Source organism: Arthrobacter sp. zg-Y877 (genome assembly GCF_030373105.1).
Taxonomy (GTDB): Bacteria; Actinomycetota; Actinomycetes; order Actinomycetales; family Micrococcaceae; genus Arthrobacter_B.
This window is the reverse complement of sequence record NZ_JAUCPU010000001.1, coordinates 57,672-115,342: the sequence shown is the minus strand read 5'-3', so window position 1 is coordinate 115,342 and position 57,671 is coordinate 57,672. Positions and strand designations below refer to the sequence as shown.

Below are 57,671 nucleotides of genomic sequence, written 5' to 3'. Positions count from 1 at the left end.
TATAGGAGCACATAAACGATGTTCAAGAACGCGGACGAAGTCCTCAGGTTCATCGCTGACGAGCAAGTGAAGTTCGTCGACATCCGATTCACCGACGTTCCCGGAGTGCAGCAGCACTTCAACGTGCCGGCCAAAACCGTAGATGCCGATTTCTTCGTCAACGGTCAGCTGTTCGACGGCTCATCCATCCGCGGCTTCCAGGGCATTGCAGAGTCCGACATGCAGCTCATCCCGGATGTGACGACGGCGTTTATCGATCCCTTCCGCATGGAGAAGACCCTTGCGCTGAACTTCTCGATCGTGAACCCGCGTACCGGCGAGCCGTACCACCGCGATCCCCGCGGTGTTGCCGAGCGCGCCGAGGCCTACCTCGCCTCCACCGGGATTGCCGACACGGCCTTCTTTGGTTCGGAAGCCGAGTTCTACATCTTCGACAACGTCCAGTACGAGTCCTCCCCCCGGGGCAGCTTCTACAAGGTCGATTCCATCGAGGCTCCGTGGAACAGCGGCCGCGAGGAAGAGGGCGGCAACCTGGGCAACAAGACCCCGTACAAGGGCGGCTACTTCCCCGTGGCCCCCGTGGACAAGCAGGCTGACCTGCGCGACGCGATCAGCGTGGAGCTGGACAACGTCGGCCTCGAAGTCGAACGCGCGCACCACGAAGTGGGCGGTGCCGGTCAGGCCGAGATCAACTACAAGTTCACCACCCTGACGCACGCGGCCGACGATCTGCAGAAGTTCAAGTACATCGTCAAGAACGTTGCCGATTCCTGGGGCAAGTCCGCTACCTTCATGCCGAAGCCCATCTTCGGTGACAACGGTTCGGGCATGCACTGCCACCAGTCCCTGTGGAACGGTGGCGAACCGCTGTTCTATGACGAGAAGGGCTACGCCGGTCTCTCGGACCTGGCCCGCTGGTACATCGGCGGCCTGCTCAAGCACGCCTCCGCGGTCCTCGCCTTCACCAACCCGACGGTCAACTCCTACCGCCGCCTGGTCAAGGGCTTCGAAGCTCCCGTGAACATGGTCTACTCGCAGGGCAACCGCTCGGCCGCCATCCGAATCCCGATCACGGGTTCCAACCCGAAGGCCAAGCGCCTGGAGTTCCGTGCTCCGGATCCCTCCTCCAACCCGTACCTGGCGTTCTCCGCACAGCTGATGGCGGGCCTGGACGGCATCAAGAACCGCATCGAGCCGGCGGATCCGATCGACAAGGACCTCTACGAGCTGCCGCCCGAAGAGGCCCAGCACATCCAGAAGGCTCCGGCGTCGCTCGAAGAGGCACTGGTTGCCCTGGAGAACGACAATGAGTTCCTGCAGGCCGGCGGTGTGTTCACCCAGGACATGATCGACAGCTGGATCTCCTACAAGCGCGAATTCGAAATCCTGCCGCTCGCGATGCGCCCGAACCCGTACGAATACGAGCTCTACTACGGCGTATAACCCGCTTCTGCGGCCCGGCGTCGGTTACCCGGCGTCCGGTCCGCAGTAAGTCCCGGTAGAACAGGAAGGGCCCCGTCAGCGGTTTTGACGGGGCCCTTCCTGCTGCCGGTGTCCAATGTCGTTTTGGCTGAGGCATGCCGCAGGCACCGCTATCCAGCGGACAGGGAACTGACTCCGCCCCAACTTAGAACGACAGCGGGGTAAGGCGTGGGTTGCGAAAATCGCTCCAGTCACGCCGTACACATTGCTTCGAAGTAAATTGAAAGCTCAGGCGACGTTACCCTAGCTACCCTTTGGGATCAGCGTAAAGCAGACCGCCCTCACCCTTCATCGGGTGGGGGCGGTTTTCGTCGTCAGCTACCTACGACGGCAGAAGGGTATTCCCACTCCCAATTTTCATTGTCGGCAAAATCGTCAAGCATGAGAACTCCGGTAGGAGTTGCGACGTCCAACACGACGGAGCCAACCGCTCTTTGGCCTGGGCCCATGTTTCCCGGGATCATCATGTTGGGCGCGAGACACGCGTATGTAGCGTTCGACAAAGGAGACCCGTTCATAAGCGTGCCGTTTTCCGCTATTGCGGTGAACATGTTTGGCATGAAATAGGGGTTCTTATCATTGATGAGTTCAGGTGCTGTCGCCACCTCCATATTCACAACAACGAAATGCCCGTTCTCCGGCGGCAACGCGCCCTCTTCGGTACAAGCAGCGTCGACCTCGATCGACGTGACTACCAAGTCGACAATCTGAGTGCCATCCACGCTGTATCCGGTTGGTTCTCCAACTTCCACGATGAGGGCCCCACGGTCTGATCGTTCCATTCCATCCGATCCGGAATCCGTGGAATCGCTCCCGTCTGAGGTTGCCGGCGGCACGTTCGGATCGCTGGCCGCCGGTGCTGGCTCACCCCCACACCCGGTAAGCAAGAGCAACGGCACGGCAGCCAGTAAAAGTCTGTTCTTCAAGTTTCCCCCAATTGTCCTGATGAGCGAATAACAGCCTAGCGGAGATCGAACCCTTTGGTATGCCGGGCTTTTTGTCACCGCCGGGGTGACATCGCTCCGGGATAAATGCAGTTGAAGTCCTGACCGCAACACGGCATACCCAGGCACGGCCGCCCCGGCTGGCACAGTCACCCCGCGCAGGTCACGTACGCCTCGTACAGCCGTGAGCCGTACGTCCGGGTGAAGCGGGAGGTCCGAGCAGCGGCCGATAGCAGCCGAAGAACCGCCTCGCGCCCCTCACCGGGGGCGGTTTTTCATTCCGTCCGTTCGCGTAGCATCGGGCGCAGGGAGATCCACGTCATCGCTAAGGAGAACACTGCTATGAAAGCTGTCCACGTCACCGGCCCGGACACCAACGAATGGGTTGAGGTTGAACAGCCCGCCGTGGGGCCGGGCGACGTCCTGCTGAAGATGAAGGCCTGCGGGATCTGCGGGTCCGATGCTTTCTACAGCCACATCGGCGGCATCCCGCCCCGCCAGGGCGCAACCCCGCTGGGCCATGAACCGGCGGCCGAGGTGGCGGAAGTCGGCTCCGAGGTGGACGGCATCGCGGTAGGTGACCACGTGGTGATCGATACGATGGCTTTCACTGACGGACTGCTCGGCAGCGGCGGTGCGCAGGGCGGGCTCTCGGAGTACGTAGTAGTTCACGATGCAGCCCTTGGCCGTCAGCTCAAGGTCATTCCCAAGGACATTCCGTGGGAAGTGGCTGCCCTGAACGAACCGATGGCGGTGGCCCTCCACGCGGTGAACCGCACCAATCCCAAGCCCGGCGACAAAGTGGTGATCTTTGGCGCGGGTCCGATCGGCCTCGGTGCCCTCCTCGGCTACCGCCGCCGCGGAGTGGCCCACATCGTCGTCGTCGACGTCATCGCGTCCCGGCTTCAGAAGGCACTGCAGATCGGCGCGGATGCCGTCATCAACTCAGCCGAAGAGGACCTGGCCTCCCGGCTCGTGGAACTGCACGGCGACGGTGCAACGATGATGGTCCGCGGCGTCCGGTCAGGTACCGACATTTTCCTGGATGCTGCCGGCGCGCCGGTCATCCCCGCTACCGTTGCCGACGTCGCCAAACAGGGAGCGGTGCTCGGCGTCGTGGCGGTTCACAAGAAGCCGGTGGAGCTCGACTTCGGCACGATCCTGACCACTGAGCTCACGATCGTGTTTGCCATGGGTTATCCGACGGAGATCTTCGACGTGACCGACGACATCATCGAAAACTGGCAGAAGTACGCGCTGATCATCAGCGACACGCTGCCCTTCGATAAGGCACTGGACGCCCTCACCCTGGCACAGACCCCGGGTGCTGCTGACAAGGTGGTCGTGACCTTCGACTAGCGCCGCAGCCCGGACTTCCCGGCGGCTACAGCGTCACGCCGTCGGGAAGCTCCGGGGCGTCGAACTTCTGCCGGTCGCATTCGGCTTTCAGCTGCGGGTAGGTGTCCGCGATCAGGTCCAGAATGCGGTTGCGGACCACCAGGTAGGCTTCACCGACTCCCACCACGCCCTTGAATTCCTTGAGCTCTTCTTCATAGGACGTCTGTTGGTGCCGCAGGTAGTTGACGGTCAGCCGGTTCAGCCGTGACGGCGCCGTCGACAGGCTGGCCGGGGACTGCTTACCGCGAAGACGGCCGTTGAAATGCTCGATGGCCTTGCGCTGCATCGACTCCCACGGCTCAGGAACGATCCGCAGTTCCAGCGACTCGGCCACTGCGACTGCCGCCTTCTTCTTCACCAGTGCGCGTTCACGGGCCGCCAGCTGCCGGTTACGGGAGGCTTCCCTAGCCTTTTGGTACTCCGGGGTGGCTTCGATGGCTTCAACGCGTTCCAGTGCGTAGAGCTTCATCGGGGCGGCTTTGCGGGAAAACGGGTTCCGGGCGGTCTTGTCCGGTTCGGGCAGGAAGGTCTTGATCTGCCCGTCGGTCCAGCCCCGTTCCTTCTTCAGGTCATTGGCGATGAGCATGCCCTCGCTGTTGGCCGGCTTGGGACGCGGTGGATGGTGTTTACCTCTGGGCACGGTGCTCCTGCGGATGTGGAAGTGGTGTCTACCTATTCTAGGAGAGCACCGGTCCGGGCCCGGAAACGGAAAACGCCGCCATTCCCGGGTGGGAACGACGGCGGAGACTTCTTCTGCGTTAGGCGGTTGCTTCGGCAGTGACCTGGCTCGCGGCCGGTTCTGCGTTCAGCATGGCGATCTCGGCTGCCGATACTCCCCCGGCAACGAGCGCGCATCCGGCGGCAATAGCCGTGATCTGTGCGGTGAATCGTGAAGTGGTGGTCCTGGTACGCGTTACAGCGACGTGCTTCAACATATAGCTTGATGCTCCCTTCGAGAGGCATGGGGTAGCACTCCGGGCACAACAAATGGATGTGCCGCAATGCGGTGGCTTCTGTGCCGGAGTGGTGGTGTTGCGGTTCGTCGCCCAAGGCGGACCGCGGATTTCAGGAGAGGCTGCGCTTGGTGCACGTACTCGTTGCGAGTACTGGCTGCGCTTATGGGGCCTTCAGATCCTGTCCGCTATCCAGTCTAGTGGTATTACCTTCTAGGCTCAAGGGGTGCGGGTCCGATCTGGCGTACGTTTGAACACATGCCAATTGAACACACGCACCTTGCCATCCCGGTCGGCGAGGGGACCGTATCCGCCGTACTGTCCCGTCCTTCCGACCCCGACGTGACCATCGTCGTCACCCACGGTGCCGGGGCCGGAATGGAGCACCCTTTCCTCACCGGGTTCACCGGCGCGCTGAACGACGGCGGAGCGGCCACGCTGCGCTTCAACTTCCCCTACCGGGAGGCGGGGAAGAAGTTTCCGGATCGGGCACCCGCGGCTGTTGCAGCGTGGAAGGCCGTCATGGCGGCCGTGGAGGCGCGTAACGACGGCGGCCCGGTGTGGGCGTGCGGGAAGTCCTTCGGTGGCCGGATGGCGTCCATGGCGGTGGCGGAGGGCATGCCGGCGGCCGGGCTGGTCTACCTGGGCTACCCGCTGCATCCGCCGGGTAAGCCGGAGAAGCTGCGCGACGAGCACTTGTACGGCCTCACCCTGCCGATGCTGTTCCTGCAGGGCACGCGTGACACTTTTGCGTTGCCCGGCGAACTGGAACCGGTAGCTGAGCGGATTGGCCCCAACGCGCACGTCCAGCGGATTGAGGGCGGCAACCATTCGTTTGAGGTCCGCGGACAGAAGCGTACGCCCGATGCCATCGGCGCCGGGCTCGCTGAACCGGTGCTGGACTTTATCCGAAGCAGCGCGAAGCCGTGAGCGGGGCATTGCCCGACGACGGTGCGGGCCGGGAGGAAAGGACGGCCAGTCTACGGATGCGGCTGTTGACGCCGTATCTGCGGCTGACCCGGAAGCCCCTGACAGCCACGGCGGAACGCACCAGCGCCAGGCTCGGTTCGGCGAAGCGGGCTGCACGGCCACCCCGCCGTCTCCTGCGGACGTTCCAGGTGGAGCTGCACAGTATCGACGGATTCTCCTGCTATTCAGTGGCGCCGCGTCCGGGCGCCTCGTCTGGGGACGCGTCGTCCTCCGCAGTGCTGTACCTCCATGGCGGTTCGTACATCAGCCCGATCAGCACCTGGCACTGGCGGTTCATCTCCCGGCTTGCGGCTGCCGGACACCGTGTGGAGGTTCCGCTGTACGGTCTGGCGCCTGCGTACAACCACCGGGAGGCTGCCCTGCTCCTCGCCAAGGTGTACCGCCGGCTGCTGGACGACGTCGCTCCCGGGCGCGTGACCTTGATGGGTGATTCAGCCGGTGGCGGTTTGGCGCTGGCTTTTGCTCAGCAGCTAGCTGAATATTCTCTGCCTCAGCCGCGGCGTTTGGTTCTACTGTCCCCCTGGGTGGACGTGGCGATGGAAAACCCGGAGCTTGCCGCGGTTGAAGCCGTGGATCCCTGGCTGAGCCGTGCCGGCCTTCGTGTTGCGGCTCGGGCGTGGGCCGCCGGGGACGATCTGGCTGATCCCCGCGTGAGTCCCATCAACGGTCCGATGTCGGGGCTGCCGACGACCGATGTGTTCGTCGGAACCCACGATCTGCCTTATCCGGATGTACTCCGGCTGCAAAACCTGATGAGGGCTGCGGGGTCACCGGTATCACTGCACGTCGCCGACGGCGCGGTCCATGTATATCCCCTGCTTCCCGTGCCCGAAGGCAGGGCCGCGCAGAAGGTGATTCTGGAGCTGTTGCGTTCCTGATTACCCGGTTCTGATTACCCGGTTCTCATTCCCCCGCCCTGATTGACCGGTCCTCCTGGCTCAACGGGGCGCAGCGGTTCCCCCGCCTTGCTGATTTTCGGCAGCCGGCCCTTCTCCACTGAGAACCAGCCCAAGCTGGTCCTAGAAGGGAGGTGGAGTTCCGGCCCACGCCTGCTCCGCCTTATCCCCTTTGGCATCGGAATCGATGAGATGAGTTTCGATAGAGGCGCTTCCAGCGAAATCCCTGCCGTGCAGATATGCCTGCGTCTGGTAGACGCGTCCCATCGGGGACGTCCACTCGATGAGTCCCGGTGCAGGCTGGCGGGCCTTCCACAACCCCACGGTCTTGAGCCGGTGGTGCTTCCGGCACAGGTGCGCCAGGTTCCCGTGGCCCGTAGAACCTCCTTCGGCCCACGGCACCGTATGGTCGATTTCGCAGTTCGCCGCAGCCACACCGCAGCCCGGGAACCTGCAGGTCCCGTCACGGGCCTGCAACCAGCGTTTGAGCGCCTGCGGGATCCTCCGCTGTCGGCCCACCGCCAGAATTTCTCCTTCTCCGTCCTGCAACAGTCCCGTCCACCGGCCGGTATTCCGCAACAGCTCCCGGGCCACGTCGGCACCGACGGGACCGTAACCGTTCAATTCCGCCGGCGCGTCCGAAAGGCCCAGCAGTGATTCGGCCGAGATCAGCACCATCACTTCCGCCCGCAGCCCCGGACCCGCCCACTCTTGTTCAGTTACAGGTGCTGGCGCCGACCCCAGTCCTTGTCCTGCCTGTCCTGCTGGCGCAGGCGCTGACCCCTTCCTGGGCGGGGTGCCCCGCTCCGTCCCTGGCATGGCGGGTGCCGCAACGGAACGGGTCGGTTGGCCAGTCAAGGCGGAAACCAGAACATCGGCACGTAGCTGGTCCAAGGTCCGCCCATCTCCCGCAGCCTGCTCTCCCCGGGCGCAAGAGGTTAGCCCGTTGAAGATTCCGTGCGCGGCAGCAGCAGGTAGAAAAGCCGAAAGGACACCGATCCCGTCCGGCAGGTCTTCCACCCACACCCGCCGCTCCTCATGAGCAGTCCGGTGGCGCTCCGGTATGGTCTCCGGAAAGATTCCCTCCCGCATCCGACGGGCGGTCCGGTCGAACTGCGGGCCGGTCTTCCCCGGTGCCAGATGCAGCAGTCTGGCCTCCAGCAGTTTCCCGTCCTCCGGCCGCAGGCCGCCTGTCTGCTCGATGACAGTGCGTGCCCTGCGGTAGTCGATGACACCGCGTTCCAGCTCTGACAAGGTCTCAGTGCACCGGGTGCTCAACTGCTCGGAATCCGATACCAGCCGCTGCGCGGCAAGACCGGTCAGGCCCAGCAGGGCGCCAACCTCCGCCGCCGTGGCCCGCAGAACCCACTCGCCGGAGCCTTGCACCTCTGCAGAAGTGCCACTCCCCGGCATAGCGAGGTCCGAATCCGGATACCTGCCCAGGTTCGCTGCGGTGAGCTCCATCAGCCGGTGCACAGTGCGTGCCTGCTGCGCCTGAGCCCAGGAGACCACGGCACCGAGACGCTCCAGAACCTGCAATGCCGCTTCCTGGCCCAGTCCTGCGGGCTCCTGAAGCGAGAGCATGCCCATCAATCCCGCCGGCAGAACCGTAACGTCCGCCGGAACGTCACTCATAGACACGCAAAACACCCCCGGCAACGCCAGCGGATCCTGCTCTGTCCAGTGGGATCCTGCTTCGTGAGCCCTGGCGTCTGTCCGGCCGGGCCGTGAGCGCGCGCCGGAACGACCATCAGCTGACGATCGTCGAGCGTAGCGTGCGTAACGCGTGGAGGGCTGTTCCATAAGGTCATTCCACCAGCCCACTTTCCGGCCCAAATGCGTGCCCGGACCAAATGTGGACAACGCCAGCTGCACGTTCCATCGGGCGAACGTGTAGAGGAATAGTGGAAGGTGCTCGATTGCCCCAGCTCCGGGACTCCTCAGCCGTTAATGCTCAACAGATGGGCATCCTGGGCCTCCCAGCCACCGAGCCGCCAAGCCAGCGAGCCAGCCCAGCCACCCAGCCAACGAGCCAGCAAGCCAGCCCAGCCACCCAGCCAACGAGCCAGCGAGCCAGCGAGCCGCCAAGCCAGCGAGCCACGGAAGGGAAAATGGAGAGCACGTTCACGGGCTAATCCCTACCACTACCGCACCCGGCTAGTCAGTCCGCTCGTAGCGCCAGGACGTTTTCTCCATCACCAGCCGGTGTCGCCCCGGCCCGGCAGCAGCACCGGCGGCTCCTCCTGCAGCGCCGTCGTACTCCCCGTCGCCCTCCCACACCAGAACCGCGGCGGGTTCATACCCGGTTAGAGGCCGGGTCCGGAAGGTTTCCGGTTCGGTACCTGCAATCCGGGCAAGGGCTGCATCGGCGGACGCATCGGCGGCCAGCGAGTGCAGCGTGACCCAGGTAGGCGGCACCAGCTGCATCAGCCCGTTGCGGTGCCGGTCCAGTGCCTCGGACGGGGAAAGCCAAAGGTAGTTGAGCAGCTCCCCCGGGTTGAGCCGCACCGCTCCGGCGGGAGCTTTCGCCGCAAAGAACCAGGTCTGGTAGCGCCGGGGAATGTTCGAGGGCGGAATCCAGCAGGACAGCGGCACCAGGTCCACCGGCCGCAGCAGCAGCCCCGTCTCCTCCTCGGTCTCACGGACACCGGCACGGCGTGCCGCTTCCGCCTCGCCGCCGCCGCCGTCCCCGCCGCCGCCGTCGTCCTCGCCGCCGCCGTCATCCCCGCCTCCGCCTTCAGCGCCGCTGCCGCCGTCAGCCCGGTCCTCCGGATCCACCCGCCCTCCGGGGAACACCCAGGCACCGCCGAAGGAACCTGCTGTGGGCCGTTCCAGCAGCAGCACCTCGGGTCCGGCGCCGGAATCCCTCAGCAGTACGACAGTGGCCGCCGTACCGGTCAGTTCGCTCATGTGCAGAGCATAACGAATACCGTCGGCGGCCACTGTGAAAAGGGGCAGTGAAGGGCTAGAGCACCTTGGCCAGGAAGTCCTGCAGCCGGGGAGCCTGGGGACTGCCGAAGAGCAGTTCCGGGGTGTTTTCCTCGACAATGTGGCCGTCGGCCATAAAGATCACGCGGTCAGCCACTTCGCGGGCGAAGCCCATTTCGTGGGTGACCACCACCATGGTCATACCTTCCCGGGCGAGGTCGCGGATAACCTGCAGCACTTCGCCCACCATTTCGGGGTCGAGTGCAGAGGTGGCCTCGTCGAAGAGCATGATGTCCGGCTGCATGGCCAGCGCACGGGCAATCGCCACGCGCTGCTTCTGGCCACCGGACAGCTGGGCCGGACGGGCGTTGGCCTTGTCGGACAGTCCCACCCGTTCCAGCAGTGCGAGGGCGGTCTTCCGGACCTCCGCCTTGGGTGCCTTCTTCAGCTGCACCGGGGCCAGCATGATGTTGTCCAGCACGGTCATGTGCGGGAACAGGTTGAAGTGCTGGAACACCATTCCGATGTGCTGGCGCACCTCGTTCAGGTTCACCTTGGGATCGGTGAGGTCGAAATCATCAACCTTGACGGTGCCGCCGGTGATGTCTTCGAGCTTGTTCAGGCAGCGCAGGAACGTGGACTTGCCGGAGCCGGAGGGACCGATGACGCAGACCACTTCGCCCTCGGCGACGCTGACGTCCAGGCCCTTGAGGACCTCGTTGGATCCGTAGGACTTCCGCAGACCAATGGTTTGGATCTTGCTCACTTGTTAAACCTCTTATCCAGGACGTCCGCCAGCTTGGTCAGCAGCGTAATGACGATGAAGTACAGGGCAGCCACAATGAGGAGAACCTCGGCAGTCCGGAAGTTCACCGCGTAGATCTGCTGGCCCTGGTAGGTCAGCTCCGCGAAACCGATGACGGCCAGCAGGGAGGTGTCCTTCAAGGTAATGACGAACTGGTTGATGAAGGAAGGCGTCATGATCTTGATGGCCTGCGGAATGATGACCTTCTGCATCGTCTTTCCATAGCCCAGGCCCAGGCTGCGTGCTGCTTCCATCTGGCCGGGGTCCACGGACTGGATGCCGCCGCGGACAATCTCGGTCATGTAGGCGCCTGCGTTCAGGCTCAGGGTCAGCACACCGGCCGTGAGGACGTCCACCGGCTGGCCAATGATCTGCGGCAGGCCGAAGTAGAAGAAGAACGCCTGGACCAGGACCGGGGTGCCGCGGAAGATGCTCACGTAAACAGTGGCGATCCCGCGCAGGATCTTCGACGATCCCACCTTCAGGAAGCCGAAGAACACACCCAGGATGAGGGCGAAGAGCAGCGACAGCGCGGTGGCCAGCAGGGTCAGGCCCATGCCCTTGGCGAACGCGGGACCGTTGTCGGTAATCAGGGACCAGAAGCTGGAGTCCTTGGCGCCGGACTCCAGGTAGGTGTCCAGGATCTCGTCGTATTCGCCGCTTTCCTTCAGGTCGGCCAGGCCGTCGTTGAAGGCGGTAAGCAGCTCGGGGTTGGCTCCCTTGTTGACCGCGAAGCCGTAGGAACTGCCGGCTTCCTTGTCGGTCACGGTCTTCAGGCCGTTGCCGGAAGCGACGCCGTAGGCAAGCACGGGGTAGTCATCAAACACGGCAACGGAACCGCCGGCTTTGACGTCGTCGTACATCTGGGCGGACTGCGCAAAGGCGACCACTTCGAAGCCGTACTGATCCTTGATGGACTCGGCGAAGGTCTGGCCTTCGGTGCCGGTCTTGACCGCTACGCGCTTGCCGCGCAGGTCCTCGTACCCGGTAACGTCGTCGTTGTTCTCGGCGACGGCCATCTGGATGCCGGATTCGAAGTACGGGTCGGAGAAGTCGAAGACCTGACGGCGCTCGTCCGTGATGGACATACCGGCGATAACGCCGTCCACCTGGTTGGACTGCAGCGACTGCAGTGCAGCGTCAAAGCCGAGGGACTGGATTTCGACATTGAAGCCCTCCTCCTCGGCTATCGCGTTGAGAAGATCCATATCGATGCCGACAAGTTCGCCGTTTTCACGGAATTCGAACGGTGCGAACGTGGTGTCGGTGCCGACGACGAAGGTCTCGCCCTCGACGCCGTCCGCTGCGACTGCTCCGGCCGCAGGAATCCCCAGCAGCAAAGCCAGGGTTGCGAGGAAGGTGGTCAGCGGTACGGCCAGTTTAGCCGGGCCCTTTAAGGCCCGTTTGCCACTAAGCAAAGTAAACGTCTCCTAGCTCTTTCACTGCGGCCCACGCCGCAAATGCCCTCATAGAGACTACCTAGAGCAGTGGCAATGCAACGAACTGGAAAGGCCCTCAGGAGCGTGACCTAGGTCCCGTATCCGTAGAAGTAGCGTTCGAAAACGGCCCGGGCATGCCGGGTGAGCTTGAGGTAGTCCTCCTCAAGATCTCCGCCCTGACCTGCACCGTAACCGCACCAGCGGGCCACGGCGTCCAGTTCACGGCGGGAGGAGGGCAGCACGTCGGGGTTCCGTCCGCCCCGGATAACATTTCCGCTTCGGACCCGGCTGGCCAGGAGCCAGGCCTGCCGCAGCGTATCGACGTCGACGGCGGGAAGCAGCCCCGCCGCCTCGATCGCGTCCAGGGCGGGAAGGGTGGACGTCGTGCGCATTTCGGGCACCCGCCGGGCATGCTGCAGCTGCAGCAGCTGAACAAGCCACTCGACGTCGCTGAGCCCGCCGCGTCCAAGCTTGAGCTGCCGCGAGGGGTCGGCGCCCCGGGGCAGGCGTTCGGCCTCCACCCGGGCCTTGATCCGGCGGATCTCCCGCACGTCCTTTTCCGTGGCCTCCTCCGGGTAGCGCACCGGGTCGACCAGGGCCATGAACTCCTCACCCAGGGCATCGCTGCCCGCCATCGGACGCGCCCTCAAAAGGGCCTGGGACTCCCAGATCAGCGACCACCGCTCGTAGTAGCCGCGGTAGGACTCCAGGCTGCGCACCAGCGGCCCCTGCCGTCCCTCGGGGCGCAGGCCTGCGTCGAGCACCAGGGTGCGCTCGGCCAGGACGGCCGGGGTGCACGGCTGCTGCAGGAAGGTGGAGATCTGGGAGACGATCTTCTCCGCCTGGGCCTGGGCCGCCGACGGGTCGACGCCGGGCAGCGGGCGGTGGACGTACATCACGTCCGCGTCGGAGCCGTAGCCGATCTCCCGTCCACCCTGCCGGCCCATGGCAACCACCAGCAGGTCGGTGAGTTTCCCGCCGCTGTCGAACACCTCGGACTCGGCGACGTGCAGGGCTCCCAGTACGGCGGCCCGGTCGGCATCCGCCAGGGCGCGGCCGACCTCCTGCTGGCTGAGCAGGCCGGCACTGTCGGCAATGGCAATGCGGAGCGTCTCCCGCCGCCGGATCAGCCGGATCAGCCGCATGGCTTCGCCGGGGCGGGGGTGGCGGGACATCTTCGACTGGATTTCCTGCCACTGGGTGTCGAAGGGAACCGGTGTCAGTTCCTTGTCCGAGGCCAGCCAGGCTGTGGATTCCGGCGAAACCTCGAGCAGGTCGGTAATGAACCGGCTGGACGACAGGATCGAGCACAGCCGCTCCCCCGCTGCTGAGGAATCGCGCAGCATCCCCAGGTACCAGTGCGTATCGCCCAGGTTTTCGCTGAGCCGCCGGAAACCCAGCAGACCGGCGTCGGGGTCCACGCCGTCGGCCAGCCAGGCGAGCAGCACTGGAAGCAGCTGCCGTTGCAGCGCTGCCCGCCTGCTTACCCCTACCGTGAGGGCTTCGATGTGGCGCATCGCACCCTTGGGGTCCGCATAGCCCAGTGCCGCGAGGCGTGCCTGGGCCGCCTCGGGGGTCAGCCGGACCTCGTCCGCGCTGAGGTTCGAGGCCGTGCTCAGCAGCGGCCGGTAGAAAATGCTTTCGTGCAGCCGCCGCACCAGCCGTTTGGTGCGCTGCCATTGCTCCCGGAGGCGTTCCGCGCTGGGCCGTTCCGGGGACAGGGAACCGGCGCTGGACTTGGCCAGTGCCCGCAGCGCCTCTTCGTTCTCGGGCATCAGGTGGGTACGGCGCATGTGCACCATCTGGATCCGGTGCTCGAGCACCCGCAGGTAGCGGTAGGACGTGTCCAGTTCCCCGGCGTCGGTCCGTCCGATGTAGCCCGCGTCGCTGAGGGCCGCGATGGCAGCAGTGGTGGTGCGCACGCGCAGCGTTTCGTCCACCCGGCCGTGCACCAGCTGCAGCAGCTGGACGGTGAACTCGACGTCGCGCAGCCCGCCGCTGCCAAGCTTCAGCTGCCGTGCCTCTTCATGGGCGGGAATATTGTCCGTGACCCGGCGGCGCATGGCCTGCACCGATTCCACGAATCCATCACGTTCGGAACTGGTCCAGATCAAGGGAGCAACGGCTTCTTCGTAGCGCCGTCCCAGCTCCCGGTCTCCGGCCATGGGCCGGGCCTTCAGCAGTGCCTGGAACTCCCAGCTGTGCGCCCACCGCTGGTAATAGTTCAAGTAGGAGTCCAGGGTCCGCACCAACGGGCCGTCCTTGCCCTCCGGGCGCAGGTTGGTATCCACTTCCCAGAGCGGGGGCTCCGGTGCCGAGGCGTTGATGGCCCGGGAAATACCGGCAGCCAGCGCGGTCCCGACCGCGGATGCCCTGTCTTCCGGCAGGCCGGAGGACTCGATCACGTACATAACGTCCACGTCGGAGATGTAGTTCAGCTCCTGGGCGCCGGCCTTGCCCATGCCGATGACCGCGAGGCGGACAGCGGAGATCTCCTCCGCCGGATAGCTGACCGCCAGCTCCGCACGGGAGACTGCAAGGGCCGCTTCCAGTGCTGCGCCGGCAAGGTCGGCGAGCTCGCGCCCGGCCGCCGGAAGGTAGTCGGTGGGCGACGCCGCCCCGAGGTCCCGCACCGCCAGATCCAGCAGGTGACGGCGGTACCGGGACCGCAGCGCCACGTAGGCCTCCGTGCCCGTCAGTCCGGCCACGGGTGCTGCGCCGGTGCCTGCATGCACGGCATCCAGCAGCGAGGCGCGCAGGGTCGGCTCGTCGGTGCTTCCCGGTTCGGCCCGCAGCTGCCGGTGCAGCACCCCGACATCCTCGGGATGGCGCATCAGGAATTCCGCCAGGGCCTCGGAGGCACCCAGCAGGCGGAACAGGGCTTCGCTTTGTTCGGCACCGGCGTTCACCAGTTCCACCAGCTCCGGGGCACGCCCGATCAGGCGCACCAGGGACTGGAGCGCGAGATCCGGATCGGCCGAGAAGTTGAACCCGGCAAACAAGGCATCCTCGTCCACGGCTTCCAGTTCCGCGGCGGCCAGGAAACGCGTGCTTTTTTTCAGGTCGCGGAAACCTGTGGCGATCAGCCGTCGGGTCAGGCTCATCGGTACCTCCATCACGGGGACTCCCCTAGAGGATGCCCAGGTTCTTCTGCAGCTCGAACCGGGTCACCTGCTGGCGGTATTCGTTCCAGTCGGCGCGCTTGTTGCGCAGGAAGTTCTCGAACACCTGCTCACCCAGGATGTCGGCCACCAGCTCCGAGTCCTCCATCACGCGGACCGCGTCATGCAGTGACGCCGGCAGCGGATCGTGGCCCATGGCGCGGCGTTCGGCGGCGCTCAGGCTCTCGATGTCGTCTTCGGCGCCCGGCGGCAGCTCGTAACCTTCTTCGATGCCCTTCAGCCCTGCACCGAGGAGCACGGCGTAGGACAGGTACGGGTTGGCCGCGGAATCGATGCCGCGGTATTCGATGCGGGCGGACTGCCCCTTGTTCGGCTTGTACAGCGGCACCCGCAGCAGGGCGGACCGGTTGTTGTGTCCCCAGGACAGGTAGCTGGGCGCTTCTCCGCCGCCCCAGAGCCGCTTGTAGGAGTTCACGAACTGGTTGGTGACGGCGGTGAATTCCGGAGCGTGCCGCAGGATGCCCGCCATGAACTGGCGTGCGGTGGTGGAGAGCTGGAACTCGGCACCGGCCTGGAAGAAGGCGTTGCTGTCACCCTCGAAGAGGGAGAAGTGGGTGTGCATGCCGGAGCCGGGGTGGTGCGAGAAGGGTTTGGGCATAAAGCTCGCGTAGCAGTTGGTCATCAACGCGACTTCCTTGACCACGGTGCGGAAGGTCATGATGTTGTCCGCGGTCTGCAGGGCGTCGGCGTAGCGCAGATCGATCTCGTTCTGGCCCGGACCGGCCTCGTGGTGGCTGAACTCCACGGAAATGCCGACGGCCTCCAGCATGGACACTGCCGTGCGGCGGAAGTCCTGGGCCACCCCGCCCGGAACGTGGTCGAAGTAGCCTGCCTGGTCCACGGGAACGGGCTGGCCGTCTTCGCCGAGCTCGTCCGATTTCAGCAGGTAGAACTCGATCTCGGGGTGGGTGTAGCAGGTGAAGCCCATGTCCGCGGCCTTGGCCAGCTGGCGCTTGAGCACGTTCCGCGGATCGGCAGCCGAGGGCTGTCCGTCCGGGGTGAGGATGTCGCAGAACATCCGTGAGGTCTGCTCTTCGTCGCCGCGCCAGGGCAGGATCTGGAAGGTGGAGGGGTCCGGCTGGGCCAGCAGGTCCGATTCGAAGATCCGGGCCAGGCCCTCGATCGAGGAACCGTCGAAGCCCAGGCCTTCCTCAAAGGCGCCTTCGACTTCGGCAGGGGCCAGCGCCACCGATTTCAGCTGGCCGACGACGTCGGTAAACCACAACCGCACAAACCGGACATCGCGCTCCTCGATGGTGCGCAGAACGAATTCCTGCTGGCGGTTCATCCTTACCTTCTTTCCTGTACCCGGGGGCAGACGTGTGAAACCCTCTTCACTCTACCCACGCGGAGAGGATTTCGGCTCCAGCCGCGGACCGTGACGTGGCTGGGCGACGCAGGACGTCATCCGTCCGGCAGGCCGACGGGGAGCGTTCTTTAGTAGGCTCGGAACATGACCAGTGCCGAACAGCCCCCTCCGTACGCCGCAGCCTCCACGGACCCTTCCGTTCCCGCAGCACCGGCGCTGAAGAAAATCCGCATTTCACACCTGCAGCAGCTGAAGGACACCGGTAGCCGGTTCGCCATGCTGACCGCCTACGACCAGTACGCCGCCGGCATCTTCGACGAGGCAGGCATCGAGGTGCTGCTGGTCGGCGATTCCGCCGCGAACAACGTGATGGGCCATGCCACCACGCTGCCCATCACCATGGACGAGATGATCGTCTTCGCGCGTTCAGTCACGGCCGGGGCGTCACACGCCCTGGTGGTCTGCGACCTGCCCTTCGGCTCGTACGAGGTCTCCCCCGCCCAGGCGATCGAGTCCTCGGTCCGGCTGATGAAGGAAGGCCTGGTGCATGCGGTGAAGATGGAAGGCGGCCGGCACTACGTTGACCATGTCCGGGCCATGACCGCCGCCGGCATCCCGGTGATGGCGCACATCGGCTTTACTCCACAGGCAGAGCACGCCCTCGGCGGCTACAAGGTGCAGGGCCGGGGCGACGCCGGGGCGGAGGTGGTCCGGGACGCCGTGGCCCTCGCCGAAGCCGGCGCGTTCTGCGTCCTGATGGAGATGGTTCCCGCCGACGTCGCCGCAGAGGTCGACGCCGCTGTCCGGGTCCCGACCATCGGCATTGGTGCGGGCAACGCCACCACGGGCCAGGTGCTGGTCTGGCAGGACATGGCCGGACTGCGCGGCGGAAAGCAGCCGCGTTTCGTCAAGGCGTTCGCGGACCTGCGGACCGAGCTGTCCCGGGCGGCAAAGGAGTACGCGGACGAGGTCCGCAGTGGTTCCTTCCCCGGCCCGGAACACAGCTTCTAGGAATTCCGCCCGGCTCCCGGGCAGCCGTTGAGGCACGCGCGGACGCGGCTCCTAGTTGTCTTCGTCCGCGTCCCAGGCCTTGTTCCGTGCCTGCACCTTCTGCAGCGCCAGCTCGGCTTCCTCCCGGGTGGGGTACGGCCCCAGCAGCTTGGTCCAGTCCGACTGCGGGCCTTCCTCCACCTGGTGGGTCACTACGTTGAACCAGAAATCGGCCATGGGGTCCTCCTGTTGACGTGGGTGTGCCGGCACCGTGCCGGACGGCTCGTCCCGCCGTCGGGCGGGCTGGCGATAAGATCGATGGTATGCCCCAGAAACTTGCCACCGCACCCGCTGGACACCTCGCACCGGGAAGCGTGAGTCCCCGGCGGCCCGTGCCGGCGTCGATCCCCCGTCCCGAATACGTGGACAAGAAGGCGCCCGCACCGTTCACCGGGTCCGAGGTGAAGTCGCCGGAAACGATCGAAAAGATCCGGACCGCGAGCAAGGTCGCCGCCCAGGCCATCGTCGAGGTCGGCCGGCACATCACCCCCGGCGTCACTACCGATGAGCTGGACCGGATCGGCCACGAGTTCCTGCTGGACCACCATGCCTACCCGTCCACGCTGGGCTACCGCGGCTTCCCGAAGTCCCTGTGCTCTTCCGTGAACGAGGTCATCTGCCACGGCATTCCGGACACCACGGTCCTTGCCGACGGCGACATCATCAACATCGACATCACCGCGTACATGGACGGCGTGCATGGCGACACCAACTGGACCTTCCTCGTGGGAGACGTCGACGACGAGTCACGGCTCCTCGTGGAGCGCACCCAGGAATCCCTGCGCCGGGCCATCAAAGCTGTTGCCCCGGGCCGGGAAATCAACGTCATTGGTCGTACCATCGAGTCCTATGCGAAGCGTTTCGGCTACGGCGTGGTCCGGGACTTCACCGGCCACGGCGTCGGCGAAGCCTTCCACACCGGCCTGATCATCCCGCATTACGACGCCGCGCCCGCCTACAGCAGGCTGATTGAACCGGGAATGGTGTTTACGATTGAACCTATGCTCACACTTGGCACCGTCGAGTGGGACATGTGGGATGACAATTGGACAGTCCTGACCAAGGACCGCAAACGCACTGCACAGTTCGAGCACACCCTGCTCGTTACTGATGACGGCGCCGAAGTTCTGACCCTTCCCTGATCCGCTGACCCGAGCTCAGAACTACTACTGGAGAATCATGGCCAAGAAGCATAAGTCCGACAAACACGTCGACGCCGTCATCGGAATTGATATCGGGGGCACGGGCATCAAGGGCGGCATAGTCGACCTGGCCAAGGGCAAGCTGATTGGCGACCGTTTCCGCATTCCCACCCCGCAGCCCGCCACTCCCGAAGCCGTTGCCGGCGTCGTGGCGGAGATCGTGGCCGAACTGTCCGCCCGGCCCGGCGGCCCCGGCCCGGAGGTCCCTGTGGGCGTCACGTTCCCGGCCATCATCTCCCACGGCATCGCCCGCTCGGCTGCCAACGTGGATAACAGCTGGATCGATACCGACGTTGACACCCTGCTCACCAAGGCGCTTGGGCGTGATGTGCAGGTCATGAACGACGCCGACGCCGCCGGCCTGGCGGAGGCCCGCTACGGCGCCGGCCGCGAGGTGGACGGCACCGTCCTGGTGATCACCCTGGGCACGGGCATCGGCTCGGCCCTGATCTACAAGGGCCTGCTGGTTCCCAACGCAGAGCTCGGCCACCTGGAAATCGACGGGCACGACGCCGAGACCAAGGCCTCCGCCTCAGCCCGGGAACGCGACGGCATCAGCTGGGAGGAATACGCCGAACGGCTCCAGCGCTATTTCTCGCACGTGGAGTTCCTCTTCTCCCCCGATCTGTTCGTGATCGGCGGCGGAATCTCCAAGCGCAGCGAGGACTTCCTCCCGCTGCTGAACCTGCGCACTCCGCTGGTCACCGCCAACCTGAAGAACAACGCGGGCATTGTCGGGGCCGCCCTTCAGGCAGCCATGCACTTCAAGTACCTCAAGTAGCCGGTCACATCGCAAAAGCGGCGGAAGGGTTTCCTTCCGCCGCTTTTGCGATGTCTGGTACAGGCACGGCAGTGCTCCAGCCGCAGTGGCCTACTGGGCGGTCAGCGGCCGCTGGGCACCGGAAGGCACCCGGCTGGAGCTTTCCCGGGCTTCCGCCCGCAGCTTCCCGATCGCCGTCTCAAAATCTTCGAGGGACTCGAAGGACTGGTACACGCTCGCAAACCGCAGGTACGCCACCTGGTCCAGCTTCTGGAGCGGAGTAAGGATGGCCAGCCCGACCTCGTGGGCATCAATCTCGGCCACGCCGCTGGCCCTGATGGTCTCTTCCACTTCCTGCGCGAGCATGGCCAGGTCATCCTCGCTGACCGGGCGGCCCTGGCAGGCCTTCCGCGCACCGTTGATCACCTTGCTGCGGCTGAAGGGTTCGCCCACCCCGGAACGCTTGATCACGCTCAGGCTGGTGGTCTCCACAGTGGAGAAACGGCGTCCGCACTGGGGACACTGCCGGCGGCGGCGGATGGCCGATCCGTCGTCGGCCAGGCGGCTGTCGACGACGCGGGAATCAGCGTTGCGGCAAAACGGACAGTACATATCCCGTCCTTTCGCGAAGGGGCCTTATGGTGCTCTCACTATAGGGCCCGCACTGCCCCAATACCAAGCGTGGAACCACAACATGTAGTACTCGCCGGTACTACATGTAGGTAGTCCACGTTCCGCCTGACTCAGTTATTCGAAGCGGATACTGACTGCGTCCCCGTGGGCGGGCAGGTCCTCGGCACGGGAGAGGGCCACAATGTCGCCGCTGACTTCCTCCAACGCTTCGCGGTTGTAGTTGACCACCTGGATGGCACGCATGAAGGTGGTCACGTTCAGTCCGGAAGAGAACGCCGCGGTTCCGCCCGTGGGCAGCACGTGGTTGGAGCCGGCGCAGTAATCTCCCAGGCTGACGGGGCTGTAATCCCCCACGAAAATGGCTCCGGCGCTGCGGATCCGCGCCGCCACCGCTTCGGCGTCGGCTGTCTGGATTTCCAGGTGCTCGGCGGCGTAGGCGTCGCAGACAGCTATGCCCTGTTCCAGTCCGTCCACGAGGATTACGCCGGACTGTGTGCCGGAAAGCGCCGTTTGTACTCGTTCGCTGTGCTTGGTGTCCGCAACCTGGCGTCCCAGTTCCACCCGGACGGCCGCGGCAAGCTGCTCCGATGCCGTGACGAGGACAGAACCGGCGTTCGGATCGTGCTCGGCCTGGCTGACCAGGTCCGCTGCCACCAGCCGCGGGTCCGCAGTTTCGTCGGCGAGGACCATGATCTCGGTGGGACCGGCCTCCGAATCAATACCGACAACACCCTTCACCAGCCGCTTGGCAGTCGCGACAAACACGTTTCCGGGACCGGTGACTACATCCACGGGCAGGATCGCCGCATTGTCTCCGTCGGCCGCCACACCGTAGGCAAAGGCGGCAACAGCCTGCGCGCCGCCCACCGCGTACACCTCGTCAATTCCCAGCAGTTTTGCCGCAGCCAGGATGGTGGGGTGGGGCAACCCGCCGAATTCCTTCTGCGGCGGGGAGGCAAGGGCGAGGGACTCGACACCGGCCGCCTGCGCCGGCACCACGTTCATCACCACCGACGACGGGTACACCGCCAGGCCGCCGGGGACGTAAAGCCCCACGCGGGACACCGGCATCCAGCGGTGGGTCAGCACCGCACCGGGACGGATTTCCACCCGGGCGTCGGCAGGGCGCTGTGCCTGCGCAAAGATCCGGGTCCGTTCGATCGCCGTTTCGAGCGCGGCCCGGACGGCCGGGTCCAGCTGTTCCAGTGCCGAGTCCAGTGCTTCGGCGGGAACCCGGACCTGTTCCTGGGCCACGCCGTCGAACCGCTGCGCCAGTTCCGTCAATGCGGTGAATCCCCGGGTGCGGACGTCGGTGATGATCGCCGTAACGGCATCAGACGCGGAGTCGAAGGACGCCTGGGCCCGCGGCATGGCACCCTTGAGCCCGGCCGGGCTCAAATGCCGGCCGCGCAGATCGATGGTGCGGAAGGATTCGAAAGCTGCTTCGGGGCTGGAGGATTTCACGTCTTCCAGTCTACCCAAGCCCCCTTCGGGCGTTCACGGCGAGTACCCGCGTTACGGCTGCGAATGAGGCCTGGGACGGGTGAAGTTCTGCCACGCGATGGCTGCGAGGTTCAACTGGGCCGGTTGCGCGTCACCTCCGGCAATCTGCTCGTTCAGCCGCCCGTCATAAAGCGCCAGCAGTGACCGGGCCAGTTCCGAGACATCGACCGTAAATTCCGCGTCCTGCGCCTCGGCGACCCGGATCAGGGCAGCGGTCACAGCCTCAGACAGGACAGCCCGCTGGTCGGCGACCACGGTGCGCACGCGCTCAGACCTCCGGGCAGCCAGCAGCAGCTCCAGCCGCACGGCATGCCACACGGTGTCGGACGTAAAATCCGCCATGCCTTCGAGGATGTGCTCGATGACGGCTGTGGGTTCCAGCCCACCGGGGCGAAGCCAGTGGTCCAGCTGCCGGTTGAGCCGTTCAGCCAACTGCCGGGCGTGGTCTTCGTACATAGCCAGCGCCAGTTCCGTTTTCGAGGCGAAGTTGCTGTAAAAAGCACCCCTGGTGAAGCCCGCCGCAGCGCACAGCTCCTCGACGCTGGCACCCTCAAGGCCCCGCTCCGCAAAGACCGCAGCCGAAGTGGCCAGCAGGCGGCTTCTCGTCGCCGTCCTCGACCTTTTGGCGGGTTCGGCTTCAACGGGCCCCATGGTGGTCCTCTCTCCGGCAGTGCATCTTCTCACGATACATCGGTGTATCGTCAGGGAAGTCAATACACGAGTGTATCCAAGTCGTTAGTGTATCCAAGTCGTCCGTTAGAGGATCTGCCCGCATGTCCACTTCCACACCAACGCGTCCCCGCCACTCCGCCCGCCCGGAGGGCAGGCCCCCGGTCTCCCCGTACCGGTCCCCCATGTTCTGGCTGCTTCCCATGCTGGTGGTTGTCCTCCTGGCGGCCATCGGGACCGGACTCTATATGGGTGGCCTCGCCAATCCGACGGCACATCTGAAGGACTTCCCGGTTGCCGTGGTTAACGAGGACGCCGGCACGGACCCTGCCGCCGACGGAGCAGCTCCACAGAATCTGGGCCGGGAGATCGTGGACGGTTTTGCTGACCGGGCTGCGGAAGGGGACAAGCTGGACCTGCGGATCCTCTCCTGGGCGGATGCCCGGGAGCAGCTCGAGAACGGCGTTGTGTACGCTGCCGTGGTCATCCCCGAAACATTCTCCGCGGATGCCGCAGGACTGGTCTCCGGATCCCTGACCGAGGAGCCAACTGCCCGTCCCGACATCACCGTCTACACCGACCCGAAGGCCGGTGCACTGGCAGCACGCCTGGCGACCGGCATTATCGAACCCGGGTTGAAGGAAGCCAGCACCTCCCTGGGGGAACAGCTCAGCAGCGCCGCGGAGGATGCCCAAGTCCAGGCGCGGGCCCTCGTGGAGCAGCAACTGGCCGCATCCCAGGATGACCAGGCCCGCCGGACGCTGGAAGCAGCCACCCAGGCAGGCCCGGCCACCGAAGCCTTTGCACGGGAGCTCACCCAGCAGCAGGCCGGGACACCGGCCCAGCTGGCGGACAAGCTGGCCCCCACGGTCAGTGCTTCCTCCACCCTGCTGCTGCAGGATCCGGTGCACATCACCTCGGCCACCTATCACCAGGTGGAAGAAGGCACGGCCCTGGGAATGGGCTCGTTCTACTACGCCATCCTGCTCCTGGTCCTGGGGCTGACCGGTTCCATTGGCGTTAATCTCCTGGTCGACGGGCGGCTGGGGATCACACCCCTGGAAATAGGGCCGCAGTTCCTCCAGGCCCGGCGCACCACACCTTCCCGCTGGATGACCATGCTGGTCAAGTGGGGAATCTTTGTTACTGCGGCGGCACCCGCGGCAGGCGTGGTGATGTGGGTGGCCTCCGCGGCCGATGTTCCCCTGCCCAACGGGGGCACGCTGTTCCTGGTCAGCTGGCTGGCCATGTCTGCTGTTTCGGCGGCGGTGTTTGCCCTGCTGACCCTCTTTGGCAATGCGGGCCTGCTGGTTTCCATGATCTACCTGGTGCTTATGGGCCTGCCCTCGTCCGGGGCAGTGGTGCCGGTCGAGGCCCTGCCCGGATTCTTCCGGGCGATCGCCCCCTGGGAACCCCTGCACCACATAGCCACAGCCGTCCGCAGCGTCCTGTACTTCGGATCGGGGACCAATACCGGGCTGGGCGCCGATGTGCTGGCCCTGGCCGTCATCCTGGTGGTCTCGCTGCTTGTCGGCATCCTGACGGGCGCCGCCTATGACCGGTTCTTTGGCCGCCGCGGGGCCAAGGCAACCGGCGTGGCAGCGGCCTGACCGGGCCCCGCCCTACACGTCCAGGCAGGCCGGCCCCAACAGCACCTTCAGGTCGCCGAACAGGGACGGAGTGGGGTTGACCCGCATATCCACGCCCAGCTTCATCACTTCCACCGTGCGGGATCCGTTGAGCCGGATCTGCACCTCGGAGGTGCCCGGATGCGTCCGGAGCACGTCACCCAGCTGGGTCACCACGGTTTCGGTCGCCTTGTAGGTGGCCATGGAGATGACCACCGGACCGGAATGGCCCTCGCTGAGGTCGGGAACGGTGAGTTCCTGCGCGTTCAGCGTCACGGCGCCGTCGTCCCGGCGCTGCAGCCGGCCGCGGACCACCACGATCAGGTCCTCGGCCAGCACCGCGGCAATCGGTCCGTAGACCTGGCCGAAGAACATGACCTCCATGGAGCCGGCCAGGTCCTCGATTTCACAGCGTGCATACGCGTTGCCGCTGTTCTTGGCAATCCTGCGCTGCAGCGAGGTGATCATGCCCGCAATGGTGACGATGGCGCCGTCGGCCGGGCCGTCCTCCCCCACGATGTTGGTGATCGACGAGTCCGCGTGCTGGCTGAGGATGCCTTCCAGGCCCTGCAGCGGATGGTCCGAGACATACAGCCCAAGCATGTCCCGCTCGAAGGAGAGCTTGTCCTTCTTCTCCCACTCCGGCAGGTCCGGGATGTCGATACTGATCGAGTCCTCCGGCTCCTGGTCGGAAATGGCGGCGAACAGGTCGAACTGGCCCACAGCCTCGTTGCGCTTGAGCACCACCACGGAGTCGATGGCTTCTTCGTGGATCATTGCCAGCGGGCGGCGGGCATGGCCCATCGAGTCGAAGGCGCCGGCCTTGATCAGGGACTCGATGGTGCGCTTGTTGCACACCACCGCCGGAACCTTCATCAGGAAGTCCTTGAAGTTGGTGTAGGCACCCTTCTCTTCCCGGGCCGCCACCATCGCCTGCACCACGTTGGTGCCGACGTTGCGGATAGCGCCCATGCCGAAGCGGATGTCCTTGCCCACAGGGGTGAAGTTCACCGAGGACTCGTTCACGTCCGGCGGCAGCACCGTAATGCCCATCTTGCGGCATTCATTCAGGTACAGGGCGAGCTTGTCCTTGTCATCACCCACGGAGGTGAGCAGGGCCGCCATGTATTCGGCCGGATACTGGGCCTTCAGGTAGGCGGTCCAGTAGGAGACGACGCCGTAGGCCGCGGAGTGCGCCTTGTTGAAGGCGTAGTCGGAGAAGGGCAGCAGGATGTCCCAGAGCGCCTTGATGGCCGCTTCGGAGTAGCCGCGGTCCACCATGCCCTGGTGGAAACCGGCGTACTGCTTATCCAGCTCCGATTTCTTCTTCTTGCCCATGGCACGGCGGAGGATATCTGCCTGGCCCAGGCTGAACCCCGCCACCTTCTGGGCGATGGCCATCACCTGCTCCTGATAGACAATCAGGCCGTAGGTGGTGTTCAGGATTTCCGCGAGCGGTTCCTCGAGCTCCGGGTGGATCGGGGTGATTTCCTGCTGGCCGGTCTTGCGCAGGGCGTAGTTCGTGTGCGAGTTCGCACCCATGGGACCCGGCCGGTACAGGGCGATGACAGCGGAGATGTCTTCAAAGTTATCCGGACGCATGCTCTTGAGCAGCGACCGCATCGGCCCGCCGTCGAGCTGGAAGACGCCCAGCGTGTCACCGCTGGCAAGGAGGTCGTAGGCTTCCTTCAAATCCAGCGGCAGGTCTTCCAGGACCAGGTCCTCGCCGCGGTTGTTCTTGATGTTCTCCACCGCGTCGGAGACGATCGTCAGGTTCCGCAGGCCGAGGAAGTCCATCTTGATCAGCCCCAGGCCTTCGCAGGTGGGGTAATCGAACTGCGTGATGACCTGGCCGTCCTGCTCGCGGCGCATGATCGGGATGATGTCGATCAGCGGGTCGGAGGACATGATCACGCCGGCGGCGTGCACGCCCCACTGCCGCTTCAGGCCTTCAAGCCCCAGCGCGGTCTCGAACACACGCTGGGAATCCGGGTCGGTGCGCAGCAGTTCGCGCAGCTCCTCGGCCTCCCCGTAGCGCTTGGCTTCCTTGTTGTGCACGTCGGCCAGGGACAGGCCTTTGCCCATCACGTCCGGCGGCATCGCCTTGGTCAGGCGTTCTCCGACCGAGAAGGGGTAGCCCATCACGCGGGAGGAGTCCTTCAGCGCCTGCTTGGCCTTGATGGTGCCGTAGGTGACGATCATGGCAACGCGCTCGTCGCCGTACTTCTCTGTCACGTAGTGGATCACTTCGGAGCGGCGCCGATCATCGAAGTCGACGTCGAAGTCAGGCATGGAGACGCGGTCCGGGTTCAGGAAGCGCTCGAAGATCAGGCCGTGCTGCAGCGGGTCCAGGTCCGTGATGCCCATCGCGTAGGCGGCCATTGAGCCGGCACCGGAGCCACGGCCCGGGCCGACCCGGATGCCGTTCTTCTTCGCCCAGTTGATGAAGTCGGCCACCACCAGGAAGTAGCCGGGGAAGCCCATCTGGACGATGATGCCGACCTCGTAGTTGGCACGCTTGCGCACGTCGTCCGAGATGCCGCCCGGGTAGCGGCGCTGCAGGCCCGCTTCGACCTCCTTGACGAACCAGGACTCCTCGTTCTCACCCTCCGGAGTCGGAAAGCGCGGCATGTAGTTGGCCTTGGTGTTGAACTCGACGTCGCAGCGCTCGGCGATGAGCAGGGTGTTGTCGCAGGCGTCCGGGTGGTCGCGGAAGATGGCCCGCATTTCGTCCGGGGACTTGAGGTAGAACTCGTCGGCGTCGAACTTGAACCGTTTGGGGTCGGCCAGCGAGGAGCCGGACTGCACGCACAGCAGCGCCGCATGCGCGGAGGCGTCTTCGGCGTGGGTGTAGTGAAGGTCGTTGGTGGCCACCAGCGGCAGCTGCAGCTCGCGGGCCAGCTTGATCAGGTCCGCCTGCACGTTCCGTTCGATGTCCAGCCCGTGGTCCATCAGTTCGCAGAAGAAGTTTTCCTTGCCAAAGATGTCGCGGAAGTCCGATGCTGCCTGGACGGCCTCCCGGTACAGTCCCAGGCGCAGCTTGGTCTGGACTTCGCCGGAGGGGCAGCCGGTGGTGGCAATCAGGCCCTTGCCGTAGGTCTGCAGGAGGTCCCGGTCCATGCGCGGCTTGTAGAGGTAGCCTTCGAGCGAGGCCAGGGAGGACATCCGGAAGAGGTTGTGCATCCCCTCGGTGCTCTCGGCCCACATGGTCATGTGGGTGTAGGCGCCCGCGCCGGACACGTCGTTGCGGCCGCCGTCGCCCCACTTCACACGCGTCTTGTCCGCGCGGGCGGTACCCGGGGTGAGGTAGGCCTCCACGCCGATGATCGGCTTGATGCCGGCGCCGCGGGCCTTGTTCCAGAAGTCGAAGGCGCCGAACACAAAACCGTGGTCGGTGGTTGCCAGGGCGTTCATGCCCAGCTCGTCGGCGTGGCTGAACAGATCCGTCAGCCGGGCAGCCCCGTCGAGCATCGAATATTCGGTGTGGTTGTGAAGATGGACAAACGATTTCGACGTACTAGTTGCTGAAGCCACCAGTACATTCTAGGCCCCCGGGCGCGGCGTGTCGGACGCCGCCGCGCCGGGTGCGGTCCCTCTGGAAGGGCCTAGACCTCGCCGCTGCGCAGAGCGTCGACGGCGTACTGCAGGTCCTGCGGGTACTCGCTGACGAACTCGACATATTCCCCCGTGGCGGGGTGGGTGAAGCCCAGTTTCCGGGCGTGCAGCCACTGGCGGGTGAGCCCCAGCTCGGCCGCCAGCTTCGCGTCGGCGCCGTAGGTGAGGTCACCCGCGCAGGGGTGCCGCAGGGCCGAAAAGTGGACGCGGATCTGGTGCGTGCGTCCCGTCTCCAGGTGCACTTCCACCAGCGAAGCCTTCCCGAAGGCCTCGAGCACCTCGTAGTGGGTCACCGACGGACGCCCGCCCTCGACGACGGCGAACCGCCAGTCGTAGCCCGGGTGCCGGCCGATCGGGGCGTCAATAGTGCCCTTCAGCGGATCGGGCAGTCCCTGGACCACTGCGTGGTACATCTTGTCGACGGTGCGTTCCTTGAACGCCTGCTTCAGCAGCGTGTAGGCATGCTCGGTCTTGGCAACCACCATGACTCCGGACGTGCCGACGTCGAGCCGGTGGACAATGCCCTGGCGCTCAGGGGCACCGGAAGTGGAGATCCGGTAACCGGCAGCGGCCAGCGCGCCGACCACTGTGGGACCAACCCATCCGGGTGAGGGATGCGCAGCTACCCCGACTGGCTTGTCGATAACCACGAAGTGTTCATCGTCCGCCAGGATCAGCAGGTCGTCGACAGGCTCGACGACGACGGCCAGCGGGTCGCGCTGCTCCGGCACGTCGGCAGTGATTTCCTGTCCGGCGTGCAGTTTGTCGGACTTGGACAGCACCCGGCCGCCGGAACTGAAGTAACCGTCGGCGCACCAGGTGGCGGCGGTGTTACGGGAAACGTCCAGCAGCCCGGCGAGAACGGCATCGGCACGTTTGCCGTCTGCTTCTTCGGGGACCGCGAACACGGCATGCAGTTCATTCATCGTGATTCCCCTCCATCGTGCTGCTTCACTTCTGTGCGTGTGGACGGCGTGCGTACGCCGTCCATACCGATGCCGCGCAGGGTCAGCAGGCAGACCAGGATGACGCCGCTGACTACGCAGGAATCGGCGATGTTGAAGATGGCGAAGTTCGGGAAGGCGATGAAGTCCACTACGTGGCCCTGCCCGAAGGACGGTTCGCGGAAGAGCCGGTCGGTTAGGTTGCCGAGGGCACCGCCGAGCACCAGGCCCAGGGCGGTGGCCCAGGCGAGGGACCGCAGGCGGAACATCAGATAGACCAGGAACCCGGCAACCAGCACCATGATGATCGTGAAGACCCAGGTGTAGTCGGTGCCGATGGAAAACGCAGCCCCGGGATTGCGGATGAAGTGCCAGCGCAGAACGGGCGGCAGGACGTCGGTCACCTGCCCCTCGGTCATGGTGCGGACAACCCACATCTTGGTGAGCTGGTCGGCGACGACGGCGGCAACCGCCAGCGCGAGCATGGTGTACGCGGAGGTGCTCCTCCGGGCGCGGCCGCGCTCGGCTCCGGCGCTGCCCGGTGTCTGCGGTGAGGAAGTGGTCATGGTGCTTTCGTGATCTGGTGCCTGCCCGATTCATCGTGCAGGCAAGATGGAACAAAAACCAAGGGCCGGCGGCCGGGGTTACCCGGCCGCCGGCCCTTGGTGAGTTATACGGTATTGCTACCTTATCTCTACTTTACTTCTACTCTGCTTCTGCTTTTTCCTACTTGACGACTCTGTTAGTGCCAATCCAGTAGTTCAGGTCCAGGACCATCGGCGCAATTACGCGTCTGCGGTCTCCGAAGCGACAGAACCGCGTGCATCCAGGTCACGCAGCTGGCCTTCGATGTAAGCCTTCAGGCGTGAACGGTAGTCGCGCTCGAATCCGCGGAGCTGCTCAACCTTGCGCTCCAGGACAGCCTTCTGCTGCTCCAGGGTGCTGAGGATCTTGCGGCTCTTTTCCTGGGCGTCGCTGACGAGGCCGCTGGCTTCGATCTGTGCTTCCGCAATGATCTTGTCGCGCTGCTCAACGCCGGCACCAACGTAGTCATCGTGCATCTTCTGGGCCATGGCCAGGATGCCGGCTGCGCTCTCGGTGCTGTTGCCGTTGGAAGCTGCGAGGGGCTCCGGCTTGTGCTCGACCGGCGCCGGACGCTCTTCGACGCGCGGAGCTTCGACCTTCGGCTCCGGCTTCGGCTCTTCGCGGACCTGCTCGGTCTTCGGGGCAGCTGCCACCGGGGCGGGGACCGAGTTGGAGGAGGACCCGCCGGCCGCGGCGTCAGCCAGCTGGCGGCGGAGGTCTTCGTTTTCGGAGTTCAGCCGGCGCAGTTCCACCACGATCTCGTCGAGGAAGTCATCGACTTCGTCCTGGTCATAGCCTTCCCGGAATTTGGTCGGCTGGAACCGCTTGTTGACAACATCTTCTGGCGTCAGAGCCATCTGGTCACCTCATACTGGATTATAAGATTCGCCTGCGAGTCAAGCAGGCGGTTCTACGTAGAGAAATACGGACATACAAAATGTGGGGTTGTATTCGCTTTCACACTATATCGTTTGGGTTCCGAAAACTAACCGGACCCCAGCGGCGCCTGACTGCTAGCGCGCGACGCCGACGACAATCTGCGTGAGTATCGATACGAGGATAAACAGCACTAGGAAGGCCAGGTCCAACGCCACGCCGCCAAGCCGCAGCGGCGGGATGATCCGCCTGAACAACCGCACCGGGGGGTCGGTGACACCGTACACGCCTGTGGCGAGCACGAGGGCCGGCCCCTTAGGCCGCCACTGCCGGGCAAACATCTGCACGGCGTCGTACACGATCCGCAGGATGAGTGCGAGCTGGAAAAGCACCAGCACCAAATACACCAGTGGAAGAATGATATTCACGCGCAGGGTTTCATTTCCGGAAGTCGGTCGGCAGCTCCCGCGGCCCGTTGATACGGGCCTTGGGTTAGCTCTGGTTAAAGAAAGTGGCTTGCGATTCGCTGATCTTCTTGTCGTCGCCCAGGACTTCAACGTAGGAAGGCGACAGCAGGAAGACCTTGTTGGTCACACGCTCAATGCTACCGCGCAGGCCGAAGACAAGGCCCGCGGAGAAGTCGACGAGCCGCTTGGCATCCGCCTCCCCCATGTCGGTGACGTTCATGATGACGGGGATGCCGTCACGGAAGCTTTCACCGATGAGCTTTGCGTCATTGTAGGAACGGGGGTGGACGGTGGTGATCTGACGCAGGCCGGACACGTCCTCACGGGACGACGGTGCGCGCTTGATGGGTGTCACGGGTGCGCGGTACTCCTCCACTGCATTGCGGACGACGGGGGCGGGAACAGCCTCCGGTGCCTCCTCGTCGGGCTCATGGATGGGAGCATAATCTTCCTCCCGGGCAGGAGCTTCCCGCAGCTGCCGCTGTTCGGACTCGTAGTGCTCGTCACCATCGGCGAGCCCAAGGTAAATCATTGTCCTGCGCATTGCGCCAGCCATGGTTGCTCCTCTAATCCTTCAACGCCTAGCTGCCCATTACTGTACTGATACTGCACGGTGCTGCGCGGCGGCTGTGTGGTGTTTGTACTTCGACGCTACCGTACCGGCGGGCGCGCGCCCAGAACATCGGACCCGATTCTCAGGTGTGTCGCTCCGTGGGCGACGGCGGCTTCCAGGTCCGAACTCATGCCGGCCGAGATGCTCCGGGCATCCGGGTATTGGCGCTGCAGCTGCGCCGAGAGCTGCTGCAGCCGGCTGAAGGCTTCCCCGGCGTCTGCGCCGAGCGGCGCCACGGCCATCAGGCCGGTGAGCACCAGTCCGTTTGTGGCGGCTACGGCCTCGGCCAGCCGGGGCAGGTCCCCGGGGCCGGCTCCCCCGCGCCCGGGATCTGCTGCCCGTGCAGCCTCGGGGCGCAGGTCCACCTGGAGGAAGCACGAGAGGTCCGCGCGGGGGGCGGCGCCGTCGTCTTCCCGGCGCCGCTGCTCCGCGGCCATCGCCTTGCCGAGTGCGCCGATCAGGGAGGCCCGGTCCACCGAGTGCACCGCCGCGGCGTAGCGGACCACGGACTTGGCCTTATTGGACTGCAGCTGGCCAATAAAGTGCCAGTTCAGGTCCAGCTGCGCCAGGGCGGCGGCCTTCGATGCGGCTTCCTGGTCTTTGTTTTCACCGACATCACGCACGCCGAGCCGGGCCAGGATCTCGACGTCGGACGCCGGAAAGTACTTGGTGACCACTATCAGGTGCGGCTCGGCTGCTTGCCGTGCGGCGGCGGCAATGCGGCTGCGGACGTGCTGCAGCCGGTCCCGCAGCTCTTCCGCCCGGGAGGGAGTTGTTGGAGTCATGGTTATTCCATTATCCCTGCCGGCACGATCCTGCCGCTCCACCCTGCAGCTCCATCATTCCGCCCTGCGGCCGGGATCACGGACGCTGCCAGACCACGCCGGCGAGCCGCCCGGTGGACGGGTCCCTCCGGTGGGAAAACAGCTGCTCATTCTCCAGCGTGCAGCCGGCTATCCGTTCCACGGCAACGCCAAGGCCGGCCAGCTGCGCCTCCGCCCCGGCCGGAAGGTCCAGGGCGGGGGTACCGCTGCGGGTGGTTGCCGCCGTCGACGGCAGCAGGGCTGCAGCTTCCGACTGCATGGCTGCCGGAACCTCGTAGCACTCTCCGCAGACACAGGGGCCTATCCAGGCGCGGATACCGGCGCCGCCCGCAGCCTCGATCCGCTCGACCGCCGCAGGCAGGATGTTGTCAAGCAGGCCGCGGCGGCCGGCATGCACCGCCGCAGTCACCGGGTTTCCATCTGGACGGATGCCCGCCAAAAGGACCGGCACACAGTCTGCGACCATCACCGCCAGGGGCGCACTGCCGTCCACACTGATCAACCCGTCCGCGGTGGGCGCCGTGCCGGCTGTGCCTGGCTCGGCGATGACCGCTGAGTGGACCTGGTTCATGAAGCGCAGGGAACCGGCCTGGACGCCCATCACCGACTCAAGCTCTGCCCGGCGGCGCAGGACAGCCTGCGGATCATCCCCCACATGCAAAGCGAGGTTGCCCGCAGATGTGTTGGTGAAGCCCACCCACAGGTTGTCGCCAACCTGCCGGTGCCACCAAAACATCCGGGACAACCCCGCTGTCATGCTCAGCTGTTCTTACTCTGCTGGTCTTGCTCTGCTGCTCTGCCTATCCGGCTTCCTACTTCAGGAAGTCCGGCACGTCCAGGTCATCCGGGCGGCCGGTGGAAAGATCGGACTCCACCACTGCCGGAAGATCGATGTCAAAGCCTGCATCGGCGGGGACGTCACTGTGCTGGTGCGACCGCTGCGACCAGGCCGACAGGCCTGCGGACGCCGGAGCAGCAGCTGCGAAGCCGCCTGCGGCCGGTGCGGAGGACGGCGGGGTGGCCGGCTCTGCGGGCTTGTGCGAGACCGGCTGCGAGGTGACATCCACCTGGTCGAAGCCCGCTGCGATGACCGTGACGCGTGCTTCGTCGCCCAGGGCATCGTCAATGACGGCGCCGAAGATGATGTTGGCTTCGGGGTGGGCCACTTCCTGGACCAGGCGTGCGGCCTCGTTGATCTCGAACAGGCCGAGGTCGGAGCCGCCCTGGATGGAGAGCAGCACGCCGTGTGCGCCGTCGATCGAGGCTTCGAGCAGAGGTGAGGCTATTGCCAGTTCTGCAGCCTTGACCGCACGGTCCTCGCCGCGTGCCGAACCGATACCCATGAGCGCCGAACCGGCACCCTGCATCACGGACTTGACGTCCGCGAAGTCAAGGTTGATCAGACCCGGGGTGGTGATGAGGTCGGTGATGCCCTGGACACCGGAGAGCAGGACCTGGTCCGCGGAGCGGAAGGCATCCAGCATCGACACATTGCGGTCGCTGATGGAAAGCAGGCGGTCATTCGGGATGACGATAAGCGTGTCGACTTCGTCGCGCAGCGTATCGATGCCCGACTCGGCCTGGTTTGAGCGCCGGCGGCCTTCGAAGGTGAAGGGGCGGGTGACGACGCCGATGGTGAGGGCACCCAGGGAGCGGGCAATCCGGGCGACGACGGGAGCGCCGCCGGTACCCGTTCCGCCACCTTCGCCGGCGGTCACGAAGACCATGTCGGCGCCGCGGAGGACTTCCTCGATTTCTTCGGCGTGGTCCTCGGCGGCCTTGCGGCCCACCTCGGGATCAGCGCCGGCGCCCAGTCCGCGGGTGAGCTCGCGTCCGACGTCAAGCTTGACGTCAGCGTCGCTCATGAGCAGAGCCTGCGCATCCGTGTTGATGGCGATGAACTCCACGCCGCGGAGGCCTACATCGATCATCCGGTTTACGGCGTTCACGCCACCGCCGCCGATGCCGACGACCTTGATGACGGCCAAGTAATTCTGCGGTGCTGCCACGTCCTGTGTCCCTTGTTCGAATCTGTGCAACTTGATGTTTTCTGCAACTGCTTGTTTCTGCTGCAACTGCCTGCGTTCTGCAGCTGCGTGTGTCCTGCGAACCGGTCTGCCTTCAACCGGTTCCCGGCCGCCGACACCCCCGCGGTTTCCAGCGGAATCCCGGAGATTCCCGCTGGAGGCCAGGCCGAAAACCTTGAACCGACAAAACCCTAACCCTCAACTTGAGGGTTATAGTTATGTCAAGTAATCCATTACTTGAGACGCTATGGGGGTTCCGCTGCTTCCGCAAATACCGGCCCCGCGTGTCGGAGGATTCTTTCCCCGCAACCCTGTGATGTCATCCATGACGGCCCGTCGATATGCCTGTGGATATCCCCGGTGGATATGCCCGGTCACCGCGTGACCGGCCGGTCGGGAGTGCTCACATCATAGACCGCCACCGGAGGATCTGTTGGCTTCATTTTCAGGAGCGCCTCGAGTACCCGCGCCTTTGCCTCGTTGGCATCGGCACTCCCCCAGAATACCGTCTGCCCGCTGTTGAGCTTCAGTTCCACCGAGTCCACGGTCTGCGCGGAAGCGTTCTCCAACCGGGCAAGAACCTCGGGCGGCAGCGCCGCCAGAACGGCCGTAATGCTCGGGAAAACGTTGGCATTGACTGCCTCGCTCCCACCCGCAATCAGCGGAAGCGCTACAGCGGCCCTGTCCGCAGCCATGGCCAGGTGCCGGCCCTCCTCGTCGATGAGGACATGGGTGCCGCCTTCCTGAAGCACGGCAACCGGAACACGTTCGGTGATCGATACCACCAGGGTGGACGGCGGCTGGGCGGCCACCTCGATTCCGGCTATCTCCGGACGGTCCTTCAGCAGGTTCTCCACATCCGCGTCCGAGATGGTGGGCAGGGTCTGCCCCTTCAACGGCTCCAATGCCGCTTCGGCCTGATCCCGCGGCAGCAGGGAGGTTCCCTCGACCACCACGGTCTTCAGTGCCAGTGCGGGCGAAAAGAAGAGCAGCACAAAAAACAGCACTGTGACCAACAACGCGGAGCCCACCGTAATCCAGGCAACCCTGCGCCTCCGCCGGCGCGGCGGCTCGGGAAATGCCAGGACAGTTCCAGCCGTGCCGCCCCGGCCACTCCCGGCGACGTCGGCTCCGGTGCTCTTGGCAGCGGCAGGCTTGGTGACTGCAGTCTTGCCCGCAGCCTTGCCAGCAGATTTAGCAGCAGCGGGCTTCGCAGCGGCAGCCTTCTTCGCAGACGTTCCAGCGGACTTGGTTCCCGCAGCAGCCCTGCCCGCCGACGCTCCCCCAGCCGCCTTCGCACCGGCTGCCTTGGACGCAACTGCCTTCGTGCCGGCTGCCTTCGTTCCGGCAGCCTGAGTCCCGGCACCATCCGAACGTCCCGCCGGCTTTACGGCAGGCGTACCCGCGCTCCCGGCAGGCTGGTCTTCCGGATCCAGGGCACGGGTAGCCGTAATGATGTCCTCGTCGCCGCCGGACCGCTTCCTACCGGCCATCGGAGGCTTTCCCGACAGGGGCGGCCGTACGGGCGGGTGCGGCGGCCAGGCGGGCAACCAGCTCGGCCCCCAGCACCGTAACGTCGCCGGCACCGACGGTGAGGATGATGTCTCCGGCAGCGGCGCCGTCGGCTACGCGTGCCACGGCCTCACCGGGACTCCCGGCATAGCCGCCGGGGATGTTCAGGCGGGACGTGATCAGTTCGCTGGTCACGCCTTCGATGGGGTCTTCCCGGGCCGGATAGATGTCCAGGACGGTGGCGGTATCCGCCAGATCCAGGGCAGCGGCAAACTCGGCCGCGAAGCTGCGCGTCCGGCTGAAGAGGTGCGGCTGGAACAAGACGTGCACCCGGTGTCCGCCGGCGACGGTGCGCGCGGCTTTCAGGGCTGCGTTCACCTCGGTGGGGTGGTGCGCGTAGTCGTCGAAGACCTGCACACCGCGGGCGGTCCCCCGGGATTCGAACCGCCGGGCGGCACCGGAGAAGGTGCCCAGTCCCGCCGCGGCGGTCTGCGGATCCACACCCAGTTCCAGGGCGACGGCAAAGGCGGCAGCGGCGTTGAGGATGTTGTGCGTGCCGGGTACCTGCAGGACAAGCTCGGCTTCGGCTCCGCGGCCGTCCACCGTGTAGTGCAGGATGCTGGCCGACCCCGCGCCGGCCGGCCGCGTATCCGAGACGCGGACATCCGCACCGTCCGCGTAGCCGTAGGTGGCCACGCGCACTCCCGGAGAGCGATCCACGAGGCTGACCGCACCGGCGTCGTCGGCGCAGGCAATGAGGAGACCGTCCGCCGGCAGCAGCGCTGCGAAGGCATCAAAGGAGGCGAAGACCGCTTCCTCCGTGCCGTAGTGGTCCAGGTGGTCCGCCTCGACATTGGTGACCACGCTGATCCGCGGGGTGTAGTTCAGGAAGGAGCCGTCGGACTCGTCGGCTTCGGCCACGAAAACCGGGCCGGTTCCGTGTGCGGCGTTGACTCCGAGCGCGGCAACATCCCCGCCGATGGCGAAGGACGGATCCAGGCCGGCTTCACGAAGCATCACGGTAACCATGGCCGTGGTGGTTGTCTTGCCGTGCGTACCGGCCACAGCCACCAGGTCCTGCTCCCCCATGGCGGCGGAAAGCGCTACGGAACGGTGGATGACCCGCAGGCCCCGGGAACGAGCCTCGGCAAGTTCCGGGTTCTGTTCGCGGATGGCTGTCGAGACCACTACGGTATCCGCGTCCGCAACATGGCCGGCGTCGTGCCCCACGAAGACGGTGGCACCCAGTTCCTCGAGGGCACGCAGTCCCGGAGAGTCCTTGGAGTCCGAGCCGGAGACCGGAATGCCCTGGGCCAGCAGCACCCGGGCGACGGCGGACATGCCGGCACCGCCGAGTCCGATGAAGTGGACCTGTCCCAGATCGCCTGGATTCAGCCGGTTCATGCCTTAGCCCCATCGCTTGCTTCGAGGATGAATGCAGCCATGCGCTGGTCCGCGTCACGGATGCCCAGCGCCGCCGACGCTTCCGCCATTGCTTCCAGTGCGGGCGCGTCGGCCAGCAAAGGTATCAGCCTGTCGGAAATCCACTCGGCTGTGAAGAGGGAATCGGAAACCGTCAGTGCCCCGCCTGCTGCCACCAGGGCTTCGGCGTTGAGTGCCTGCTCGCCGTTGCCGTGCGGCAGCGGAACCAGGACGGCGGGAAGACCCACTGCACTGATTTCGCAGACCGTTCCTGCCCCGGAACGGGCCAGCAGCAGGTCGGCAGCCGCGTAGGCCTGTTCCATGCCGTCCACGTACTCCACCTGGGTGTAGCCGCGCGCCGCGATCTGCTTCCCGTCCGCGTCCACCAGGGACTTGCCGCGGCCCGTGATGTGCAGCGTCTGGATACCGGCCGCTGCCAGCGCCGGAAGGGCATGCTCCACGGCCCGGTTGATGCTCGCAGCGCCGGAGGAGCCGCCGGTCACCACCAGTGTGGGGCGGTCCTGCTCGAGTCCCAGCGCCGACCGTGCCGCGCTCCGGGCCGCCGCGCGGTCCAGCGAGGAAATTTCCCTGCGCATCGGCATGCCCACCCACGTGGCCCGGGGCAGGCGGGTGGATTCGAAGGCGACACCGGTCACGGCAGCGAACCGGGCACCTACCCGGTTGGCCAGCCCGGGACGGGCGTTGGCTTCATGCACGATCACGGGAAGCGAGCGGCGGCGGGCTGCCAGGTACACGGGCGTGGAGACGTAGCCGCCCACACCCACGACGACGTCGGCCTGCGCGGAGTCCAGGATCTCTCCTGCCTGACGGACGGCGCGTACCAGCCGACCGGGCAGCTTCGCCAGGTCCCCGGAGGGACGGCGCGGCATGGGGACCCGGTCAATGGTGGCCAGCTCATAACCCGCTGCCGGAACCAGCCGGGTTTCCATTCCGGAGGCGGTGCCCACCACGGTGATGCGGGCATCGGGGCGGCGGGCCCTAACGGCGTCGGCAATGGCCAGGAGGGGGCTGATGTGCCCGGCTGTGCCGCCTCCGGCCAGGACTACGGACAGGGGATGCTGCGTCATGGAGCTGTTGATTCACTTTCAGGGATTTTGCGGGCAAAGGAAAGCAGGACGCCGACGGCGGCAAGCGTGAAGGTCAGGGAGGACCCGCCGTAGGAAATGAACGGCAGCGGAACGCCGATGACCGGCAGCAGCCCGGTGACCATGGCAATGTTGACTGAGGCCTGGCCGATGATCCAGACCAGGACCGCGCCGCAGACAATGCGGATGAACGGATCGGTGTGGCGCATGGTGACCCGGACCGTGGCGACGGCAAGGACGGCAAAGAGGCTGACCACCACAAGCGTCCCCAGCAGGCCGAACTCTTCACCGATGATGGCGAAGATGAAGTCGTTGTGGGCTTCGGGGATCCAGTTCCATTTCTGCCGGCTCTGCCCGATGCCCACCCCCAGCCACCCGCCGGATGCCAGTGCATACATACCGGCGTTGGCCTGGTCGCAGAGGCCCGTGGTGCAGTCAAGCTTCAGCCAGGCGCTGATCCGGCTGGAGCGGTTGCTGCTGACCAAGGACATCAGTACCGCACCGGCGGCTGCTCCGCCGGCAAGGACACCCAGGAACCTCAGCGGAGCTCCGGCGAAGAACAGGGCTGCGACCATGATCATGCCCATCACGATCACCGTGCCAAGGTCGCTTCCCAGCATGACCAGGAGGATCAGGATCCCGCCGCCAGGAACCACGGGGATGAGCGCGTGCTTCCACTCGTTGATCAGCCGTCCCTTGCGGGAGAGCACGGCGGCGAACCAAATAGCCATGGCCAGCTTTGCCGCCTCCGACGGCTGACCCGTGATGGGACCGATCTCGATCCAGTTCTTGTTGCCGTTGACTTCCTTACCGATCGCCAGCACCAGGATGAGCAGGAAAATGGCAAACCCGTACAGCGGCCAGGCCAGGAAACGGTACTGGGAAGGCCCCAGCCGCGAGAGTCCCAGCATCGCCACAACGCCTACGGCGGCGAACATGGACTGCTTCAGGAACAGGTCGAAGGTCGTCGCCGCTCCGGCGTCGCTTCCGGCCGCGGCGGCGATGGACTCCACCGACGACGCCGAAAGCACCATCATGAGGCCGATGGCCGTCAGGGCCAGGGTGGCGCCGAGGATCGTGTAATAGCTGGAGCCGGTGGCGCGGCGGCCGCTCCCCTCGAGGAAAACGAGGAAGCGTTCAAGGCGCGACGCCGGTTTGCCGGTGGAAGCAGCGGCGTCCGGGTCTGCGGCTGCGGATTTCCCGGCGGGCTTACCAGTGACGGACTTACCGGCTGGCTTACCAGCGGCCGGGCCGGCTTTCGCTGTCACCGCGCCCGTCCCGGTGGCGCCGGTGGCCGCAGGGTTCCGGCGCAGAACCGGTTTGCGTTTGCTGCCGGTGGGCGTGGTGACCAATCTAGGGCTCCTTTGGAGTCTGTGCCTGTCCCGGTGCCTGCTGTTCACTCACATACCCTGCAACGGCTTCGATAAAAGCCTCGCCGCGGTGGGCATAGGAAGTGAACTGGTCCATGGAAGCTGCTGCCGGCGCCATCAGCACGGTGTCTCCTGCTTCGGCCACTTCGGCCGCCGCAGCCACGGCCCGGACCATGATCTCTTCGGCGCTGGTGACGGGTGCCGCCAACTGCTGTTTTCCAGTTTGCTCCCCCAGTGCGTGGAGAACCGGCACATCGGGGGCGTGTTGCGCCAGCGCGGCCTGCAGATCGGCGCTGTCGGCACCGATCAGCACGACGGCCTTGAGCCGGCCGCGGTGTTCGGTCACCAGATCGCCATAGCTGACGCCCTTGGAGAGGCCCCCGGCAATCCAGACAACGCTGGTGAAGGCAGCCAGCGACGCCGAGGCGGCGTGCGGGTTGGTGGCCTTCGAGTCATTGACCCAGAGAACGTCATTGACGTGGGCCACGGGCTGGATCCGGTGGTCGCCGGGTGAGTAGGCGCGCAGCCCGTCGCGGACCGCTGCCGGTTCGACGCCGTAGGCACGCACCAGCGCGGCGGCGGCCAACGCATTGGCAACCATATGCCGGGGAGCGTACTCCCCCAGGTCCGTCATGGCCGCCAGTTCGGCGGCGGAATCCTTGCGCTGCTCGATGAAGGCGCGGTCCACGAGCAGTCCTTCGACTACTCCCACCATGCTGACCGCCGGCACGCCGGTGGTGAAACCGACCGCCCGGCAGCCTTCCACAACGTCGGCTTCCTCGACCATGTGCTCGGTCTCGTACTGTTCGGCGTTGTAGATGCAGGCAACCTGCGTGTTTTCGTAGATCTTGGCCTTGTCGGCCACGTAGGCCTCGTAGGACCCGTGCCAGTCCACATGGTCCTCGGCAATGTTGAGGCACACGCTGGCCAGCGGGGACATGGAGTAGGTCCAGTGCAGCTGGAAGCTGGAGAGCTCCACTGCAATGGCGTCGTAGCCTTCCGGATCCCGGATGGCGTCCAGGATCGGGGTCCCCACGTTGCCTGCCGCGATGGCACGCAGCCCGGCGGCGCGGAGCATGCTTTCAGTCATGGAGACGGTGGTGGTCTTGCCGTTCGTTCCGGTGATGGCCAGCCACTGGGCGGTCTTGCGGCCTTCACGGATGCGTACCCGCCAGGCCAGTTCGACGTCTCCCCAGACCGGGATGTCCGCTGCCGCGGCGGCGGCCAGGACCGGGTGGGTGGGCCGGAAGCCGGGAGACGTCACGACAAGGTCGGGGGCGGCGCCGTCGACCTGTGGGAGCGCAGCCACGGCGTCGCTTCCGAGCAGGATGTCGGCTGCACCGACGATCCGGAGGGTGTCGGCCTTGGCCCGGTTCTCCGCGGTATCCCGGGCGTCGACAACCACTACCCGGGCACCGAGTTCAATCAGGGTATCCGCCGCGGAAAAGCCGGAAAGGCCGATGCCGGTGACGACGACGCGCAGGCCCGCCCAGTCAGCGTCCCAGGTGGTCAGTTCGGCCAGTGGCGCGCTCAACTTCCCACCACCCATTCGGCGTAGAAGATGCCCAGGGCCACGGCGACGCAGAGGCCTGCGATGATCCAGAAGCGGACCACCACGGTGACCTCGGCCCAGCCCTTGAGTTCAAAGTGGTGCTGCAGCGGTGCCATCTTGAAGACGCGCTTACCGCCGCTGAGCTTGAAGTAGCCCACCTGGATGATGACCGAAAGGGTGATGATCACGAACAGGCCGGCCAGGATGATCAGCAGCAGTTCGGTCCGGGAGAGGATGGCGAAGGCCGCGATGGCGCCGCCGATCGCCAGGGAGCCGGTATCGCCCATGAAGATCTTCGCGGGTGAGGTGTTCCACCAGAGGAAACCGATGAGGGCTCCCGCCATGGTGCCGGCCAGCAGGGCAAGATCCATCGGGTCGCGGACTTCGTAGCAGACGCCTTCGGCGCCGGGTGAGCCGCAGCTCTGGTTGTACTGCCAGATCCCGATCAGGAAGTAGGCGCCGAACACCAGCACGGACGCACCCGCAGCCAGCCCGTCGAGTCCATCGGCCAGGTTCACGCCGTTGGTGGTGCCGGTGATGATGATCAGGGACCAGATCACAAACAGCACCGCGCCGAGCACGGCGCCCGCAAAGGCGAAGTCGACTCCGGTGTCCCGGATGAAGGAGACCGCCGTCGACGCCGGAGTCCGTCCCTCACTGTTGGGGAACTGCAGGGCCAGCACGGCGAAGGTAATACCCACGGCGGCCTGCAGGATGATTTTTGCCTTGGCATTCAGGCCCAGGCTGCGCTGCTTGGAAATCTTGGTGTAGTCGTCGATGAAACCGACCATCCCCATGCCCACGGTGAGGAGCAGGACCAGCAGTCCCGACGCCGTCGGGCTGAAGGTTCCGAAGCCCAGCATGCCGCTGATTAGGTGGGTGAGGAAATATGCGGCAACCACGGAGGCCACAATGACGGCACCGCCCATGGTGGGCGTGCCGCGCTTGGTGTGGTGCGAGGTGGGGCCGTCGTCGCGGACAAACTGGCCGTAGCCCTTCCGCACCAGGAAACGGATGAACAGGGGTGTTCCGGCAAAGGCAAAGACCAGAGCCAGCGAAGACCCTACAAGCAGGGAGATCACAGGTTGTCTCCGGTCCTTTCGGTACGCGCCGGCGTGGACGCCGGATCAGTTACTGCGGACGGTGGTACAGGGGACAAGGCTATCCGATCGCCGAGGTAGCGCAGGGCCGCCCCGTTGGAGGATTTGAACAGGACAAGGTCGCCGGGGGCCAGGGATTCCCGGAGGATGCGCTCGGCGTCCTCCGCCGTCTCCACAAAGGTGGATTCTTCTCCCCAGGAACCTTCCATGACCGCGCCGGTATGCATGGCACGGGCACCGGTGCCCACAACAATGAGTTTGGAAATATTCAACCGGACCGCGTAGCGCCCGATGGCGTCGTGCTCGGTGACGGCGTCCTCGCCCAGCTCCAGCATTTCCCCCAGCACGGCCCAGGTGCGCCGTTCCCGGCCCAGTTCGGCCAGGGTGCGCAGGGCTGCACGCATGGATTCGGGGTTGGCGTTGTAGGCATCGTTGATCACGGTGACGCCGTCGGCGCGGTCGGTCCGTTCCATGCGCCAGCGGCTCGCTGCGGCGCGGCCGGACAGGCCTGCGGCAATCTGCTCCCCCGGGATGCCGGCCGCGTAGGCGGCGGCAGCGGCGGCCAGCAGGTTCGCCGTGTGGTGGGCTCCGATGAGTCCGGAACGGATCTCGTGCCGGCTGCCGTCGGGCAGCAGCAGGGTGAAGACGGGACGGCCCTCGGCGTCGGTCCGGGCATCGAGCGCGCGGACGGCGTTCTTTGCCCCGTGTGCGGCCTCGGGAGACGAGGTGAAGTACAGGACCGGAGCTTCGGTGCGGTCGGCCATGGCGGCAACCCGCACGTCGTCAGCGTTCAGGATGGCTGTGCCGTTGGCAGGCAGCGATTCAACGAGTTCGCCCTTGGCGACGGCGATGTTCTCCACGCCGCCGAACTCACCGGCATGTGCGGAGCCGACAAACAGGACAACCCCGATGTCCGGCTTCACCATGTCTGCGAGGTAGCGGATGTGCCCGATTCCGGTGGCACCCATTTCCATCACCAGATAGCGGGTCCCGTAACCGGCGGTGAATACGGTCAGCGGAAGGCCCACCTCGCCGTTGTAGGAACCCACCGGTGCGACGGTGGGGCCCGCCTCGGTCAGGACGCCGGCCAGCAGGTCCTTGGTAGTGGTCTTTCCGGCCGAGCCGGTGATCCCGATGACGGTCAGTTCACCGTGGGCGCGGAGCCGGCGGACGATCTCCGCGGCCAGCATGCCCATGGCAGCAACGACGTCCGGAACCATCACGGCCGGGTAGAGCCCGCCGTCGTCGTCGGACACCGGCCGTTCCACGAGCGCCAGCATGGCGCCGCGGGCAAAGGCAGCGCCCACAAAGAGGTGGCCGTCGGAGTTCTCTCCGGGCTTGGCGATGAAGAGCGTACCCTGCACGGCTTCGCGTGAATCCGTGGTGGCCGAAGTCACGACGAGACCGGGAGTCTGCGCGGCCGGGCCGATCAGCCCGCCGCCTGTAATTGCCGCTATTTCGGCTGCATTAAGTTCAATCATGACGATTTAGGACTCTACCCCGTCGCTGGAAAGGGCAGTGAATCCGTATCTTGTCAAAGCCTGCCGCAGTTCCACGCGGTCATCGAGGGCAAGGTTCTCCCCCATCACTTCCTGCCAGACTTCGTGTCCCCGGCCGGCCACCAGGACCGTGTCCTGCGGGCGTGCCAGTTCCACGGCGCGGTCGATCGCAGCGGCCCGGGGTGCCACCTCTTCGATGACGCACGGCAGGCCTTCGCCGGATTTGGCGGCTTCGGCGCCGCGCAGCACATCGGCCCGGATGGCGGCCGCATCCTCGCCGTGCGGGTCATCGTCGGTGACCACGACGACGTCGGCCAGGCGGGCCGCGATGGCCCCCATCAGCGGGCGCTTTGTCTGGTCCCGCTCACCGGTGGCACCGAAGACGACGATCACCCGGGCGTCGCCGCCCGGACGGCGCACGGACGTGAGGGTGCGGGTCAGCGCATCGGGGTTGTGGGCGAAATCAACAATGGCTGCCGGTTCCTCGCCGATCAGCTGCATGCGGCCGGGCACCTCGACCGTGAACGGGTCGTGTTCCGCCAACGCGCGCTGGACGGTATCCGCTGGTACGCCGGAGGCCAGCACCATCACGGTGGCCAGTGCGGCGTTGGACACATTGAAGGTGCCGGGCAGGGCGGTGGAGACCCGCAGCTGCTCCCCTTCGGGGCCGCGGAGCGTAAAGGAGTGTCCGAGTCCGCGGGGCTCAACGTCCGTGACGGACCAGTCAGCGCTGCGGCCGGTGCCGTCGGTGGCCAGGGTCAGGACGGGTACCCCCGCCCGGGCTGCCATCTTCGCTCCCCAGTCATCGTCCACCGTGACCACGGCCCGGCGTGCGCGGTCCGGCTGGAACAGTGCTGCCTTGGCGGCAAAGTACTCCTCCATGGATCCGTGCAGGTCCAGGTGGTCCTGGGTCAGGTTCGTGAACCCGGCGACGTCGAAGCGGACGCCGTCCACGCGGCGGTACGTGATCGCGTGGGAGGACACTTCCATCGTCGCCGCGTCCAGGTCCCGCTCACGCATCAGGGCCAGCAGCCCATGCACCTGCGGCGATTCGGGCGTGGTCAGCACGCTGGGAATGGCTTCTCCGCCGGCGAGGATCTCGATCGTGCCGATCAGTCCGGTGGTACGCCCCAGCGCCTGCAGGAGCGAGTTAATGAAGTAGGAGGTGGTGGTTTTGCCGTTGGTGCCCGTGATTCCGAACAGGGTGGGGCGGGGCCCCTCCGCGGGAACGCTGTTGAAGACGGCAGCGGCCAGCGGACCCACCAGCCGACGGACCTCCCCGGCAACGAAGACTGGAATATGCAGGCCGGACAGATGCGCCAGCCCTGCCTCGTCGGTCAGGACCGCCGACGCTCCGGCGGCTTCGGCCGCACCTGCGAAGCGTGCGCCGTGGTGCCGGGCACCGGCAACGCCCACATACAGGTCGCCGGGGAGCACCTCACGGGAATTGATGGTGAGTCCCGTTAGCTCCGTATCCCAGGCTGCTTCCGCCGTGCCTGCGGCAGGTGCAACGTCCCGCAGCTGCGCAGGCAGTGCCTGCACCGCGGCGCGCACGGTCACCGGATCAACGGCACCGGGGCGGAGACCGGATCCGGTGGGCTGGTTTTCACTTATTGGCACTTCAATGCTCCAGGAATTAGTACTCAATGGGGTAGGTCACAGGCTGACCGGTGGAGGGCGGGACGTTGTTGCTGACGAGCGTCTGCTCCATGACCTTCTGGAAGGACTGGCCCGGAATGATGTAGTAGAGGTCGCCCTGGGGCCGCTGGAGGGTCACCACAACCACGTACTTCGGATCGTCCATGGGTGCAATACCAGCATAAGAGAGGGTGGAGCCTGAATAGCCGCCGTTGGGCCCGGGGGCTTCAGCCGTACCGGTCTTGGAACCGACCCGGTACTGCTTCAACTCCCCTGTCTTGCCGGAGCCGTCCTTGGTGACCGTTTCCATCATGTGCTGGACCTGCTCCGCAGTGTCCTCGGAGACCACCCGCGTACCCGGTTCCTTTTCCACCGGCTGCTCGGTGCCGTCCTCGGTGATGACAGAGTCGATGATGCTCGGCTGGATGCGCACGCCGTCGTTGGCAATGGTCTGGTAGACGCTCGCCGTATGCAGCGCCGTCTGCGTCAGGCCCTGGCCGAAGAGAACGGTGTACTGCTGCCGTCCGTCCCAGGCGTCGGGTTCGGGCAGCAGGCCTGCGGTCTCACCGTTCAGCCCGACGTTCAGCGGCTGGCCGATCCCGAACTTCCGGAGCCAGTCGTACCGCTCCTGCGGCGTCAGCTGCTGCCCGACCATCACCGTTCCGGTGTTCATGGACTTTGCCAGCACACCGGCCACGGTCATGTGGACGGTCCCGTGCGGAACGGCGTCCTTGAAGGTCTGGCCGTCAACGGTGTAGGTGGGTTCGATCTCCAGCCGTGTTTCGGGGGTGGTGAGACCCTGCTCAATCGCGGCCGCCATGGTGATGACCTTGGTGGTGGAACCGGGCTCGAAGAAGTCCGTAACGGACCGCGCCTTGCGGGACTCAGCCGGGGTTGCCCCGGGGTTGTTCGGATCCACCGTGGTGGATTCCGCCAGGGCAATCACGCGTGCCGTGTCCGCCTCCATCACAACGATGTTGCCCCACTCGGCTTCGTATTCCTCCACCTGCGCCGCAATGGTCTGCTGGGCGAACCACTGGAGATCCTGGTCGATGCTCAGCTTGATGGACTCGCCGTCGTGGACGGGTACGTCCTCGTTGGTGGCGTACGGGATGCGGATGCCGTCTCCGCCGATTTCGTAGGTCTTGCTCCCCGCTTCACCGGCGAGGATTTCGTCCTGCGTCAGTTCGAGGCCTTCCTGGGCGCCCTCCGTGCCGAGGAAGCCCACGATCGATCCGGCCACTGAGCCCGAGGGGTAGGTCCGCAGGGTGGTCCGGTCCGCGTAGATTCCCGGGAACTTGACGGCCAGGACTTTTTCCTTGGTTTCGGGGGTGACCGTCTTGGCCACAAAGTTGAAGCCCTTATCGCCCAGCAGTGCCGAGCGCAGGGTAGCCGTGTCCTGGCCGAGGATCACCGAGAGTTCCTCGAAGGCCTGGTCGAAGGTGACCTCCTGGAGTTTGCCTTCGGCGTCGCGGCGCTTGAACTTCTCCTCGATGTCCTGGGACAGCCGCTGGTCCACCACAATGTCGAACCGCTCAACGCTTCGGGCCAGGTAGTTGCCCTTGGAATCGAGGATGCTTCCCCGCAGCGCCGGTACCGAAACGGTGACGAGCCGGTTGTCCACGGCGCTCTGCGCCATGCCGTCCGGGTCCAGTGCCTGCACATGGAAAAGCTTCAGCCCCAGGATGGTCAGCACTGCCAGGGCCAGGATCAGTCCGGCGCGCAGCCGCCCGGTAACGATGGCCACCCTGTGGTTGTCCGGGCCGGATGTTTGTGCCACAACGTGTCCTCGATTATGCCTAAAATTCGATGCCTGTCGGCCTGGATCAGTTTCCGCTTCGCTGTACCGGTGCGGGGATGGTGCCGCCGTTCAGTTCCGCTGCTGAGTTTTCCTCCGGGGCTGCCTCCGGGACTGCCTCGGGGGCGGCCTCCGGTGCCGGTGCCTCCACCGGGGCGGGGGGCATGGCTGCTGCCGCTGCACGTGCAGCGGCTTCTTCCTGCTCCTCGACCGCCCTCACCGTATCCCGGGGTTCCTCGGCAGCCACGGACGGCGCGGGCATAATCGGCTGTGTCAAAACACTCGGCGCACCGATCAGCAGCTTCGCGGGATCGCCTTCCTTGGCTGCCTCCGGGCTGCCTGTTACGGCCAGGGTCTTGAGGTCGATGGTGCCGAAGCTGGGTGAGGAAACCATTCCCAGCTTCACGGCCGCGGCGGCCAGCACCTGGGGTGCCTGGTGGTTTTCGATTTCCTGGGTCAGGGCTTCGTTGCGCTGGGCCAGTTCGGCTTTCTCGCCCTGCAGCTGCACAAGCTCGTACTGTCCGCTGGATACCGAAATGTTGAGCAGCAGCACCGAGGCCAGACCCAGCACGAGGGCGGCAAAGCAGAAAACGGCGAAGGGGGCGCGACGGCGGCGGGCCGCGGCGGGGACCAGTGACAACGGAGTGCGCCGCCGGACAGCGGGGGCCTCCTGCGGCGCGGCCGTATCCCAGTCCAGGGCACGCGCAGTGTTGCCCTCAAAGGCCGGTGCGGCAGCTCCGGTGCGGAAGCGGGCCGAAGGCCGAAGTTCACTCATTATTTCCTGGTCCCGTCCATGGGTTTGCGGATTCGTTCTACTGCGCGGAGCTTGGCGGAGGCTGCCCGGGGATTCTCTGCGATTTCCTCGTCCGTGGGCACCTCGGTGCCCTTGGTCAACCGCTTGAGCTGGGCCTTGTGTTGTTCAAGTTCAACGGGGAATCCCTTGGGCGCAGAGGACTGTGCACCAGCCGCGAAGACGCCCTTGACGATTTTGTCTTCCAGCGAGTGGTAGGACATCACCACGACGCGGCCGCCCATGTTGAGCACCGACAACGACGCCGGTATGGCCCGTTCGAGGACATCCAGCTCCTCGTTGACCTCGATGCGCAGGGCCTGGAAGGTCCGCTTGGCCGGGTGCCCACCGGTCCGTGCGGCTGCCGCCGGAACGACGCCCCGGATGGCCTCGACGAGTTCGCCGGTGGTGGTGAAGGGCTTTGCGGCGCGTGCCGCGACAATGGCCGAGGCAATGCGTCCTGCGAACTTTTCCTCGCCCCATTTACGGATAATGCCGACCAGCTCGGCTTCGCCGTAAGTGTTGACGACGTCTGCAGCGGTGCGTCCGCGGGTGGTGTCCATCCGCATGTCCAGGGGTGCGTCGTAGGAGTATGCGAAGCCCCGGTCACGCTCATCGAGCTGGAGCGAGGAAACGCCCAGATCGAACAAGGCGCCGTCGATGCCGTCGAAGCCAAGGTCGGTCACGACGTCCGCAATCTCGTCGTACACCGCGTGGACCAGGTCGATCCGGTCCGCGAAGGGCTCCAGCCGCTTACCGGCCAGTGCCAGGGCCTGACGGTCCCGGTCAATTCCGATCACGTGAAGCTGGGGGAAACGCTGCAGCATGGCTTCGCTGTGCCCGCCCATGCCCAAGGTGGCGTCCACCACCACGGCGCGGCCATGCTCTGCAACAGCGCGTTCGATGGAAGGAGCCAGTAAATTGATGCAGCGGTCGCGCAGCACCGGAACATGCCGTTCCTCGGTGGGGCGCTCTTCGCTCATCTGAGGCTTCCTTCCGTTCATTATGTTGTCTGCCCTGCAGCCGGTTCTTGAATCAGACCCCCATCCGCGCCTCACCGCTGCGTTCCCGCCTGGCTCCGGGGAAGGGAAGCCAGGTGGACCGCGGTGGGGCGGCGGGAGATCTCATCCAAGACCCGGCCCCGCCTGGGCCTGGTCATGTATTGGTACTGCTAGAAAATTCCGGGAATCGCGTCTTCGTCAGTTTCCGAGAACGCGGTTTCCTGTTCCGCCAAGTAGTTCTGCCAAGCGGTTGCATCCCAGATCTCAGCGCGGGTGCCGGCACCAATCACCACCAGCTCGCGTCCGAGTCCTGCGTACGACCTCAGTGCCGGAGGAATGGTTACCCGGCCCTGCTTGTCTGGAACTTCGTCAGAGGCTCCCGAGAGAAAGACCCGAATGTAATCCCGCGCCTGGCGGGAGGAAAGTGGAGCTTCCCGCATCTGGTCGTGGACCCGTTCGAATTCCTTCTGGCTGAAGACGTAGATGCAGTGCTCCTGGCCCCTGGTCAAGACCAGGCCGTCGGCCAGTTCCTCGCGGAACTTGGCCGGCAGGATCAGCCTTCCCTTCTCATCGAGGCGCGGTGAATGCGTTCCTAGGAACATCACGCACCGCCCTGTCTGATTCGGGGAAAACCCCTCGAGTACCGCCCCTACCCTCTTATGTCCCCCACTTTACTCCACTTCCCTCCACAGTCAACGCTTTCGCCGCCCGGATTCCGGGCGCGTCGGTTTCGAAAACCGCAGGCTGGTGCGGATCGGGCCGGGTGGGGAGAAGTGGAGGGATCACGGCGTCGGACATTCACCGGGGAAAGGAGTCCGAGCACGCCCGGAAACAAAACCGGACACAAAAAAGGACCCGTCGAAACGGATCCGTTTTTGGAGCTGTTAAGCCCGGTGGGGCAGCCTGTCTACGGCTGGTCGCGTTTGCGCTCTTCCCACTTGTTCTCCAGGTTGTTCATAAAGCCGCGCTGCGAACTGGACTCGCGTTCCTTGCGCCCGACTGCGGCTTTGGGTGGAGTCTTCCGGCCGCGGGTAGTTGCGTAGTAGACCCCTGCCCCCATGATAAGGAATCCCAGGACACCGACCGGGATGCCCGCTTCCGTTATTCCCAGCAGCAGCACCGCCAATCCCGCAATGGCCAGCAACGCGCCGAGGACTATGCGCCTCGTCGAGATCCCACGGCCAGCGGACGTCGCCATTGAGTTCGCGAATTTCGGATCTTCGGCGTGTAGTTGCTGCTCCAGTTGATCCAGCAAGCGCTGTTCGTGTTCCGACAGTGCCATTGCTGCCTCCTTGCCGTCCGGTTGTGCCCCTGTAAACCAACCAACGAACGTATAGCGCCGAATGTTCCCCGCGCGGGCCCGCTGCTGCTTTGCACTTAGTCCAAGGATAGGTGGCAACCCGTCCGCACGAAAGCGGCCCGTCTACGTATTGGGCCGGGTACGCCCGCCGCCTGCCCCAGGAGGCGGACCCGCATCGGAAGATAAGCCCGGCAGCTGGTCCGGTTCCGCCGGGGACTTCCGCTGGGACGGGGCGATGAGCCGCGCGGGCATCACTCCAAGTTCACCGAAGCGCCGGTTGATCCGGTCCAGTGCATCCTCGGCCGAGCGCCAGCTGTCTTCCCGCCCGTCCAGGGTCAGCTGCATCGACGCGCCCTCGGCGGACTCAAGCTGTTCCGCCCGGAGTCCAATCAGCCGAACACTCTGGGGCCGCGGCCCCAGGGCCGTCAGCAAACCCTTGGCAGTCTCATAGATCATCTGCGCGCTGTCGACCGGCTCGCGCAGCGTACGCGTCCGGGTGAGCGTAGTGAAGTCGGCGTAGCGGAGCTTCAGGGAGACCGACCTGCACTGGAGGCCCGCCGCCCGCAGCCGGACCGCGCTGCGGTGTGCAAGGCGAAGCAGTTCCGTATGCAGCACCTCATCGTCGCTGACGTCGGAGGCGAAGGTTTCTTCGGCACCGATGCTTTTCTCCCGCCGCACCGGAGTCACCGCCCGGGCATCCCGGCCCCAGGACAGTTCATAGACGTGGTCCCCCACTGCCCCGAGCAGCCGGCGGAGCACCGAAGGCGGAGTATTCGCGACGTCCGCCACCGTAGCGATGCCGACCCTGGCCATCACCTCGCGGGTTTTGGCGCCAACGCCCCAGAGGGCGGAAACATCAAGGGTATGGAGGAACTCCACGGTCTGTTCCTTGGGGACCAGCAACAACCCGTTGGGCTTGCACCTGGTGGACGCAATCTTCGCCACGAACTTGGTGGCGGCGATGCCGACGCTCGCCGTCATGCCCAGTTCAGCAGCCACCCGCTTCCGGATGAGCTCTCCGATGACGCGCGGTGGACCGAGCCTGCGCATGGACCCCGCAATATCGAGGAACGCCTCGTCAACGCTCAGCTGTTCAACCAGCGGGGTGATGGATTCGAAGATCTGCATCAGCTGGCCGGAATACGTCCGGTAGACGTCCTGGTGCGGCTCCAGGACCACTGCCTGCGGGCACTGCCTGCGGGCAACTGCCATAGGCATGGCGGAGCGGACGCCGTACCGCCTCGCTTCATAGGATGCCGACAGAACCACGGAGCGGCCGCCCAGCCCGCCCACGATGACAGGCTTGCCGATCAGGTCCGGGCGCTTCAGCAGCTCGACGGAGACATAAAAGGCATCCATGTCCACGTGCATTATGGTGCAGTCGCGGTTGCCGCTGCCGGCGTCGGGACCATTACTCACTCCCTTATCGTAGCCAGCCCCGCCCCCTTACCGCGCCCCCGCTGGAAGCCCGGTGCTTCGGAGCCCTAACCATCCCCGTGGAACCGGGTCCGGTTCCCCTAGACTGGGTGGCAGGACCCTGCCCCCCACCGATGTGGAACACGATGAATAAGACCCTCACGACGCTCTCTGCCGCGGCCCTGATCCTGGCAGCCACTGGATGCACCACCGGCACGGAGGAAGGAAGCGACTTCCCTTCCACCGCCGGTTCGCCTGCGGCCTCGTCCGCTGCCTCCGGGACGGCAGGCTCCCCCACAGCGTCGCCCGTTGCCCTCGCCGAGGGGTTCCCCTCCAACCTCATCCCGGTTATGGAGGGTTCGGATCTCCTTTCAAGCACGGTCGACCGCAGCGGCGCCACCCTCACCGCCGTCCTGGTCGAGTCTTCGGACGCACCAGCCGCCGAGATCCTCGCCTTCTACGACGCCAAACTCGTCGCACAGGGTTTCACGGCCGCTGAGGCCGCACCGGGGTCCCCCGCTTCCCGGGACTACGTCCGCACCGGGAGCGGCGAACCGGAAACGGTAAACATCACCACCGTGGCAAAGGACGGAGGCAAGGCAACGGTGACAGTCGGCGCCTCAGTCCTCGCAGAAACGGTGAAGTAGCCGTGCCAGCCACTCCGCTCGAATCCGCACAGCAGGAACAGACGGCGTACCGCGGCCTGCTTGCCGCCGAGCTAGAAGATTTCCTGGCAGTCCAGGGAGACGTCCTGGCCGGGGTTTCCCCGGAAGCACTGCCGCTGCTGGAGGCCGTGCATAACCTGGCCCGCGGCGGCAAGCGGCTCCGCGCACTTCTCGCCTATTGGGGCTGGCGCGGCGCCGGGGGTAACGCGCTGGAGCCGGAAGCCGTCCGGGCGGGGGTGGCACTGGAACTGTTCCAGACCGCCGCACTGATCCACGACGACATTATTGACCGGTCCGACACGCGCAGGGGCGGTCCGAGCGTCCACCGCACGTTCGCCCTGGCACACGCTCAGTTCCAGTGGCATCTGGACGGACCCCACTTCGGTTCCTCCGCTGGCATCCTTGCCGGCGATCTGTGCCTGTCCCTCAGCGAGGAAATGTTCTCGGCCGTCGGTCCGAGGGCAGCGCACGGCACCGAGGCCCGGCGGATCTTCAACCGGATGCGCACCGAGGTCATGGCTGGGCAGTACCTGGACATCCGGGAAGAGGTGGCAGGCCCCGGCTACGATCCCGAGCACGCCGTCGTGCGGGCCCTGAACATCCTCCGCTACAAATCCGCCAAGTACACGACTGAGCACCCCCTGGGTCTGGGCGGCGCCCTGGCCGGCGCGGACGCGGAACTCCTCTCCGGATATTCCCGCTTCTCCCTCCCGCTGGGTGAAGCGTTCCAGCTGCGCGACGACGTCCTGGGTGTGTTCGGAGATCCACTCACCACAGGCAAGCCGGCCGGAGATGATCTGCGTGAAGGCAAGCGGACGGTCCTGATCGCCTATGCATTGTCCGGTGGCGGCGAGAACGTCCGGAAGGAGATGACGGCCCTGCTCGGGGATCCAGACCTGGACGACGACGGCGTGGAACACCTTCGCGGGATCATTGTGGATACCGGGGCGCTGGCGGCAGCCGAAAAACTCATCGCGCAGCATACGGACGCAGCGTTCTCTGCCCTGTCCGCGCTTCAGGTGGACGATATCTCCCGGGCCGCCCTGGATGCGCTGGCCCACTCGGCCGTCAAACGCAGCGCCTAGCCGATCCGGCCCCGGCACCTGAAGACCCGTAGAGAAAGAGGGAGCCGGCCGTCATGGACGGCCAGCTCCCTCTTTATCAGTGCGGGTGGATGCTGCTACCAGCCCAGCGCCTGGGCGCGGCGGCGGATCTCTGTCTTGCGTCCCTCACGGAGCGCGTCCACGGGGCGGCCCGGCAGGGTGTCGTCCGCTGTAAAGAGCCAGCGGATCATTTCCTCGTCGTGGTAGCCGGCGTCGTCGAGCACCGAAATGGTGCCCTTCAGACTGTCCAGGACGGATCCATCGGCGATAAAGGCAGCGGGGATGCTGCGGATCTTCCGCTCGCCGAGGCGCACAGCCACCAGGGCTCGCTCCTCCAGCAGGCTATGCACCTTGTTAATAGGGAGATCAAGTTGTTCAGCCACATCGGGCAGGGTCAGCCAGTCGGAAACGAGTTCCTCGAGTTCATTCACCCTTCAAGGGTGCCACGTCCGGGGCGCCGCGGGCCACTTGGCCGTTCGGCAACCGAACTGAAACACAAAATGACCTACTCAGGTATTGTGCCGCTGCCTGCTTAGTGTAAATTCACATGAGTACCTTAAATCACACGAGTAACTAACGCATCAGTAGTAACAGAAACAACATAAGTAACACCTGTCCCATTACTTGTTTTTAATCCAAGGATTTGCGGTAAAGGCCGCGGCCATCACAGATGAGGAAACATCACCATATGAACGCTCAGTCGACAACGGGAACGCCAGCGGCGCGTCCCGGTTCCACCGGAATGCCGCGCAAGCTGAGCGTTGCCGCCACGACCGCTGCCATTCCTGCAGTGATGATCTCCGCTCTGGCCTTCGCCGAGCCCGCCGACGCCGCCCCCGCGGCACCGCAGAACTCCCTGTTCCCCCAGCTTCCCCTTCAGGCGATCAAGAACCTGAACACCGGGGCGGCCACCGGTGTCACCGCTTCCCAGCTGGCCACCCAGGTTCCGGCAACTCTGCCGGCCGAGTCTTCGGTTCCCACCACCCACCGGATCGTTTCCGGCGACACGGTCACGTCGATTGCCGCACAGTACGGACTTTCCGTGACGGAACTGCTGCGGGTGAACAACCTGCAGGCGACGTCGCTGATCTTCGCGGGAGACGACCTGCGCCTGAGCGGTGCCTCCGCTGATTCCACTGCGCCTGCCGCGCCCGCTCCGGGCGCCTCCGCCGGAACCTACACCGTTGTGTCCGGGGATACCCTGGGTGCCATCGCCGCCAAGCACGGCGTCAGCCTCTCCAGTGTCCTTGCAGCCAATGGACTCACCCTCACCTCCGTCATCTACCCGGGCCAGACCGTCCGGGTCGACGGCCAGACACCTGCTACCGCTCCCGCAGCTCCGGCAGCCGTGCAGACCGCAGCCGGCACCGAAGGCGGCTACACGGTTGTTGCCGGCGACACGCTCGGTGCCATCGCGGCCAAGCACGGCGTCAGCCTCTCCGGCATCCTTGCCGCCAATGGCCTGTCCCTGACCTCGGTGATCCACCCCGGCCAGAAGATCAGCGTTGACGGCAGCACCGTCAGTGTCACGTCCTCCGCACCCGTGGCCGCCGCGCCTACGGACCTGGTGCCCAGCACGTTCCTGCACTACACCTACCCCGAGCACACGGTGGCCGGCGCCAACCTCAACAAGCAGACGCTCAATTCGCTGCCGGTTCCCGGCCGCGCCCAGATGCAGCAGATCGTTGCTGACACCGCAGTGCAGATGGGTGTTGACCCGGCGCTGGCTCAGGCCTTCGCCTTCCAGGAGTCCGGCTTCGACCAGCGCGCCGTCTCCCCCGCAAATGCCATCGGCACCATGCAGGTCATTCCCTCCTCCGGCGAATGGGCCTCCCAGCTGGTAGGCCGCCAGCTGAACCTGCTCGATCCCTACGACAACGCCACCGCAGGCGTAGCGATCATCAGTGCGCTCCTGCGCAGCAGCGACACTATGGAGAACGCCATCGCGTCCTACTACCAGGGCCAGTACTCCGTCAGCACCCACGGCATGTTCGCAGACACACGCGCCTACGTGAGTTCGGTGCTTGCCCACCGGGCCTCCTTCCAGTAGCCACGGCAGCAACAGAGTGCAGCTGAAGGGTCCGGATCGGGTGTCGATCCGGGCCCTTCCGCGTCCCGCCATTAGGATCAAATAGTGCATGAGCCCGTGAAAGACTCCCTCGTTGAGACGCTGGTAGACGACCGTTACTTCGTCAGGTCCCTGGTGGCGCGCGGCGGGATGTCCACCGTTTACCTCGCTACCGACCGCCGCCTGGATCGCGATGTGGCCCTGAAGGTGCTGTACCCGCACCTCGCTGCGGACCGTGGCTTCCTGCGCCGATTCGAAAGTGAGGCCAAGTCCGCCGCCCGCCTGTCCCACCCGCACGTCGTCGGTGTCCTGGACCAGGGCATCACCGACAGCCTGGCCTACCTCGTGATGGAATACGTGCCCGGGCGGACTCTGCGGGGACTGCTGGACGAGCGCGGCACACTGTCGCCGCGCCTGGCCCTGGCCCTGCTCGATGCAGTGGTGGAAGGGCTGGCCGCCGCCCACGACGCCGGATTGGTCCACCGTGACGTCAAGCCGGAGAACGTGCTCCTCGCGGACAACGGCCGGATCAAGATCGCCGACTTCGGGCTGGCCCGCGCGGTGTCCACCAATACCAATACCGGAACCCTGGTTGGCACCGTCGCCTATCTGGCACCCGAACTTGTCACTGCAGGCGGCGCGGATGAACGCAGTGACGTCTATTCCGCCGGCATCATGCTCTATGAAATGCTCACCGGGCGCCAGCCGTATACCGGGGATGCGCCCATCCAGGTGGCCTTCGCACATGTCCACTCCACGGTGCCCGCCCCGTCGGTCCTCTGCCCCGGGCTGGCCGAGGACCTGGACGAGCTGGTCCGCTGGTGTACGGCCAAGGATCCCGAGGAACGCCCGGTCAACGGCCGTGCACTGCTGGGCGAGCTGCGGCATATCCGGTCCTCGCTGAATGACGCGGAGCTGGATTACCGCTGTGCGTCCGGTCCGGCCGGTAGGAAGGCCCCAACCGGTGCACCGACAGAGTCGCTGGCCGGCGCCACGGAGGTCCTGGCCGCAGCCGGTGCCGCCACGAGCGTCATCGAAACCTCTTCGCTGCGCCCGGATGCTGGCCAGGGTGATGCCACCGAGGTCATCCGGCGCGGCGGCAACGACACTACCGTTTTCCCCGCCGGCGGACTCGGAACCGGCAACCACGGTGATGCCGACAATGCCGACGGGGATTACGACGACGACGATGACCGGGACGATGATCACGGCGACGACGGCGACCTCAGCCCCGCTGCCCGCCGGCGCCTGGCGAAGCGGGACGAGCGCGACCGGCTCAGGCAGAGCGACCGTGAAGCCCACCGCCCCCAGGTATCCCTCCGCAGCGGCAAGCCACGCCGCCGGGGCATCCTCCTTGCCGTGCTTCTGACAGTCCTGCTTGCTGCCGTTGCCTATGCAGGCTGGTTCTTCGGTGCCGGACCCGGTGCCCTTGTCTCCATCCCGGACGTGAGCAACGTGTCCGCCCAGGAGGCCGGCACGCAGCTGGGCGATGCGGGGCTGAACTACACCACCGACGAGGTGTTTGATGAAGTAGTGGCGGCTGGGCTGGCGGTGGGGACGGACCCCGCAGCAACCCAGGAGGTCCGTCGGTTCCGGCCCGTGACGCTGCTCGTTTCCAAGGGGCCTCAGATGTTCTCCGTACCCAACCTGGCACAGCGGACCATCGAGGCTGCCGAGTCCGACCTTCGGGACGCGGAGCTCGTGCTGGGCGCGGTCACCGAGGAATTCAGCGAAAGTGTTGCCGCCGGAAACATCATCAGCCAACAGCCGCTGCCCGATGAGCAGCTGCGGCTGGGCACCCCGGTGGATGTCACGGTTTCCAAGGGACCCGCACCCGTTGAAGTTCCGCTGGTGACCGGCCTGGCCGAGGCCGCCGCCGTGGACGCGGTCGAAGCCGCCGGGCTCGCGGCCGCCGTCGCCCCGGAACAGGTCAACAGCGTTTCCGTTCCCAAGGGTGCGGTGGTTGCCCAGACCCCCGCCTCCGGCCTGTTGGAGCGGGGAGGGACAGTCACGCTGACCATCTCCCTGGGCCCGCGGATGGTCGAGGTTCCGAATTACGTGGGGCAACGTGCCGAAGCGGCCCGGGAAGACCTCGAGAGCCGCGGGTTCACCGTGGAAGTGGAGAACCTGCTCGGCGGGCTGCTGGGCCTGGTCCGGGACCAGGAGCCGGGCGCGGGCACCGCACCCGAAGGCTCCACCATTGTCCTCAAGGTGGTCTAGGAGGGCAGCAGCGGTCCCGGCAGGAACCCTTTTCCCGCGGGAAGTCCGTTATTCCCGGCGGGACAGCGCCCCGGCCACCAGGAATGCCATCTCCAGGGACTGCATATGGTTCAGCCGCGGGTCGCAGACGGATTCGTAGCCTTCCACGAAAGCGTCCTGGTCAACGGGATCCGCTCCGCCCAAACACTCGGCGACATCGTCACCCGTCATTTCCACGTGCAGTCCACCGGGGAATGTGCCCAGTGAGTCGTGCACTTCGAAGAAACCGCGCACCTCGTCCATCACGTCGTCGAAGTTGCGCGTCTTGTAGCCGTTCGGGGACGTGACGGTGTTTCCGTGCATGGGATCGGTGACCCACAGTACCTGGGCACCTGTCGCCGTCACCTTCT

General features: G+C 65.6%; 50 protein-coding genes (1 of these 50 only partly in view). 12 read left to right on the top strand and 38 right to left on the bottom strand.

Going from position 1 to position 57,671, the window contains the following annotated elements; genetic code table 11:
• Positions 1-18: 18 nt before the first annotated feature.
• Positions 19-1,443 carry a type I glutamate--ammonia ligase gene (gene glnA, locus QNO03_RS00510; RefSeq protein WP_229947613.1) on the top strand — a complete coding sequence of 475 codons (1,425 nt, stop codon included), beginning with the start codon at positions 19-21 and terminating at the stop codon, positions 1,441-1,443.
• 353 nt (positions 1,444-1,796) lie between these two features.
• Here the strand turns inward: glnA and QNO03_RS00505 are convergent, their stop codons facing one another.
• Positions 1,797-2,408 carry a hypothetical protein gene (locus tag QNO03_RS00505; protein ID WP_289601300.1) on the bottom strand — a complete coding sequence of 204 codons (612 nt, stop codon included), beginning with the start codon at positions 2,406-2,408 and terminating at the stop codon, positions 1,797-1,799.
• Positions 2,409-2,768: 360 nt separating this feature from the next.
• Between QNO03_RS00505 and QNO03_RS00500 the strand changes: the two genes are divergently transcribed.
• Positions 2,769-3,785 (top strand): zinc-dependent alcohol dehydrogenase, encoded by a 1,017-nt coding sequence (locus tag QNO03_RS00500; RefSeq protein WP_289601298.1) that lies wholly within the window; start codon positions 2,769-2,771, stop codon positions 3,783-3,785.
• A gap of 25 nt (positions 3,786-3,810) precedes the next feature.
• Here QNO03_RS00500 and QNO03_RS00495 read toward each other — a convergent pair whose 3' ends face one another.
• Entirely contained in the window at positions 3,811-4,464 is a 654-nt protein-coding gene (locus tag QNO03_RS00495) for a hypothetical protein (RefSeq protein ID WP_289601297.1), read from the bottom strand.
• 118 nt (positions 4,465-4,582) lie between these two features.
• Positions 4,583-4,759 (bottom strand): hypothetical protein, encoded by a 177-nt coding sequence (locus QNO03_RS00490; protein ID WP_229947607.1) that lies wholly within the window; start codon positions 4,757-4,759, stop codon positions 4,583-4,585.
• A gap of 276 nt (positions 4,760-5,035) precedes the next feature.
• Between QNO03_RS00490 and QNO03_RS00485 the strand changes: the two genes are divergently transcribed.
• The gene (locus QNO03_RS00485; protein WP_289601296.1) at positions 5,036-5,707 is read left to right on the top strand and encodes an alpha/beta hydrolase family protein; all 672 of its coding nucleotides are present in this window, start codon (positions 5,036-5,038) and stop codon (positions 5,705-5,707) included.
• A 56-nt stretch (positions 5,708-5,763) separates the two neighbouring features.
• Positions 5,764-6,645 carry an alpha/beta hydrolase fold domain-containing protein gene (locus QNO03_RS00480; RefSeq protein ID WP_289601295.1) on the top strand — a complete coding sequence of 294 codons (882 nt, stop codon included), beginning with the start codon at positions 5,764-5,766 and terminating at the stop codon, positions 6,643-6,645.
• A 141-nt stretch (positions 6,646-6,786) separates the two neighbouring features.
• Here QNO03_RS00480 and QNO03_RS00475 read toward each other — a convergent pair whose 3' ends face one another.
• The 6 genes from QNO03_RS00475 to QNO03_RS00450 form a co-directional block, all read right to left on the bottom strand.
• Positions 6,787-8,298: an HNH endonuclease gene (locus QNO03_RS00475; protein ID WP_289601294.1), complete on the bottom strand. Its 1,512-nt coding sequence runs from the start codon at positions 8,296-8,298 to the stop codon at positions 6,787-6,789.
• Positions 8,299-8,820: 522 nt separating this feature from the next.
• Complete coding sequence (locus QNO03_RS00470) at positions 8,821-9,573, bottom strand: NUDIX hydrolase (protein WP_289601292.1); 753 nt, start codon at positions 9,571-9,573, stop codon at positions 8,821-8,823.
• Positions 9,574-9,628: 55 nt separating this feature from the next.
• A complete protein-coding gene (locus QNO03_RS00465) occupies positions 9,629-10,357 on the bottom strand; it encodes an amino acid ABC transporter ATP-binding protein (RefSeq protein ID WP_229947598.1) in 729 nt (242 codons plus the stop codon).
• Positions 10,354-11,814, bottom strand: a complete 1,461-nt coding sequence (locus QNO03_RS00460; RefSeq protein WP_229947595.1) for an amino acid ABC transporter substrate-binding protein/permease — start codon at positions 11,812-11,814, stop codon at positions 10,354-10,356. The genes QNO03_RS00465 and QNO03_RS00460 overlap by 4 nt, the downstream gene beginning before the upstream one ends.
• Before the next feature lie 110 nt (positions 11,815-11,924).
• The gene (locus QNO03_RS00455) at positions 11,925-14,939 is read right to left on the bottom strand and encodes a bifunctional [glutamine synthetase] adenylyltransferase/[glutamine synthetase]-adenylyl-L-tyrosine phosphorylase (protein WP_289601289.1); all 3,015 of its coding nucleotides are present in this window, start codon (positions 14,937-14,939) and stop codon (positions 11,925-11,927) included.
• A gap of 25 nt (positions 14,940-14,964) precedes the next feature.
• Complete coding sequence (locus QNO03_RS00450; RefSeq protein WP_229947593.1) at positions 14,965-16,305, bottom strand: glutamine synthetase family protein; 1,341 nt, start codon at positions 16,303-16,305, stop codon at positions 14,965-14,967.
• 165 nt (positions 16,306-16,470) lie between these two features.
• Between QNO03_RS00450 and panB the strand changes: the two genes are divergently transcribed.
• Positions 16,471-17,337 (top strand): 3-methyl-2-oxobutanoate hydroxymethyltransferase, encoded by an 867-nt coding sequence (panB, locus tag QNO03_RS00445; RefSeq protein WP_289601288.1) that lies wholly within the window; start codon positions 16,471-16,473, stop codon positions 17,335-17,337.
• Between the two features lie 51 nt (positions 17,338-17,388).
• On the opposite strand, the gene QNO03_RS00440 is transcribed toward panB, so the two are convergent.
• The gene (locus QNO03_RS00440; RefSeq protein ID WP_229947589.1) at positions 17,389-17,553 is read right to left on the bottom strand and encodes an SPOR domain-containing protein; all 165 of its coding nucleotides are present in this window, start codon (positions 17,551-17,553) and stop codon (positions 17,389-17,391) included.
• Between the two features lie 86 nt (positions 17,554-17,639).
• On the opposite strand from QNO03_RS00440, the gene map reads away from it, so the two are divergent.
• Positions 17,640-18,518, top strand: a complete 879-nt coding sequence (gene map, locus QNO03_RS00435; protein ID WP_289601286.1) for a type I methionyl aminopeptidase — start codon at positions 17,640-17,642, stop codon at positions 18,516-18,518.
• A gap of 37 nt (positions 18,519-18,555) precedes the next feature.
• Positions 18,556-19,359: a polyphosphate--glucose phosphotransferase gene (gene ppgK, locus QNO03_RS00430; protein WP_229947585.1), complete on the top strand. Its 804-nt coding sequence runs from the start codon at positions 18,556-18,558 to the stop codon at positions 19,357-19,359.
• A 90-nt stretch (positions 19,360-19,449) separates the two neighbouring features.
• Here the strand turns inward: ppgK and nrdR are convergent, their stop codons facing one another.
• The 3 genes from nrdR to QNO03_RS00415 all read right to left on the bottom strand — a co-directional run bounded on the left by nrdR (position 19,450) and on the right by QNO03_RS00415 (position 22,125).
• A complete protein-coding gene (gene nrdR, locus QNO03_RS00425) occupies positions 19,450-19,950 on the bottom strand; it encodes a transcriptional regulator NrdR (RefSeq protein WP_289601284.1) in 501 nt (166 codons plus the stop codon).
• 135 nt (positions 19,951-20,085) lie between these two features.
• Positions 20,086-21,435 (bottom strand): histidinol dehydrogenase, encoded by a 1,350-nt coding sequence (gene hisD, locus QNO03_RS00420; RefSeq protein WP_289601283.1) that lies wholly within the window; start codon positions 21,433-21,435, stop codon positions 20,086-20,088.
• Positions 21,436-21,486: 51 nt separating this feature from the next.
• The gene (locus tag QNO03_RS00415; protein WP_289601282.1) at positions 21,487-22,125 is read right to left on the bottom strand and encodes a TetR/AcrR family transcriptional regulator; all 639 of its coding nucleotides are present in this window, start codon (positions 22,123-22,125) and stop codon (positions 21,487-21,489) included.
• A 122-nt stretch (positions 22,126-22,247) separates the two neighbouring features.
• Here QNO03_RS00415 and QNO03_RS00410 point away from each other — a divergent pair, with 122 nt between their 5' ends.
• A complete protein-coding gene (locus tag QNO03_RS00410) occupies positions 22,248-23,753 on the top strand; it encodes a YhgE/Pip domain-containing protein (protein ID WP_289601281.1) in 1,506 nt (501 codons plus the stop codon).
• A 12-nt stretch (positions 23,754-23,765) separates the two neighbouring features.
• Here the strand turns inward: QNO03_RS00410 and dnaE are convergent, their stop codons facing one another.
• From dnaE to dinB, 23 genes are all read right to left on the bottom strand, one after another.
• Entirely contained in the window at positions 23,766-27,305 is a 3,540-nt protein-coding gene (gene dnaE, locus QNO03_RS00405) for a DNA polymerase III subunit alpha (protein WP_283995873.1), read from the bottom strand.
• A 71-nt stretch (positions 27,306-27,376) separates the two neighbouring features.
• Positions 27,377-28,312, bottom strand: coding sequence for an RluA family pseudouridine synthase (locus QNO03_RS00400; RefSeq protein WP_229947567.1), 936 nt, complete (start codon positions 28,310-28,312; stop codon positions 27,377-27,379).
• Positions 28,309-28,896 (bottom strand): signal peptidase II, encoded by a 588-nt coding sequence (gene lspA, locus QNO03_RS00395; protein WP_289601279.1) that lies wholly within the window; start codon positions 28,894-28,896, stop codon positions 28,309-28,311. The genes QNO03_RS00400 and lspA overlap by 4 nt, the downstream gene beginning before the upstream one ends.
• A 219-nt stretch (positions 28,897-29,115) precedes the next feature.
• A complete protein-coding gene (locus QNO03_RS00390) occupies positions 29,116-29,772 on the bottom strand; it encodes a DivIVA domain-containing protein (protein ID WP_229947564.1) in 657 nt (218 codons plus the stop codon).
• Between the two features lie 156 nt (positions 29,773-29,928).
• Positions 29,929-30,219 carry a YggT family protein gene (locus QNO03_RS00385; protein WP_227922585.1) on the bottom strand — a complete coding sequence of 97 codons (291 nt, stop codon included), beginning with the start codon at positions 30,217-30,219 and terminating at the stop codon, positions 29,929-29,931.
• Positions 30,220-30,283: 64 nt separating this feature from the next.
• Complete coding sequence (locus QNO03_RS00380) at positions 30,284-30,814, bottom strand: cell division protein SepF (protein WP_229947561.1); 531 nt, start codon at positions 30,812-30,814, stop codon at positions 30,284-30,286.
• 95 nt (positions 30,815-30,909) lie between these two features.
• Positions 30,910-31,656 (bottom strand): YggS family pyridoxal phosphate-dependent enzyme, encoded by a 747-nt coding sequence (locus tag QNO03_RS00375; RefSeq protein WP_289601276.1) that lies wholly within the window; start codon positions 31,654-31,656, stop codon positions 30,910-30,912.
• Between the two features lie 76 nt (positions 31,657-31,732).
• A complete protein-coding gene (locus tag QNO03_RS00370) occupies positions 31,733-32,431 on the bottom strand; it encodes a purine nucleoside phosphorylase YfiH/LACC1 family protein (RefSeq protein WP_229947993.1) in 699 nt (232 codons plus the stop codon).
• Positions 32,432-32,507: 76 nt separating this feature from the next.
• Entirely contained in the window at positions 32,508-33,704 is a 1,197-nt protein-coding gene (ftsZ, locus tag QNO03_RS00365) for a cell division protein FtsZ (RefSeq protein WP_229947558.1), read from the bottom strand.
• Between the two features lie 392 nt (positions 33,705-34,096).
• On the bottom strand, positions 34,097-35,215 hold the full coding sequence (locus QNO03_RS00360; RefSeq protein ID WP_289601275.1) for a cell division protein FtsQ/DivIB: 1,119 nt from the start codon (positions 35,213-35,215) through the stop codon (positions 34,097-34,099).
• Positions 35,205-36,638, bottom strand: coding sequence for a UDP-N-acetylmuramate--L-alanine ligase (gene murC, locus QNO03_RS00355; RefSeq protein WP_289601274.1), 1,434 nt, complete (start codon positions 36,636-36,638; stop codon positions 35,205-35,207). Before murC ends, QNO03_RS00360 begins: the two co-directional genes overlap by 11 nt.
• Positions 36,635-37,744, bottom strand: coding sequence for an undecaprenyldiphospho-muramoylpentapeptide beta-N-acetylglucosaminyltransferase (murG, locus tag QNO03_RS00350; protein WP_289601273.1), 1,110 nt, complete (start codon positions 37,742-37,744; stop codon positions 36,635-36,637). The genes murC and murG overlap by 4 nt, the downstream gene beginning before the upstream one ends.
• On the bottom strand, positions 37,741-39,114 hold the full coding sequence (gene ftsW, locus QNO03_RS00345; protein ID WP_289601271.1) for a putative lipid II flippase FtsW: 1,374 nt from the start codon (positions 39,112-39,114) through the stop codon (positions 37,741-37,743). Before ftsW ends, murG begins: the two co-directional genes overlap by 4 nt.
• Before the next feature lies 1 nt (position 39,115).
• Positions 39,116-40,681, bottom strand: coding sequence for a UDP-N-acetylmuramoyl-L-alanine--D-glutamate ligase (murD, locus tag QNO03_RS00340; protein WP_502874532.1), 1,566 nt, complete (start codon positions 40,679-40,681; stop codon positions 39,116-39,118).
• A complete protein-coding gene (mraY, locus tag QNO03_RS00335) occupies positions 40,663-41,766 on the bottom strand; it encodes a phospho-N-acetylmuramoyl-pentapeptide-transferase (RefSeq protein ID WP_229947546.1) in 1,104 nt (367 codons plus the stop codon). Before mraY ends, murD begins: the two co-directional genes overlap by 19 nt.
• The gene (locus QNO03_RS00330) at positions 41,763-43,265 is read right to left on the bottom strand and encodes a UDP-N-acetylmuramoyl-tripeptide--D-alanyl-D-alanine ligase (protein WP_289601269.1); all 1,503 of its coding nucleotides are present in this window, start codon (positions 43,263-43,265) and stop codon (positions 41,763-41,765) included. Before QNO03_RS00330 ends, mraY begins: the two co-directional genes overlap by 4 nt.
• A 6-nt stretch (positions 43,266-43,271) precedes the next feature.
• Positions 43,272-44,897, bottom strand: a complete 1,626-nt coding sequence (locus QNO03_RS00325) for a UDP-N-acetylmuramoyl-L-alanyl-D-glutamate--2,6-diaminopimelate ligase (RefSeq protein WP_502874538.1) — start codon at positions 44,895-44,897, stop codon at positions 43,272-43,274.
• 22 nt (positions 44,898-44,919) lie between these two features.
• Positions 44,920-46,701, bottom strand: a complete 1,782-nt coding sequence (locus tag QNO03_RS00320; RefSeq protein WP_289601267.1) for a peptidoglycan D,D-transpeptidase FtsI family protein — start codon at positions 46,699-46,701, stop codon at positions 44,920-44,922.
• Between the two features lie 46 nt (positions 46,702-46,747).
• Positions 46,748-47,494: a cell division protein FtsL gene (ftsL, locus tag QNO03_RS00315; protein WP_289601265.1), complete on the bottom strand. Its 747-nt coding sequence runs from the start codon at positions 47,492-47,494 to the stop codon at positions 46,748-46,750.
• Positions 47,494-48,492, bottom strand: a complete 999-nt coding sequence (rsmH, locus tag QNO03_RS00310; protein ID WP_229947537.1) for a 16S rRNA (cytosine(1402)-N(4))-methyltransferase RsmH — start codon at positions 48,490-48,492, stop codon at positions 47,494-47,496. Before rsmH ends, ftsL begins: the two co-directional genes overlap by 1 nt.
• Positions 48,493-48,680: 188 nt before the next feature.
• Positions 48,681-49,112: a division/cell wall cluster transcriptional repressor MraZ gene (gene mraZ, locus QNO03_RS00305; RefSeq protein WP_229947991.1), complete on the bottom strand. Its 432-nt coding sequence runs from the start codon at positions 49,110-49,112 to the stop codon at positions 48,681-48,683.
• Positions 49,113-49,417: 305 nt separating this feature from the next.
• The gene (locus tag QNO03_RS00300; protein ID WP_289601263.1) at positions 49,418-49,792 is read right to left on the bottom strand and encodes an SCO2097 family morphological protein; all 375 of its coding nucleotides are present in this window, start codon (positions 49,790-49,792) and stop codon (positions 49,418-49,420) included.
• Positions 49,793-49,933: 141 nt separating this feature from the next.
• Positions 49,934-51,229 carry a DNA polymerase IV gene (gene dinB, locus QNO03_RS00295; RefSeq protein WP_289601262.1) on the bottom strand — a complete coding sequence of 432 codons (1,296 nt, stop codon included), beginning with the start codon at positions 51,227-51,229 and terminating at the stop codon, positions 49,934-49,936.
• Between the two features lie 143 nt (positions 51,230-51,372).
• Between dinB and QNO03_RS00290 the strand changes: the two genes are divergently transcribed.
• Entirely contained in the window at positions 51,373-51,873 is a 501-nt protein-coding gene (locus QNO03_RS00290; protein ID WP_289601261.1) for a hypothetical protein, read from the top strand.
• A 2-nt stretch (positions 51,874-51,875) separates the two neighbouring features.
• Positions 51,876-52,976 (top strand): polyprenyl synthetase family protein, encoded by a 1,101-nt coding sequence (locus QNO03_RS00285; protein ID WP_289601260.1) that lies wholly within the window; start codon positions 51,876-51,878, stop codon positions 52,974-52,976.
• Between the two features lie 95 nt (positions 52,977-53,071).
• Here the strand turns inward: QNO03_RS00285 and QNO03_RS00280 are convergent, their stop codons facing one another.
• On the bottom strand, positions 53,072-53,425 hold the full coding sequence (locus tag QNO03_RS00280; protein WP_229947532.1) for an Rv2175c family DNA-binding protein: 354 nt from the start codon (positions 53,423-53,425) through the stop codon (positions 53,072-53,074).
• 257 nt (positions 53,426-53,682) lie between these two features.
• Between QNO03_RS00280 and QNO03_RS00275 the strand changes: the two genes are divergently transcribed.
• Both QNO03_RS00275 and QNO03_RS00270 read left to right on the top strand, forming a co-directional pair.
• A complete protein-coding gene (locus QNO03_RS00275) occupies positions 53,683-55,044 on the top strand; it encodes a lytic transglycosylase domain-containing protein (protein WP_289601259.1) in 1,362 nt (453 codons plus the stop codon).
• Positions 55,045-55,128: 84 nt separating this feature from the next.
• Positions 55,129-57,282 carry a protein kinase domain-containing protein gene (locus tag QNO03_RS00270; protein ID WP_354003869.1) on the top strand — a complete coding sequence of 718 codons (2,154 nt, stop codon included), beginning with the start codon at positions 55,129-55,131 and terminating at the stop codon, positions 57,280-57,282.
• 48 nt (positions 57,283-57,330) lie between these two features.
• Here QNO03_RS00270 and QNO03_RS00265 read toward each other — a convergent pair whose 3' ends face one another.
• Positions 57,331-57,671 carry the 3' end of a class II 3-deoxy-7-phosphoheptulonate synthase gene (locus QNO03_RS00265; RefSeq protein ID WP_229947983.1) on the bottom strand. Its footprint extends 1,021 nt past the window's final position, so only the last 341 of its 1,362 coding nucleotides appear in the window; the start codon falls outside the window, past its right edge — the gene reads right to left on this strand; its stop codon occupies positions 57,331-57,333.

Bases quoted from the DNA above. Each gene is read 5' to 3' on its own strand.
- QNO03_RS00375 (WP_289601276.1), bottom strand. From the start codon at position 31,656: ATGACTCCAACAACTCCCTCCCGGGCGGAAGAGCTGCGGGACCGGCTG.
- QNO03_RS00290 (WP_289601261.1), top strand. From the start codon at position 51,373: ATGAATAAGACCCTCACGACGCTCTCTGCCGCGGCCCTGATCCTGGCA.
- murD (WP_502874532.1), bottom strand. From the start codon at position 40,681: ATGGGTGGTGGGAAGTTGAGCGCGCCACTGGCCGAACTGACCACCTGG.
- QNO03_RS00440 (WP_229947589.1), bottom strand. From the start codon at position 17,553: ATGGCCGATTTCTGGTTCAACGTAGTGACCCACCAGGTGGAGGAAGGC.
- map (WP_289601286.1), top strand. From the start codon at position 17,640: ATGCCCCAGAAACTTGCCACCGCACCCGCTGGACACCTCGCACCGGGA.
- QNO03_RS00370 (WP_229947993.1), bottom strand. From the start codon at position 32,431: ATGTTTTGGTGGCACCGGCAGGTTGGCGACAACCTGTGGGTGGGCTTC.
- lspA (WP_289601279.1), bottom strand. From the start codon at position 28,896: ATGACCACTTCCTCACCGCAGACACCGGGCAGCGCCGGAGCCGAGCGC.
- rsmH (WP_229947537.1), bottom strand. From the start codon at position 48,492: ATGAGCGAAGAGCGCCCCACCGAGGAACGGCATGTTCCGGTGCTGCGC.
- QNO03_RS00450 (WP_229947593.1), bottom strand. From the start codon at position 16,305: ATGAACCGCCAGCAGGAATTCGTTCTGCGCACCATCGAGGAGCGCGAT.
- QNO03_RS00475 (WP_289601294.1), bottom strand. From the start codon at position 8,298: ATGAGTGACGTTCCGGCGGACGTTACGGTTCTGCCGGCGGGATTGATG.
- QNO03_RS00390 (WP_229947564.1), bottom strand. From the start codon at position 29,772: ATGGCTCTGACGCCAGAAGATGTTGTCAACAAGCGGTTCCAGCCGACC.
- QNO03_RS00455 (WP_289601289.1), bottom strand. From the start codon at position 14,939: ATGAGCCTGACCCGACGGCTGATCGCCACAGGTTTCCGCGACCTGAAA.
- QNO03_RS00360 (WP_289601275.1), bottom strand. From the start codon at position 35,215: ATGGCCGGTAGGAAGCGGTCCGGCGGCGACGAGGACATCATTACGGCT.
- QNO03_RS00490 (WP_229947607.1), bottom strand. From the start codon at position 4,759: ATGTTGAAGCACGTCGCTGTAACGCGTACCAGGACCACCACTTCACGA.
- QNO03_RS00275 (WP_289601259.1), top strand. From the start codon at position 53,683: ATGAACGCTCAGTCGACAACGGGAACGCCAGCGGCGCGTCCCGGTTCC.
- ftsL (WP_289601265.1), bottom strand. From the start codon at position 47,494: ATGAGTGAACTTCGGCCTTCGGCCCGCTTCCGCACCGGAGCTGCCGCA.
- murC (WP_289601274.1), bottom strand. From the start codon at position 36,638: ATGAACCGGCTGAATCCAGGCGATCTGGGACAGGTCCACTTCATCGGA.
- murG (WP_289601273.1), bottom strand. From the start codon at position 37,744: ATGACGCAGCATCCCCTGTCCGTAGTCCTGGCCGGAGGCGGCACAGCC.
- QNO03_RS00485 (WP_289601296.1), top strand. From the start codon at position 5,036: ATGCCAATTGAACACACGCACCTTGCCATCCCGGTCGGCGAGGGGACC.
- QNO03_RS00470 (WP_289601292.1), bottom strand. From the start codon at position 9,573: ATGAGCGAACTGACCGGTACGGCGGCCACTGTCGTACTGCTGAGGGAT.
- QNO03_RS00480 (WP_289601295.1), top strand. From the start codon at position 5,764: ATGCGGCTGTTGACGCCGTATCTGCGGCTGACCCGGAAGCCCCTGACA.
- mraZ (WP_229947991.1), bottom strand. From the start codon at position 49,112: ATGTTCCTAGGAACGCATTCACCGCGCCTCGATGAGAAGGGAAGGCTG.
- QNO03_RS00500 (WP_289601298.1), top strand. From the start codon at position 2,769: ATGAAAGCTGTCCACGTCACCGGCCCGGACACCAACGAATGGGTTGAG.
- nrdR (WP_289601284.1), bottom strand. From the start codon at position 19,950: ATGTACTGTCCGTTTTGCCGCAACGCTGATTCCCGCGTCGTCGACAGC.
- QNO03_RS00415 (WP_289601282.1), bottom strand. From the start codon at position 22,125: ATGGGGCCCGTTGAAGCCGAACCCGCCAAAAGGTCGAGGACGGCGACG.
- QNO03_RS00330 (WP_289601269.1), bottom strand. From the start codon at position 43,265: ATGATTGAACTTAATGCAGCCGAAATAGCGGCAATTACAGGCGGCGGG.
- ppgK (WP_229947585.1), top strand. From the start codon at position 18,556: ATGGCCAAGAAGCATAAGTCCGACAAACACGTCGACGCCGTCATCGGA.
- QNO03_RS00410 (WP_289601281.1), top strand. From the start codon at position 22,248: ATGTCCACTTCCACACCAACGCGTCCCCGCCACTCCGCCCGCCCGGAG.
- QNO03_RS00300 (WP_289601263.1), bottom strand. From the start codon at position 49,792: ATGGCACTGTCGGAACACGAACAGCGCTTGCTGGATCAACTGGAGCAG.
- QNO03_RS00400 (WP_229947567.1), bottom strand. From the start codon at position 28,312: ATGAATGAACTGCATGCCGTGTTCGCGGTCCCCGAAGAAGCAGACGGC.
- glnA (WP_229947613.1), top strand. From the start codon at position 19: ATGTTCAAGAACGCGGACGAAGTCCTCAGGTTCATCGCTGACGAGCAA.
- panB (WP_289601288.1), top strand. From the start codon at position 16,471: ATGACCAGTGCCGAACAGCCCCCTCCGTACGCCGCAGCCTCCACGGAC.
- QNO03_RS00380 (WP_229947561.1), bottom strand. From the start codon at position 30,814: ATGGCTGGCGCAATGCGCAGGACAATGATTTACCTTGGGCTCGCCGAT.